This is a genomic window from Alkaliphilus pronyensis (genome assembly GCF_009017275.1).
In the GTDB taxonomy this organism is placed as follows: Bacteria; Bacillota; Clostridia; order Peptostreptococcales; family Natronincolaceae; genus Alkaliphilus_C; species Alkaliphilus_C pronyensis.
Genome location: NZ_WBZC01000026.1, coordinates 1 through 57,671, shown reverse-complemented (window position 1 = coordinate 57,671; position 57,671 = coordinate 1). Strand labels below are relative to the sequence as shown.

The 57,671-nt window shown below is 33.8% G+C and carries 53 protein-coding genes (1 of these 53 running past the window's edge); 47 read left to right on the top strand and 6 right to left on the bottom strand.

Translation table 11 applies throughout. The annotated features are described in order from the left end of the window. From F8154_RS08390 to F8154_RS08310, 17 genes are all read left to right on the top strand, one after another. Nucleotides 1-131: the 3' end of a polysaccharide biosynthesis protein gene (locus F8154_RS08390; protein ID WP_151861171.1), read on the top strand. The gene continues 889 nt to the left of window position 1, outside the view; the window shows 131 of its 1,020 coding nt (coding positions 890-1,020); its start codon lies beyond the left edge, outside the window; it ends in the stop codon at nt 129-131. After that, nucleotides 131-1,240 (top strand): capsular polysaccharide biosynthesis protein CapF, encoded by a 1,110-nt coding sequence (locus F8154_RS08385; protein WP_151861170.1) that lies wholly within the window; start codon nt 131-133, stop codon nt 1,238-1,240. Before F8154_RS08390 ends, F8154_RS08385 begins: the two co-directional genes overlap by 1 nt. Nucleotides 1,241-1,243: 3 nt before the next feature. Then, on the top strand, nt 1,244-2,377 hold the full coding sequence (wecB, locus tag F8154_RS08380) for a non-hydrolyzing UDP-N-acetylglucosamine 2-epimerase (RefSeq protein ID WP_151861169.1): 1,134 nt from the start codon (nt 1,244-1,246) through the stop codon (nt 2,375-2,377). Further along, the gene (locus F8154_RS08375; RefSeq protein ID WP_151861168.1) at nt 2,371-3,681 is read left to right on the top strand and encodes a glycosyltransferase family protein; all 1,311 of its coding nucleotides are present in this window, start codon (nt 2,371-2,373) and stop codon (nt 3,679-3,681) included. Before wecB ends, F8154_RS08375 begins: the two co-directional genes overlap by 7 nt. A 19-nt stretch (nt 3,682-3,700) precedes the next feature. After that, entirely contained in the window at nt 3,701-4,984 is a 1,284-nt protein-coding gene (locus F8154_RS08370) for a hypothetical protein (protein WP_151861167.1), read from the top strand. A 7-nt stretch (nt 4,985-4,991) separates the two neighbouring features. Beyond that, nucleotides 4,992-6,515 (top strand): murein biosynthesis integral membrane protein MurJ, encoded by a 1,524-nt coding sequence (murJ, locus tag F8154_RS08365; RefSeq protein ID WP_151861166.1) that lies wholly within the window; start codon nt 4,992-4,994, stop codon nt 6,513-6,515. A gap of 256 nt (nt 6,516-6,771) precedes the next feature. Next, nucleotides 6,772-7,506: a plasmid pRiA4b ORF-3 family protein gene (locus tag F8154_RS08360; protein WP_151861165.1), complete on the top strand. Its 735-nt coding sequence runs from the start codon at nt 6,772-6,774 to the stop codon at nt 7,504-7,506. Nucleotides 7,507-7,618: 112 nt separating this feature from the next. After that, on the top strand, nt 7,619-7,915 hold the full coding sequence (locus F8154_RS08355; RefSeq protein WP_192930211.1) for a hypothetical protein: 297 nt from the start codon (nt 7,619-7,621) through the stop codon (nt 7,913-7,915). Nucleotides 7,916-8,221: 306 nt separating this feature from the next. Next, nucleotides 8,222-9,388 carry a nucleotide sugar dehydrogenase gene (locus tag F8154_RS08350; RefSeq protein ID WP_151861164.1) on the top strand — a complete coding sequence of 389 codons (1,167 nt, stop codon included), beginning with the start codon at nt 8,222-8,224 and terminating at the stop codon, nt 9,386-9,388. A gap of 466 nt (nt 9,389-9,854) precedes the next feature. After that, entirely contained in the window at nt 9,855-11,171 is a 1,317-nt protein-coding gene (locus tag F8154_RS08345; RefSeq protein ID WP_151861163.1) for a Na+/H+ antiporter family protein, read from the top strand. A gap of 108 nt (nt 11,172-11,279) precedes the next feature. Continuing rightward, the gene (gene galU, locus F8154_RS08340) at nt 11,280-12,158 is read left to right on the top strand and encodes a UTP--glucose-1-phosphate uridylyltransferase GalU (RefSeq protein WP_151861162.1); all 879 of its coding nucleotides are present in this window, start codon (nt 11,280-11,282) and stop codon (nt 12,156-12,158) included. Nucleotides 12,159-12,275: 117 nt separating this feature from the next. Next, nucleotides 12,276-13,058 (top strand): DUF368 domain-containing protein, encoded by a 783-nt coding sequence (locus F8154_RS08335; RefSeq protein ID WP_151861161.1) that lies wholly within the window; start codon nt 12,276-12,278, stop codon nt 13,056-13,058. A 132-nt stretch (nt 13,059-13,190) separates the two neighbouring features. Beyond that, nucleotides 13,191-15,038, top strand: coding sequence for a polysaccharide biosynthesis protein (locus tag F8154_RS08330; protein WP_151861160.1), 1,848 nt, complete (start codon nt 13,191-13,193; stop codon nt 15,036-15,038). A 98-nt stretch (nt 15,039-15,136) separates the two neighbouring features. After that, nucleotides 15,137-16,402, top strand: a complete 1,266-nt coding sequence (locus tag F8154_RS08325) for a TolC family protein (protein WP_151861159.1) — start codon at nt 15,137-15,139, stop codon at nt 16,400-16,402. Between the two features lie 131 nt (nt 16,403-16,533). After that, nucleotides 16,534-18,798, top strand: coding sequence for an SEC-C metal-binding domain-containing protein (locus F8154_RS08320; RefSeq protein WP_151861158.1), 2,265 nt, complete (start codon nt 16,534-16,536; stop codon nt 18,796-18,798). A 36-nt stretch (nt 18,799-18,834) separates the two neighbouring features. Beyond that, on the top strand, nt 18,835-19,233 hold the full coding sequence (locus tag F8154_RS08315; RefSeq protein ID WP_151861157.1) for a nucleotidyltransferase substrate binding protein: 399 nt from the start codon (nt 18,835-18,837) through the stop codon (nt 19,231-19,233). Further along, entirely contained in the window at nt 19,230-19,538 is a 309-nt protein-coding gene (locus tag F8154_RS08310) for a nucleotidyltransferase domain-containing protein (protein ID WP_151861156.1), read from the top strand. Before F8154_RS08315 ends, F8154_RS08310 begins: the two co-directional genes overlap by 4 nt. Before the next feature lie 54 nt (nt 19,539-19,592). Here F8154_RS08310 and F8154_RS08305 read toward each other — a convergent pair whose 3' ends face one another. Together F8154_RS08305 and F8154_RS08300 are read right to left on the bottom strand one after the other, a co-directional pair. Continuing rightward, the gene (locus tag F8154_RS08305; protein ID WP_151861155.1) at nt 19,593-19,787 is read right to left on the bottom strand and encodes a hypothetical protein; all 195 of its coding nucleotides are present in this window, start codon (nt 19,785-19,787) and stop codon (nt 19,593-19,595) included. A 17-nt stretch (nt 19,788-19,804) separates the two neighbouring features. Next, complete coding sequence (locus F8154_RS08300; protein WP_151861154.1) at nt 19,805-20,110, bottom strand: hypothetical protein; 306 nt, start codon at nt 20,108-20,110, stop codon at nt 19,805-19,807. A 164-nt stretch (nt 20,111-20,274) separates the two neighbouring features. On the opposite strand from F8154_RS08300, the gene F8154_RS08295 reads away from it, so the two are divergent. After that, nucleotides 20,275-20,646 carry a hypothetical protein gene (locus tag F8154_RS08295; RefSeq protein ID WP_151861153.1) on the top strand — a complete coding sequence of 124 codons (372 nt, stop codon included), beginning with the start codon at nt 20,275-20,277 and terminating at the stop codon, nt 20,644-20,646. 175 nt (nt 20,647-20,821) lie between these two features. On the opposite strand, the gene F8154_RS08290 is transcribed toward F8154_RS08295, so the two are convergent. Then, nucleotides 20,822-21,982: a GGDEF domain-containing protein gene (locus F8154_RS08290; protein WP_151861152.1), complete on the bottom strand. Its 1,161-nt coding sequence runs from the start codon at nt 21,980-21,982 to the stop codon at nt 20,822-20,824. A 316-nt stretch (nt 21,983-22,298) separates the two neighbouring features. Between F8154_RS08290 and F8154_RS08285 the strand changes: the two genes are divergently transcribed. Together F8154_RS08285 and F8154_RS08280 are read left to right on the top strand one after the other, a co-directional pair. Further along, on the top strand, nt 22,299-25,307 hold the full coding sequence (locus F8154_RS08285) for an FG-GAP repeat domain-containing protein (RefSeq protein WP_151861151.1): 3,009 nt from the start codon (nt 22,299-22,301) through the stop codon (nt 25,305-25,307). A 24-nt stretch (nt 25,308-25,331) separates the two neighbouring features. Continuing rightward, entirely contained in the window at nt 25,332-25,775 is a 444-nt protein-coding gene (locus tag F8154_RS08280) for a bacteriohemerythrin (protein WP_151861150.1), read from the top strand. A gap of 51 nt (nt 25,776-25,826) precedes the next feature. On the opposite strand, the gene F8154_RS08275 is transcribed toward F8154_RS08280, so the two are convergent. Further along, nucleotides 25,827-26,675: a YihY/virulence factor BrkB family protein gene (locus tag F8154_RS08275; RefSeq protein ID WP_151861149.1), complete on the bottom strand. Its 849-nt coding sequence runs from the start codon at nt 26,673-26,675 to the stop codon at nt 25,827-25,829. 330 nt (nt 26,676-27,005) lie between these two features. Here F8154_RS08275 and F8154_RS08270 point away from each other — a divergent pair, with 330 nt between their 5' ends. From F8154_RS08270 to F8154_RS08255, 4 genes are all read left to right on the top strand, one after another. Continuing rightward, nucleotides 27,006-27,752 carry an undecaprenyl phosphate translocase family protein gene (locus F8154_RS08270; RefSeq protein WP_151861148.1) on the top strand — a complete coding sequence of 249 codons (747 nt, stop codon included), beginning with the start codon at nt 27,006-27,008 and terminating at the stop codon, nt 27,750-27,752. 41 nt (nt 27,753-27,793) lie between these two features. Then, nucleotides 27,794-28,420: a stalk domain-containing protein gene (locus tag F8154_RS08265; RefSeq protein WP_151861147.1), complete on the top strand. Its 627-nt coding sequence runs from the start codon at nt 27,794-27,796 to the stop codon at nt 28,418-28,420. A gap of 73 nt (nt 28,421-28,493) precedes the next feature. After that, nucleotides 28,494-30,428 (top strand): S-layer homology domain-containing protein, encoded by a 1,935-nt coding sequence (locus F8154_RS08260; RefSeq protein ID WP_151861146.1) that lies wholly within the window; start codon nt 28,494-28,496, stop codon nt 30,426-30,428. Nucleotides 30,429-30,447: 19 nt separating this feature from the next. Further along, entirely contained in the window at nt 30,448-31,293 is an 846-nt protein-coding gene (locus tag F8154_RS08255; RefSeq protein WP_151861145.1) for a class I SAM-dependent methyltransferase, read from the top strand. A 359-nt stretch (nt 31,294-31,652) separates the two neighbouring features. Here F8154_RS08255 and F8154_RS08250 read toward each other — a convergent pair whose 3' ends face one another. Continuing rightward, nucleotides 31,653-32,378 (bottom strand): NERD domain-containing protein, encoded by a 726-nt coding sequence (locus tag F8154_RS08250; protein WP_151861144.1) that lies wholly within the window; start codon nt 32,376-32,378, stop codon nt 31,653-31,655. A 308-nt stretch (nt 32,379-32,686) separates the two neighbouring features. Here F8154_RS08250 and F8154_RS08245 point away from each other — a divergent pair, with 308 nt between their 5' ends. From F8154_RS08245 to F8154_RS08235, 3 genes are all read left to right on the top strand, one after another. Continuing rightward, nucleotides 32,687-33,976, top strand: a complete 1,290-nt coding sequence (locus tag F8154_RS08245; protein WP_151861143.1) for a putative DNA modification/repair radical SAM protein — start codon at nt 32,687-32,689, stop codon at nt 33,974-33,976. Nucleotide 33,977: 1 nt separating this feature from the next. Next, nucleotides 33,978-34,715 (top strand): TIGR03915 family putative DNA repair protein, encoded by a 738-nt coding sequence (locus tag F8154_RS08240; RefSeq protein ID WP_151861142.1) that lies wholly within the window; start codon nt 33,978-33,980, stop codon nt 34,713-34,715. A gap of 63 nt (nt 34,716-34,778) precedes the next feature. Next, nucleotides 34,779-36,677 (top strand): LTA synthase family protein, encoded by a 1,899-nt coding sequence (locus F8154_RS08235; protein ID WP_151861141.1) that lies wholly within the window; start codon nt 34,779-34,781, stop codon nt 36,675-36,677. 106 nt (nt 36,678-36,783) lie between these two features. Here the strand turns inward: F8154_RS08235 and F8154_RS08230 are convergent, their stop codons facing one another. Beyond that, a complete protein-coding gene (locus F8154_RS08230; RefSeq protein ID WP_151861140.1) occupies nt 36,784-38,148 on the bottom strand; it encodes a sodium-dependent transporter in 1,365 nt (454 codons plus the stop codon). A gap of 415 nt (nt 38,149-38,563) precedes the next feature. On the opposite strand from F8154_RS08230, the gene kal reads away from it, so the two are divergent. The 20 genes from kal (at nt 38,564) to F8154_RS15065 (ending at nt 57,347) form a co-directional block, all read left to right on the top strand. Beyond that, on the top strand, nt 38,564-38,944 hold the full coding sequence (gene kal / locus F8154_RS08225) for a 3-aminobutyryl-CoA ammonia lyase (RefSeq protein ID WP_151861139.1): 381 nt from the start codon (nt 38,564-38,566) through the stop codon (nt 38,942-38,944). An 11-nt stretch (nt 38,945-38,955) separates the two neighbouring features. Then, nucleotides 38,956-39,771, top strand: coding sequence for a 3-keto-5-aminohexanoate cleavage enzyme (gene kce, locus F8154_RS08220; RefSeq protein ID WP_151861138.1), 816 nt, complete (start codon nt 38,956-38,958; stop codon nt 39,769-39,771). 7 nt (nt 39,772-39,778) lie between these two features. Continuing rightward, complete coding sequence (fsa, locus tag F8154_RS08215; RefSeq protein WP_151861137.1) at nt 39,779-40,426, top strand: fructose-6-phosphate aldolase; 648 nt, start codon at nt 39,779-39,781, stop codon at nt 40,424-40,426. Nucleotides 40,427-40,669: 243 nt separating this feature from the next. Continuing rightward, entirely contained in the window at nt 40,670-42,100 is a 1,431-nt protein-coding gene (locus tag F8154_RS08210) for a sigma-54 interaction domain-containing protein (protein ID WP_151861136.1), read from the top strand. 521 nt (nt 42,101-42,621) lie between these two features. Beyond that, nucleotides 42,622-43,839 carry a substrate-binding domain-containing protein gene (locus F8154_RS08205; protein WP_207706860.1) on the top strand — a complete coding sequence of 406 codons (1,218 nt, stop codon included), beginning with the start codon at nt 42,622-42,624 and terminating at the stop codon, nt 43,837-43,839. Nucleotides 43,840-43,868: 29 nt separating this feature from the next. After that, nucleotides 43,869-44,639 carry an ABC transporter ATP-binding protein gene (locus F8154_RS08200; RefSeq protein ID WP_151861135.1) on the top strand — a complete coding sequence of 257 codons (771 nt, stop codon included), beginning with the start codon at nt 43,869-43,871 and terminating at the stop codon, nt 44,637-44,639. Further along, nucleotides 44,623-45,330 carry an ABC transporter ATP-binding protein gene (locus F8154_RS08195; protein WP_151861134.1) on the top strand — a complete coding sequence of 236 codons (708 nt, stop codon included), beginning with the start codon at nt 44,623-44,625 and terminating at the stop codon, nt 45,328-45,330. The genes F8154_RS08200 and F8154_RS08195 overlap by 17 nt, the downstream gene beginning before the upstream one ends. Before the next feature lie 15 nt (nt 45,331-45,345). Continuing rightward, entirely contained in the window at nt 45,346-46,212 is an 867-nt protein-coding gene (locus F8154_RS08190; RefSeq protein WP_151861133.1) for a branched-chain amino acid ABC transporter permease, read from the top strand. Then, nucleotides 46,212-47,213, top strand: coding sequence for a branched-chain amino acid ABC transporter permease (locus tag F8154_RS08185; protein WP_151861132.1), 1,002 nt, complete (start codon nt 46,212-46,214; stop codon nt 47,211-47,213). Before F8154_RS08190 ends, F8154_RS08185 begins: the two co-directional genes overlap by 1 nt. 11 nt (nt 47,214-47,224) lie before the next feature. Continuing rightward, nucleotides 47,225-48,094, top strand: a complete 870-nt coding sequence (gene phaZ / locus F8154_RS08180) for an intracellular short-chain-length polyhydroxyalkanoate depolymerase (protein ID WP_151861131.1) — start codon at nt 47,225-47,227, stop codon at nt 48,092-48,094. A 9-nt stretch (nt 48,095-48,103) separates the two neighbouring features. Beyond that, nucleotides 48,104-48,916 (top strand): alpha/beta fold hydrolase, encoded by an 813-nt coding sequence (locus F8154_RS08175; protein WP_151861130.1) that lies wholly within the window; start codon nt 48,104-48,106, stop codon nt 48,914-48,916. A 48-nt stretch (nt 48,917-48,964) separates the two neighbouring features. Next, a complete protein-coding gene (locus tag F8154_RS08170; protein WP_151861129.1) occupies nt 48,965-49,984 on the top strand; it encodes a 3-oxoacyl-ACP synthase in 1,020 nt (339 codons plus the stop codon). Nucleotides 49,985-49,998: 14 nt separating this feature from the next. Beyond that, nucleotides 49,999-51,330 carry an acetyl-CoA hydrolase/transferase family protein gene (locus F8154_RS08165; protein ID WP_151861128.1) on the top strand — a complete coding sequence of 444 codons (1,332 nt, stop codon included), beginning with the start codon at nt 49,999-50,001 and terminating at the stop codon, nt 51,328-51,330. Between the two features lie 407 nt (nt 51,331-51,737). Continuing rightward, the gene (gene glpX, locus F8154_RS08160) at nt 51,738-52,742 is read left to right on the top strand and encodes a class II fructose-bisphosphatase (protein WP_151861127.1); all 1,005 of its coding nucleotides are present in this window, start codon (nt 51,738-51,740) and stop codon (nt 52,740-52,742) included. A gap of 415 nt (nt 52,743-53,157) precedes the next feature. Beyond that, nucleotides 53,158-54,117, top strand: a complete 960-nt coding sequence (gene glpX, locus F8154_RS08155) for a class II fructose-bisphosphatase (protein WP_151861126.1) — start codon at nt 53,158-53,160, stop codon at nt 54,115-54,117. Nucleotides 54,118-54,243: 126 nt separating this feature from the next. Beyond that, on the top strand, nt 54,244-55,578 hold the full coding sequence (rho, locus tag F8154_RS08150; protein WP_151861191.1) for a transcription termination factor Rho: 1,335 nt from the start codon (nt 54,244-54,246) through the stop codon (nt 55,576-55,578). 136 nt (nt 55,579-55,714) lie between these two features. Continuing rightward, nucleotides 55,715-55,912 (top strand): 50S ribosomal protein L31, encoded by a 198-nt coding sequence (gene rpmE, locus F8154_RS08145; protein WP_151861125.1) that lies wholly within the window; start codon nt 55,715-55,717, stop codon nt 55,910-55,912. A gap of 190 nt (nt 55,913-56,102) precedes the next feature. Beyond that, nucleotides 56,103-56,693, top strand: a complete 591-nt coding sequence (locus tag F8154_RS08140; protein WP_151861124.1) for a thymidine kinase — start codon at nt 56,103-56,105, stop codon at nt 56,691-56,693. 83 nt (nt 56,694-56,776) lie between these two features. Beyond that, on the top strand, nt 56,777-57,187 hold the full coding sequence (locus F8154_RS08135; protein WP_151861123.1) for an arsenate reductase ArsC: 411 nt from the start codon (nt 56,777-56,779) through the stop codon (nt 57,185-57,187). Continuing rightward, nucleotides 57,180-57,347, top strand: coding sequence for a hypothetical protein (locus F8154_RS15065; RefSeq protein WP_192930210.1), 168 nt, complete (start codon nt 57,180-57,182; stop codon nt 57,345-57,347). The genes F8154_RS08135 and F8154_RS15065 overlap by 8 nt, the downstream gene beginning before the upstream one ends. The last annotated feature ends 324 nt before the right edge of the window (nt 57,348-57,671 follow it).

The window sequence follows — 57,671 nt, the reverse complement described above, 5'->3', positions numbered from 1 at the left end:
GAGATCAAAAGCTTTCATCTGAAGATGAGTATAACTCTCATAATACAGAAAGGCTTAATATAGAGCAGATTAAAGAAAAATTACTTCAGCTTGATTATGTAAGAGAACAATTGGAAAGTTGGGATAAATAATGAAGATTTTAGTCACTGGGGCAAAAGGCTTCATAGGAAAAAACTTAATAGCTGAGCTGAGAAATAGGAAGTATGATGATATATTTGAGTATGATAGAGATACTGATTTTTCTTTGCTTGATGGTTACTGTAAAGAGGCTGACTTTGTGTTTCATCTTGCCGGTATTAACCGTCCCAAAGAACAATCTGAATTTATGGAGGGCAATTTTGGTTTTACATCCGATTTATTGAATTCTCTTAAGAAGCATAACAACACCTGCCCAGTGATGATTTCATCGTCTATTCAAGCTGAGTTAGTTAATCCTTATGGTGAAAGTAAGAAGGCGGGAGAAAATCTCTTATTTACTTATGTAAAAGAAACTGGGGCTAAAGCCCTTGTTTACAGATTTCCAAATGTGTTCGGTAAATGGTGTAGACCTAATTATAACAGCGCAGTAGCGACTTTCTGTTATAATATTGCACATGACCTTCCTATTCAAGTAAATGATCCAAGCGTAGTAATGAATCTTGTATATATAGATGATGTTGTTAGTGAGCTGATTAATGCTTTAGAAAGAAATGAAAATAAAGTAGATTTATTCTGCGAAGTTCCTGTTGTGCATACCATTACTTTAAGCGAGATAGCGGATTTAATTTATTCATTTAGGAAAAGTAGAGAAGATAGGTCAGTTCCAAATATGGCTGATGCATTTGCAAAGAAACTTTACAGCACTTACTTAAGCTACTTACCATATGATAAGTTTAGTTATGACTTAAAGATGAATGTAGATCATAGAGGGTCTTTCACTGAGTTCATAAAAACACCAGATCGTGGCCAGGTTTCGGTGAATATCTCAAAACCTGGAATTACGAAAGGTAATCACTGGCACCACACGAAGAATGAGAAATTTCTAGTTGTAAGTGGCAAAGGTGTCATTAGGTTTAGGAAAATAGATTCAGAAGAAGTTTTCGAGTATTTCGTAAGTGGAGACAAGATGGAAGTGGTTGATATACCAACGGGCTATACACACAACATTGAGAATCTTGGAGATTCAGATATGGTAACAATTATGTGGGCCAATGAGACATTTGATCCTGAAAAACCTGATACTTATTATTTGGAGGTATAACTAATGAAGAAATTAAAAGTTATGACTGTCGTTGGGACTAGACCAGAAATAATCAGACTGTCAGCTGTTATAAATAAATTAGATGAGTCAGAAGCGATTGATCATGTTCTTGTTCATACAGGACAGAACTATGATTATGAACTAAATGAAGTATTCTTCAATGACTTCAACTTAAAGAAACCAGATTATTTCTTGAATGCTGCAACGGGAACTGCAGTAGAAACGATAGGAAATATTCTCGTGAAGATTGATCCAATCCTAGAAGAAGTGAAACCAGATGCGTTTCTTGTGTTAGGTGATACGAATAGTTGCCTTTGTGCGATTGCTGCAAAGAGAAGACATATCCCGATTTTTCATATGGAAGCAGGCAATAGATGCTTTGATCAGAGAGTCCCAGAAGAGACAAACAGAAAGATTGTGGACCATACAGCAGATATCAATCTAACATATAGCGATATTGCTAGAGAGTATCTCTTAAGAGAAGGTCTGCCTGCAGATAGAGTGATTAAAACTGGCAGCCCAATGTTTGAGGTTCTAAATTCAAGAAAAGGCCATATTGAGAAATCAGATGTACTCGAAAGGTTAGGATTATATGAAGGTAAGTATTTTGTAGTATCGGCTCATAGAGAAGAAAATATCAGCTCTGAGCAAAACTTTATTGATCTAGTAGATAGCTTAAACACGATAGCAGAAAAGTATCAGATGCCATTGATTGTGAGTACACATCCAAGAACAAGAAAAATGATTGAAGCAAAAGGCATTGAGTTCAATCCGTTAGTTAAAACCATAAAGCCACTTGGATTTAACGATTATGTAAAACTCCAAAAATATGCAAAGGCTGTTTTAAGTGATAGCGGAACAATCAGTGAAGAATCATCAATACTTGGATTTAGGGCACTTAATATTAGACAAGCACACGAGAGGCCTGAGGCAATGGAAGAAGCTTCAGTTATGATGGTTGGGCTTAAGAAAGAAAGAATTATTCAAGGTTTAGAAGTATTAGAAACTCAACAGAAAGATACGTTAAGATTAGTATCAGATTATAGTATGCCAAATGTTTCAGAGAAAGTATTGAGAATCATTTTGTCATATACAGATTATGTAAATAGAGTTGTTTGGGGTAGACATATATGCTAGGAGATGTAAATGTCTCAAGACCTAGAGTTATAGTGATAAGTAATAGTGCGTTTAGTAAAACAAAAAATAATGGAAAAACCTTAGCTTCTTTCTTTAGTAAATTTGATTATAGTGAGGTTGCTCAGCTGTATTTTAATCATGAGAAGCCCACGTCTGATTATTTTAAAAAATATTACAGAATTACAGATATTGATATTTTGAAAAGTTTAATCTTAAGACATTCACCAGGACAAGTAGTTAACTTTGAATCCAAAATAGAAACAAATAATACTTATAGAGGTAGATACAAAAAAGGATATTTGAGAAATGAGTTTTTTCGAATCATCAGAGAAATTGCTTGGATATCAAAAAAGTGGAAAAATGAAAACTTGAATGAATGGCTTGATGACTTTGAACCACAAATTGTTTTCTTATGTGCTGGGGACACTGGTTTTGCATATGATATTGCAAATTATATTCAAAAAAGGTATAAAGCTAAGCTTGTTACTTATATTACTGATGATTATATTCTCCCTAGAAATACTATCTCACTATTTTGGTGGTTAAGAAGATACTATATTTTAAAAAAAATGAAAAATATAGTGCAGAAAAGTGATTTGCTTATAACAATTTCAGAAGAAATGAGCTCTATATATAAAGAATTATTTAATAAAGATAGTATTTTGGCAATGAATATGACTGAATCTATGAAGTTAAACGATGTAGAAATTGTTGAAAATGATGTTATGAAACTTGTATATGCTGGAGGCCTACATTTTAATAGATTTGAGAATATAAACTTATTAGCAAAGGCAATAAAAAAAATAAATTGTGAAAATGGTAAAGAAAAATTGTTGCTTGAAGTATATTCTGGCTATGAACCTGATCAAGAGATTAAGAAACTAATTAATGTTGAAGGGGCTAGTAAATTTTGTGGGAGTCTTAATCAAAATGAATTAAAAAGTGTTTTAAATAATTGTGATATTACAGTTCATGTTGAATCTTTCAATAAAAAAAGTATAGAATCTACAAGATTATCAATATCTACAAAGATTCCAGAGTACTTGTCGCTGAACAAACCAATACTTGCTATAGGACCAAAAGAAGTAGCTTCCATGAGTTATCTAATGGATGTCGCTTTATGTGTAAACAATCCAGAAGATATTTATATAGAATTAAAACGTTTAATTACTGATAAAGCATTGAGACATAATTTGGCAAATGAAGGTAGATTGAAATATGAAATGAACCATAATAAAGACAGCGTTTCAACAAAGCTAGCTAATGAGTTTAATGATTTAATAGAGACTGATACAAATAAATAATGATTAAGAGTGGTGTGATATGGATTTTAAAAAAATTATTTTATGGGTGTATTTTCTGTATACGGTATTTGTAATTCTTTTAATAGGTACTACTACATTAGAAGTAAATAAAACGTTACTATCTATACTATTTATGTGGATTAACTATTTATTCTTTTTTGGCGGGTACAGTTATAAAAAAAATCTGAACACCAAAGTAAAATACAGTTCTAACGGATTTTGGTTACTAATAAAATCAAAACTATCGCTACTTACCATTGGTTTTGTGTCTATATTGTTCTCAATTATGGCTGTAAATTATTATACAGGACAGAATCCAGTAAGGCTTATTTCTAATTTATTAAATAATGTATCGGTATATTATGAGTATCAAAATTATTTTAAGCATAATCAGATTAACGTGCTTACTTTAACGAAAATTCCGTATATATTAATGCTGTTTTACGTGAAATTCTTTCTTTATATAAGTTATATTTCTCTATTCTTATTTAAAGAGATCAGAAGCAAATTTGATAAGTTTTATTTGTTTATGATTACATTTGCTCATATCTATATAGGAGTGGGACGAGGAACTAGTTTTGAGTTCTTTGAGTTGATAATTCTAATTGCATATGTGGTACTATCAAAGCAAAGAAATACTAGGAAGCGAATTATAAACTATAAGACTGCAACTGTAAGTTTGGTGTTAGGAAGTATAGGTGTTTTTATATTATTGAATGGTATTAGTGCTAGAGGCGTTGTTTTTGATTTGTCGATTGTACGTCCAGATGTAAATTATGATGCTAACGGTATAGTATCTAAACTTTTTCCAAAACTGTCATTTTTGATTTATCAATTTTATGGTTACTTTGGTTTTGGATTTTTTTATGTTTCCAGTTATGTTTCTGAAATTTGGTTTTCATCATTTTCAAGTTTAATATCTGGACTTATTCCTTTGGGATTCCAATCATTTAGCAACACGAGTATTCAGGAATTAATGAGTAATATAATTCACGTTGGGGTTAGATGGCATCCAGACTCGATAGTTATTATAAATAATATTGGATATATAGGATTGTTATTATTATGCTTTAGCATGGGAGTATTTTCAAAATATTCATTAATGGAAAAAAATAGAACACCCATTAGTGAAGTCACAAATTACTTAATTCTATTACAGATGATTTCGCTTCCAGTAGGAAACTTTCTTTTTACCTCAAGTGCTAATGAATTAATTGCATTAATGTCTGGAATTTATTGGATGTGGAGAATATTTGTAAATAAAAGGATACGATTTAATAAGAATTCAAAGTTGGTGAGTTGATCATAATATGAAAAAGAATGCATTAATAATTATGGCTTTTGCAATACTCTCAAAAGTATTGGGATTATTAAGAGATTTAGGATTATCATATATATATGGAGCTTCGAATGTTAGTGATGCTTATCTAATTTCATTAACTGTGCCTGGAGTTATTTTTACTTTTGTTGCTACTTCAATAGCAACGGGATATATTCCTATGTATAGCAGTATATTAAAAAAGACCGGAGAAAGTGAAGGGTTAAAGTTCACAAACAACTTAATAAATATAGTTGCTTTGTTGTGTACAGTTATAGTTATCATTACATATCTTTTTACTGACCAAATAGTTATGATTTTTGCCTCAGGATTTGAAGGAGAGGCGCTAAGATTAGCTTCAAATTTTACTAGAATTCTAATTATAGGTATATACTTTACAGGAACAGTGAGTATACTTAGTGGTTTTATTCAATTAAAAGGGAACTATGTAATTCCTGCATTTATTGGTATTCCGCTGAATATATTTTTTATCATCTCAATTTTTTTAAGTTTAAAGTTCAATTTAATGTTGTTGGCAATCGGGAGCTTAATTGCTTATGTAAGTCAACTAGTATTTTTGCTAACATACTTAAAAAAATTCGGATATAAGTATGAATTATATTTAGATTTCAAAGATAGCAATATACAAAAAATGGTTATGATTGGACTTCCAATTATTATAGGCTCTTCAATAAATCAAATCAATATCTTAGTAGATCGAAATATTGCTTCCCAATTAATAGTTGGTGGAATATCTGCTTTAAATTATGCAAATAGGTTGAATTTATTCGTGCAGGGCATATTCGTCACTTCTATTGCGACTGTTATTTTTCCTATGATGTCGAAGAAAACATCGAACAATGATGCTAATGGTTTTAAGTTGATTATTTCTGAGGCTATTAATAGTGTTAATATACTAGTAATACCATCAACTATTGGTTTTTTGCTTTTTTCATATGAAATTGTAACACTTTTGTTTGGAAGAGGAGTTTTTGATATCGCTGCTATAGAACTAACATCATTAGCTTTATTCTATTATTCAATTGGGATGATGGGCTTTGGATTGCGAGAAGTTTTGTCTAGAGCATTTTATTCAATGCATGATACAAAGACTCCGGTTAAGAATGCTGCTTTAGGAATGATTCTTAACATCATTCTTAATATTATATTATCTCGTTATTTGGGTATAGGGGGTTTAGCTTTAGCAACTTCAATTGCAGCTATCTTCACTACTATTCTACTATTTGTAAGCCTTCGCAAGAAAATAGGCCCATTCGGAATGAAGCAAATCAGCATTTCATTCCTAAAAATCTTATTTGCTTCATTAGCTATGGGCGGATTAGCTAAACTGAGCTTTAACTACCTAACAACTTCTTTATCTCAGAACCTTTCGCTTCTAATAGCGATCGGTGTTGGAGCGGTATCGTATTTTGTGATTATCTACTTTATGAAAATTGAAGATGTTGACGTAATTGTTGGAGCAATCAAGAAGAAGCTTGGAAGAGGTGCTACATAGACAATTCGATGTTTGCTTGTAGCTAAATAAGCAGGGGTTCCTTGAAGCTACTGTGGAGACTGCTCTTAGAAGAAGTGATTTGAGAGATGAGTTCTTACAGTATCTAGTTACAATCGTGGAGAAGGATTTAGGATCTTTGTCAGAGGTTGCTGCGGGGAGGTTAGTTGGGGGATATTGAGACGGGCATGAAGAGATATATAATCAGATGCTTCGACAATAAACTCTTCGACAAATACTAAATGGAGGTGTTCAATAAATGAAATCATACATAATTAAAATCGAGCTTGAAGAATCAAATCCACTTATTTGGAGAAGAGTCATCATGCCAGCGGGAGCTACATATAAAAGACTGCATGATGTCATCCAGAACGTGACCAATTTCCAAAGTGGGTATCCCCATTCAGGGTATCATCTATTTGAGTTTGACCTGCCAAAAGAAAACAAAATAGTAACAGATAACGAACAAGCCTACCTTGAACATCAGCATTATGTGAAGAACAAAGATATGTACGAAGAGCGACTAAAGACAATGCCACCAGAAATGCTTCAGTTTGAGAAGCCACATCAGGAACGATTAAAGATTGAGGTCCGTAAGCCATCTGGACTTAAGATTGATGCTTATCTGGAGAAGCATAATGAAATCAGATACAATTATGACTTTGGAGATGACTGGTGGTTTACGATAAAGCTTGAAGAAATCGTTGATGATTATTACTTTGGATATCCGACACTATTTGATGGAGCGGAGACAGCTCCCCCAGAAGATGTTGGAGGAATTCATGGGTTTTATGAGTTTATGAAAATTTACAAGGATGAGAAGCATCCAGATCATCAAGATATCAAGGCATGGGCTGAAGGGATGTACTTTAGAGAATTTGACCCTGATTGGATTAATGAAAGACTCAAAGGAATTAGTTATAAGAAAACTGAGTGGGACAAGATTAACCATGAAAGGTATAATATAATAGAAGATAAGTACAGGAAAAAATAAATCAGTATTTAAAAAGAGCGTTGAAAGTAATTGTTCTATTTACTGCATGGTTTGCCATTAATAAGAAGAAATAATTCGGTTCTTAAAAATGGTCTTGAAAGGGGATGGCCAATTGAAGTATTCAGAAATAGAAGTAAAGAAAATGCTTAAAAAAGGTGACCTGAATCTCGAAGATCAGATTAAGTTTAACATTTTGAACTTCATCAGGACGATTTATTTCAATGAACTGGACTTCATTGAATCATCCTTTGGGACAGAGTTCTTTGGTGAGCTGCCCATGACCTTTCAGAAAAAACCAGGGCAGGTGATGGGACTGATTACTGCTACCATCGATGGAGAGGTGTGGAAGTACGTATTTAACAATAAAGGCTATGAACCTTTAGAGGATTTGCTGGAGTTAGGAAAATAAAGAAAACTTAGTTCAGATTACTTTCTAATTTGGCGGCACATGTAAGGCTTTCTAAATTATATATGATTTGATGGATCAGCTTAACGATTAGTTGGTCCATTTTTAATGCCATTCATAAAGAGGTGAAATTAATTCCCTAGAAACCATAGAAGAGCATCTGTAACTATGCTAAGTGTCAATTACTGACCTATAATCAAAAAAAAGTCTGTAGTGAAGTGTAGTTAGAAATCTGATATAGTATAATTATGATAAACAAATAAGGGGCGAAGCCCAACAAATACTTAGGATTTCTGGAGGTAATAAACCATGAAAATAACTATAGCAGGCACTGGATACGTTGGACTGTCTAATGCAGTTCTTTTAGCACAGCATAATGAAGTAATAGCCTTAGACATCATCAAAGAAAAGGTTGATATAATTAACAATAAAAAGTCTCCCATTATTGATCAGGAGATTGAAGAATATCTTGCCACAAAGGAACTCAACTTGACAGCAACAACTGATAACTTTGAAGCCTATAAAGATGCTGAGTATGTAATAATTTCAACGCCAACAAATTATGACCCTGAAAAAAACTATTTTAACACAAGAACAGTTGAAGCAGTAATTGCAAATGTACTTGCAATTAATCCTGATGCTATAATGGTTATTAAATCCACCGTACCAGTTGGATATACAGAGGCAATCAAAGAAAAATTCGATACAGATAATGTAATCTTTAGCCCTGAGTTTTTGAGAGAAGGAAAAGCATTATATGATAACCTCTATCCTTCGAGAATTGTGGTTGGCGAGCAGTCTGAAAGAGCAAGAATATTTGCAGAGCTGCTAACACAAGGAGCAATAAAAAAAGATGTTCCTATACTTTATACAAATCCAACAGAAGCAGAAGCAATTAAGTTATTTGCTAATACTTATCTTGCAATGAGGGTGGCATATTTTAATGAGCTTGATTCCTATGCAGAGGTGAGGGGACTTGATACTAAGCAGATTATAGAAGGTGTTGGGCTTGACCCACGCATAGGTAATCACTATAATAATCCTTCCTTTGGTTATGGTGGCTACTGCTTGCCAAAGGATACAAAGCAGCTATTAGCTAACTACCAGGACGTGCCTCAAAATATAATGGGTGCAATAGTTGATGCAAACAGAACTAGGAAAGACCATATCGCTGAAATGATTATCAAGAGACAGCCGAAGGTTGTTGGTATTTATAGACTAACTATGAAGATGGATTCTGACAACTTCCGTCAATCTGCTATTCAGGGTGTCATGAAGCGTATAAAGGCTAAGGGAATAGAAGTGGTGGTATATGAGCCAGCTCTTCAAGAAGATTATTTCTACAACTCAAGAGTTATAAAAGACTTAAATGAGTTTAAGAATATTTCGGATATTATTGTTGCCAATAGACTATCTGATAAGATAAAAGATGCAGTAGATAAAGTCTACACAAGAGATTTATTTAGTAGGGATTAATAAACGCGTCTTAACCAACAACACCATTGTGTATAAATATACTTTTTACACAAAGTCCTAAGAAAGACTAAAGCTAAGCATTTATTAAGCCTACGGCAATAGTTAAAAGGGATATGCAGTTAGGTTATTTTTCTAGAAATTGCTTGTGAATTAATATTTATTATTGAAAATGTATTAATAATAATGATATACTTGTATCATATAGAAAAATTTTAAGCAACAGCTTTAAGTGTCAAGTATTTGCCAGCTTATTAAACACCCTAAAGAAGCAAAAGATTGGCTGACAAAGCTAGAAGCTGGGCAGAGTGAAATAAAAAAGGCTATAAAGCACCTGTAATGAAAAATTACCTAAGGGTGCTTTACTAATATCATAGAACTTATTTTTGTAAAATATATTAACTAAGGAAGGAGGTATTACAAAAAAAATTGTACTAATATTCATAAAGTTAAAAGGAGGGGGATTTTTATGTTAACAAACCCAGTGGTTTTATCTGTTATTGTAATGATAGTGTTATGCCTTTTGAAGCTAAATGTTATTCTATCTTTAATAATAGCAGCCTTGGTTGGAGGATTACTTGCTGGTATGCCAATTGGAGACATAATGGGAACTTTGATAGGTGGCATGGGTGGAAATTCTAGCACAGCATTAAGCTATATTTTGCTTGGAGCATTGGCGGCATGCTTGCATAAAACTGGAATTGCAGAGGTGTTGGCTAAAAAAATTGTACAATGGGTTAAAGGAAAGGGAATTATTCTTGTGGTAGTACTTGCAATCGTAAGCTGTTTTTCACAAAACCTTATACCTGTACACATAGCCTTTATTCCTATCATGATTCCACCGTTAGTTGCTGTAATGAATAAGCTTAAAATCGATAGAAGGGCAGTGGCCTCAGCATTGACCTTTGGTTTAAAGGCTCCCTACGTGGCATTGCCTGTAGGGTATGGATGGATATTTCATGGCATTATAAGTGATCAAATGTCACAAAATGGAATGGCAATAGCTCAGGGAGATGTTTGGAAGGTAATGTGGATTCCAGGTTTAGCCATGGTAATAGGTCTAATTGTAGCTATTTTCTTTAGCTATAGAAAGGCTAGAGATTATGAAGATGTACAGTTATCTCAGGAGGAAGTAGCTGCTGCATCTGAGGAAGCTCCAGTACAAATGACACGCACCCATTGGGTAGCCTTAATTGGTGCTGTATCTGCCTTAGCAATACAATTGAGTCCTATAGGCTCGTTACATCTTGGTGCCATTGTTGGTATGGCTATTATGCTTGTGGGAGGAGCCATAAAATGGAAAGATATTGATGATATGATAAACAGCGGTATCGGAATGATGGGCTTTATCGCCTTTGTTATGCTGGTTGCGGCAGGATATGGTGCTATTATCAGAGAAACAGGCGGAGTTGAGGCATTGGTCCAAGCGGCATCAGGCTTAATGGGTGGAAGTCAATTCATAGCTTCAACTGTATTAATATTAGTAGGACTTGTGATAACTATGGGTATAGGAACTTCCTTTGGAACTATCCCCATAATAGCAGCTATCTATGTTCCATTAGCAACTGCCATAGGCTTTAGTCCTCAGGCTACTATACTATTAATAGGTACAGCAGCAGCCCTAGGGGATGCAGGCTCTCCGGCCTCTGATAGTACATTAGGGCCAACAGCGGGGTTAAATATTGATGGTCAGCACGATCATATTTGGGACACCTGTGTACCAACCTTTATTCACTACAACATACCATTGGTTATATTTGGAATTATAGCAGCTATGATACTGTAAACATATATAGGGGGGGGAATTTATTCTCCCCTATTTAATTTTGCCTATTCAAATGATATAATATATCCAAAGTAGGAGCTTAATAGTTTACATAGGAGGAAAAAGCTTATGAAGGTACGTAAGGCAGTTATACCAGCAGCAGGATTAGGAACTCGCTTTCTTCCTGCAACTAAGGCACAACCAAAGGAAATGCTACCAATAGTTGATAAACCAACCCTGCAATATATAATAGAAGAAGCAGTAGAATCTGGTATAGAAGAAATATTGATTATTACAGGTAGAAACAAATCTTCCATTGAAAATCATTTTGATAAATCAGTGGAGTTAGAGCTTGAGCTAGAAAAATCAGGTAAAGATGATTTACTGGCTGAAGTAAGAAAAATATCAGACATGGTAAACATACATTACATTAGACAGAAGGAGCCAAAAGGGCTTGGGCACGCTATTTATTGCGCTAAGAGCTTTATTGGTGATGAGCCCTTTGCTGTTTTATTAGGTGATGATATTGTTTATAACGGTAAACCCTGTCTAAAGCAAATGATAGAAGCCTATGAAGAATATAAGACATCTATTATAGGAGTTCAAGAGGTAGCCGATGAAGATGTAAGCAAATATGGTATAGTAGAAGGTAAACATATAGAAGATAGAATTTATAAGGTTAAGGGATTAATTGAAAAGCCATCTATAGGGGAAGCCCCATCAAACGTTGCTATACTTGGAAGGTATATTATAAATCCAGCAATATTTCATATATTAGAGGCTACAAAGCCCGGGAAAGGTGGAGAGATACAGCTTACTGATGCCCTAAAGGAATTAGCTGAAAGAGAAGCAATGTATGCTTATAATTTTGAAGGCAAGCGCTATGATGTTGGAAATAAGCAAGGGTTTTTAGAGGCTACTGTAGAATTTGCATTAAGGCGAGCTGATCTTAGGGATGAGTTTTTAGATTACCTAGTAAGAATAATAGATAGAGAAAAAGAAGCATAGAATGATATAGTAATATGAAAGCTGTTAGTAACGCCGCTGAGATCAATAAATGTACTAAATAATACAAGATTACTACAGTAAGAAAAACAGCAGTAAAATAAAGCAAGGGGATGCAGAATGGATAAAGCAATTAAAAGCCTTAGTAAAAATCAAACACTACTATTTATTAAAGGGGTTATTTTAGGTTTGGGAATAATAATACCTGGCATGAGTGGTGGAACCATTTTAGTTATATTTGGTATTTATGAAAGTATAATAAAGGACCTTTTGAAGTTTAATGTTAAGCCCTATATAGTAATGGTATTTGGGACGGTGGCAGGAATCTTTTTTGGGAGTTATATTCTATCATATTTGCTGGAGTTCCACGGGAATCCAACCTATGCCTTTATACTGGGGTGCCTTTTTATGTCTATCCCCTTTATTATAAAAAGAAATAACAATTATTCAAAGGTTAATGCTTTGTTATTGATTTTTGGGGGAGTTATATCCTTTAGTCTTATGGAAATGCCACCCCTATTAACTGGGGGAGGCTTAACAGTAAAAAGTGTTTTTTTAGCAGGCTTAATCTCCAGCTGTGCAATGATAATTCCTGGAATATCTGGTAGTGCTGTGCTAATAGTATTGGGTATATATGAAGAAATGCTACTTCTAATAAAAGAGTTTCAGGTTGTAAACCTACTAATATTTATTGTTGGAGCACTTTTTGGATTAATTATTATGGCAAAGATATTAAGCAAATTATTTTCTAAGTATCAAGCTCAAATATTGTATTTTTTTTCTGGATTAATTTTAGGTTCTTCAAGAATTCTTTTTCCAAGTGATATTGGAATAATATCTATAATTACCTTTATTCTTGGAGCTGCAATAGTATTTAAGTGGGGAAACTTAAAATATAAGTAACCCTATAGTAATATTATAGCTTTGTAACATCTTTGTAATCTTAAACATCTATTTTTATAGGCATACAAATGATATAATAATTAGTAGTATGTGGTATATTCATACTACTATATTTATTTTGGCGGTGAAAACATGAAAAAGAAAATGATAGGGGCTTTTTTAATTGCTATAGATATAATACTTATAAATTTAGCTTTTTTGATAGCCTTTTACATAAGATTTGAAGGAGATTTTACTGGTAAAGTAGTTGCACCATATATTGCTGTATATAAAGAAAACATATTCTCTTTAAGCATGCTTAAAATCATAATATTTTATGTATTTGGTATGTATAAGAACCTATGGAAGTATGCAAGTATAGAGGAGTTATTCCAAATTGTTTTAACCTCCTTTGTTGCCAATGCTGGCGTAGTGTCTTACATGGTTATCTCTCAGCAAAGCTTTCCAAGAAGTATATACATATTAGCCTTTATATTAGATATAGTTTTAATAGGTGGAGTACGCTTTAGTATTAGGGCAACTCGTGGGATATCTGAGACCTCGTTTTTTAGCTTCGGAAAAAAGAAGGAAACAAAAAGAGTAATGATTATTGGTGCTGGTCAGGCAGGTGCACTAGTTATTAAAGAATTAAAAAACCATGATAACCTCCATAGTAAAGCAGTAGCAATTATTGATGACGATGACTCAAAGCTGGGTTCAAGAATAAATGGTGTTCCAGTTTTAGGAGACAGGTATCACATAAAAAAGATTGCAGAATCTAAAAGGATTGATGAAATAATAATTGCAATACCCTCATCTAATAAAAAGGATATTAGGGAAATAGTAGAAGAGTGTAGTAAAACAAAGTGCAAGTTAAAAATTGTGCCTGGTATATTTGAGCTAATTGATGGTAAGGTAACCATTAAGGAGATTAGAGATGTTGATATAGAAGATTTATTAGGAAGAGACCCTGTAAAGGTAGATTTAGACGAAATAAGTGATTACCTAGAAAGTAAAACCGTACTTGTTACTGGGGGCGGTGGTTCAATAGGGGCGGAGCTTTGTCGTCAAATTGCTGGCTTTAAGCCTAAAAGGCTTTTAATACTAGATATTTATGAAAACAATGCCTATGATATTCAAAATGAGCTATTAAGAAAGCATCCTCAGTTAAATCTTGATATATTAATAGCATCTGTAAGAGATAAGGGTCGTATGGAGGAAATCTTTAAACAATATCTTCCCGAAATTGTTTTTCACGCAGCTGCCCATAAGCATGTACCTCTAATGGAGAATAATCCACAGGAGGCTATTAAAAATAACGTTTTTGGCACAAAAAATGTTGCGGAATGTGCCCATAAGTATGGTGCAAAACGCTTTGTGTTAATATCCACCGACAAAGCCGTTAATCCAACCAACATAATGGGTGCCACTAAAAGGGTTGCTGAAATGATTATTCAATCTATAAATATTATTAGTAAAACAGAATTTGTTGCAGTACGCTTTGGTAATGTACTTGGGAGTAATGGAAGTGTAATTCCCCTTTTTCGAAAGCAAATTTCTGAAGGCGGACCAGTAACTGTGACACATCCTGAGGTAACAAGATACTTTATGACAATTCCTGAGGCAGTACAGCTTGTTGTGCAAGCAGGTGCTATGGCTAAGGGTGGAGAGATATTTGTATTAGATATGGGTGAGCCTGTAAAAATTATTGATTTAGCTAAAAATCTTATCAGATTATCTGGGTTTGAACCTGAAGCTGATATTCAAATAAAAATAACCGGACTTCGTCCTGGTGAAAAGCTGTATGAGGAGCTTTTAATGGAGGAGGAGGGCCTTGAGGCAACTAAGCACGAAAAGATTTTTATTGGTAAGCCAGTATTTACAGATTTTAAGCTTTTGGTTAGAGAGCTGGAAATACTAAGGGATATTATTGGCGATAATAGAGACGAGATAAAAGAATACATGGTGAAGATGGTGCCAACATATAAAAGAACAAGCTAAGCAGTTAATAATTTTTTAATATATTAAAATAGACATTTTACAAGTAATATCGTATATAAAAATGTATAATAGAAACAAATACATTATGAGGTGATAAAATGCTAAGGTTAAAAAGAAATATTATTTGTACAATATTAGTAGCTTTAATGTTATCCAGTTCTGCTTTAGCAGTGGAAAGCAAAACTCCATTAGGATTAGAAGAGCTAACAAATCGATTCTTAGAGGAAAATATCGAGATTAAGAAATTAGATTTAGATAATAGGCTTCTAAAGCTTAGATATGAAGAAACCCTAGAGGATTATGAAGATTTACAGAAGCAAGTTGAAAGGGCTGGGAAGTACACAGACAGTGTGGTAAAGCAAAGAAAGCAAGCACGAGATGAGTACTATAGTGCTTCGAAAGGTAGTAATGAAGAGCAAGCGGCATTCCAATATTACCATGGAATGATGCATACTGTAGAAGCTGCCACCGACAATTATAAAGCATTACTTAAGCAAGAAGCAAGCATGATGAAAAACCTAGAAATGATGGTGCTAGAAGATCAACAGGCCGACATAAAAAAGCAAAATGACATTGAATTGTTAAAATATCAGCTTCAAAAAGATTACTATCAATTACTAATATTAAAAGAACAAAGAGATTTGTTAGAAAAAAGTATTGCTAATATTGATATGCAACTAAATGTAGAGAAAACAAAGAAGGAGCTAGACCTTACTACTGAGCTAGCAGTCAATAATCTTGAAACACAAAAGATTAACCTAGAACTAAGCATCGAAAAGCTGGATAATTCAATTGAACAGGCAATTGAAAAATTAAAGACAGATTTAAATATAGAAGTAAGTGATAATATAGATATTCTGTTTGAGCTTCCTGGTGCCGTTAGTATTAAAAAGTATAAGCTTGAAAATGTATTAAAAGGATTTATGGAGCAAAGTCTAGACCTTAAAAAAGTAGAAAGATTAACTGAGGTTAATGCTGAAATAGTTGAAAAACTTCAAATAGCCTATGAAGAAGATGACACTGAATATTTAATTAGCGTATATGAAGCTGATGAGGCAGAGTTAAATGAAAAGCAAACAAAGAGGGATTTTGAACACTTAGTTAAAAGCTTATATTTTAGACATAATCAGCTAGGCAGTGACTTAGTTCAACAGTTAAGAAATAAGCTATTGGCTGATGAAAAAATGCTTCAGCTTGAAGTTCAATACAAAACTGGAGTTATTAGTAAGCTACAATATAATCTGCAAAAGCAAGAAATAGATCAAGCTATTTTTGATTATAAAAAAGCCATGATAGATTATATTAATACGGATACAGAATTACAGCTGGCTGAAAAAGGTAATTTAGCTACCGCTAGCTGGTAAAGTACATAGCTAATTTTTACCCCATAAGTACAATAGGCTTATGGGGTTTATTCGTTTTTATTTGATGAAAAAAATTATATATTATATAATATAGTAAAACTCGGTAAGACCAATTAAGGAGTGCCAAAACCATGTTTAAGCAAGGAAGAAATGAGCTTTGTCAGTGTGGTAGTGGAAAAAAACACAAACGATGCTGCGGAAAAAATAACAACTTAATAGTGATGAATCCTAATGTTATTATGAAAACTGATGCTGATGAAATAAGAAGTGACTTCTATCAATTTGTTATGGCAAATAAGCTATTGGTGGACAAGGCTTTAGGAGAATTAGCAAGTAAAACAGATATTGATAAAAAGACTATTGTAGATAAGCTTTATGACTTTACATTGGATTTAATTGTATTTGATTATCCAATTAAGGATGAAATGACTTTATTTGACCTATATTTAAATGCTAAAAATAAAGCCATTAAGGATAGAGTCCTGAGAAACATCCATAGTTGGCGAGAAAGATATATAAGTGTATATGAAGTTAAGGATTTTTATGGTGATGATGGCCTAATTCTAATAGATTTACTAGCGCAAGAGGAGAAGATTGTTAGAATATACACCACCTTGGAGGATATAAATATAAAAGATATTCACTTAGGAAGATTACTACCAATAGAGTCATGGTACGAGTATTTAAATGGCTGTCTTATATTTGATGAACATGATATGACGGGCTTCATAGATGAAATAAAAGGCAAAAGAAACTTATTGGAAGCATTGGGGGGTGAATATAAGGATTGGGGAGATTTCTTAAAGTCTGAGGGACATGTTTTTATAGAAACTCTTTTAGAAGGACTGGCTGATGAAAATGACAATTATTTGGATGAGGATTCCCTAGATAATGATTACTTTGATGAAGACTCCTTCTATGCAGAGTTATTAGTAAAAAAATTTCTTAGCAAGCCCCACCGTTTATTAGATAGAAAGAGTCCGCTACAGGCTAGTTATGATTCTAAAATGGAAAAAAAGTTAAAGAAATTTATAGATAAATTATGTAAAGGTCAGCTAGATAAGGAGTTTAGTGATGTTAAGCTATCCCAGGAAATAGAGCTGGTTAAAGAATTAATTTATGGAGAAGGGTATTTGTCCTCTGGTGGTTTAGATGTTATTCCCTTTGAAAATGAAACCTACAGTAAAGAAGCACTATTGTTTGTTGAAGGTACTAAAGGGAAGCTCTTCATTTATGATATAGAAAAAGCATTAAGTTTATGGTATCTATATACCTGCGAAATGAATCCCGTAATTAAAAAGAGTGGAAGCTGGGCTTCTGTACTTGAGCATATTACCCTAGATGATTTCTGGGGAGAATATCAACCTACACAAAAGGATATAGCTAAAAAGTATGGAGTTAGCTATAGTACACTTTCCAATAATAGTAGAAAAATTATGGATTTTATCTACAATACAATAGACTCATATGAGAAACAGCTTACTCCACAAGAAATGCTAAAGACATCACCAAACAGCATAAATAAGCCTATGACTGAGAAAAATATGTTAGCTATTAGTGAAATATTACAGAAGCAAGATTTTAAGTCAATAGAAGAGGCTAACGATTTTTTAACTGATTTACTGCAAAATGGTATGCTAGAAGAAAATAAGGACAAGCTGTCTAATGAAGAAGAAGCACAAGAATTAATATATTCGGCATGGGAAAGTAATAGCAAAAGTGAAATAATAAAGCTTGCCAATAGGGCATTAAAGCTTGATAATAATTGTGTAGATGCATATAATCTTCTGGCAGAGTACGACGCAAATAATATAGATCATAAGATAGCATTATATGTAAAGGCCTTAGATGTTTTTGTTAAATCGAAGGGGACAGCATACTTTGAAGAGAATATGGGGCATTTCTGGGGTCTACTTGAAACCCGTCCCTTTATGAGGGCTAATATGGGATTTGTACAATGTTTTATAGAAAAGGGCAGTACAACAGAAGCTATTGACAATATGTATACTATGTTGGATCTAAACCCTAATGACAACCAAGGGGTTAGATATTTACTGGTGCCAAGCTTAATAGAAAATGGCAGATATAAAGAGGCTCATAAGCTTATTGGAAAATATTATGAAGAATCATGTGATTGGCTATTTAACAGGGCATTGTTATCCTTAGCTACTAAGGGGGCAAATGCAAAGTCAGAGCAATTACTTGAAAAGGCTATTGACAGTAATAAATATGTAGTAGATTATCTATTAGGAATTAAATCTATACCTAAAACACTACCACAGTATGTATCCTCTGGCAGTAAAGAAGAAGCAATTACCTATGCCGCCTACGGAAAAAAGGCTTGGGAAAAAACCTGGGGTGCTATTTCTTGGTTAAAACTAGTCTATAATAAGTAAAAATATAGCTTAATAATATATTATGGGGAGGATAAAATGAATAAAGAAATAAGATGGCGACAAAGGTTTGAAAACTTTGACAAAGCATATCGAAAGTTTCAGGCTGCAGTAGTAGATATCGAAAAGCTAAGCACATTGGAAAAAGAAGGCTTGATTCAAAGGTTTGAATATACATTTGAACTAGCATGGAAAACATTAAAGGATTACCTAGAATCAAAGGAGATAGATGCTAAGTTTCCAAGAGATGTTATTAAAGCAGCCTTTCATTATGAGATTATTATAGATGGAGATGTATGGATGGATATGCTGGAGAAGAGAAATATTTTAGCACATACATATAATGAGGAACGTTTTAATTTCGCTATAAAAAAGATTGACGAAGAGTATTATAATGCAATAACTCAAGTATATAATTTTTTAGGAGAGATAATATGAGCTTTGGAATTTCACCGAAAAGTTTAGATATAATACTAAACACATTAATAAACAATAAAGAAGTTGAAAGGGTTGTAATTTTTGGAAGCCGAAGCATGGGTAATTACAAGAATGGGTCAGATATTGATATTGCTATTTATGGACCCGACATTTCAGAAGTAATTCTAAATAATATAAGAGTTGAACTAAATGAAATTCTTCCTTTGCCATATTATTTTGACATTATACACTATGAAACCTTAGAAAACCTTGAACTTAAAGAACATATTGATAAGCATGGAAGTATATTATATAAAAGGCAATAGCAAAAGACTGAAGCTTGATTCAATATCAGCTTCAGCCCATGTCTATTGCTTTATTTATTGTCTTATTTGATTGTTAGCATCTTCAATCAAGCACTCGGGACAGTAATCAGTAGCTTCATTTTTTTTGTCGTAATCATTTGATTTTACTAGGTTAGAAAAAAATGTTTTGAAAAGACTTTTGTTCTCCTTAACATCAGAAATATTAAACTCTTTTTTACATGATTTACATTTCTTAATTTCTTCAGCCATAATATCACTCCTTTGTACTATTCCTTTAAAATGTTATCTCTAAAAAATACTATCATACCATAATTTGCAAGTATCTGATAAAAGTCTTTACAGGGTGATGATTCAACTCCTTTAATATCTTTATTTCTTCTAAATCTTCCTTCGTTTATTTCAATTTCCCTATCAAAAACTATATTAGCTTCTTCCTTTGTGCTACAATCCTTTAAGAGTTTTAGATAGTGTTCATATTCCCTCTCCAGCTGTGCTAAAGCGAAGGCATCCAGCTCTGGATATCTACTAACATATAGATTTAATATCTCATCCTTTGTTTTAAATCTAATCATATTACACCTCCAAATTCACAACTTATTTTTATAATATATTTATACCCCATTAAAAGCAAAATAACCAAGCTATTAGTCAAACCTCAACTAAGTAATGTGTATACAAATTAAGTTAGCTACAAATACTTATAATAATTAAATATTTATATTGGAGGCTACAGTAAATGGGATATAAAAGGATGTTAGTAGTAATTTTAATATTAACAGTTTTAATGGTATTTACAGTTGGATGCCAAACTGAGGAGGCACCACAGCAAGAGCCTGAGACCTCTGAAAAGGAATATGATGAAAATGTTGATGTAGATTCTACAGAAGAGGTTTTAGAGAAGGAACAGGTACAGGGAGGCAGGGTTTATATTCAAGAGGATAATTTAGTTGTTGGAACGATGATAATTAAGGAGGGTATACAGCAAAGTGAGATAGATACTTTAGCTAATGACTTGGCTAAGGAGCTTAAGGAGAAGTATCCCGATAAAAGCGTTAATGTACAAGCAGTACAAGGGGGAAAGAATGTAGCCAATGTACAAATAGATTAATGCTTTTAATTTAGTGCTTTATTTTTGATTTTTTCTTTTAATCTTTTTCATTCAACGTTTTCTCTTAACTCTTAACTCTTAATTCTTAACTTTTAGTTTTCCATTTTCAATTATTATTTGCATTTTTAATTTTTCACTTTTAATTTTTAATTTTAATTTTAATTTATCTATCTATTTACTTATACATTTTCTTTCTCTTTTTTTCGTTATACATTTTGTTATCTGCACTTTCTAATAGTTCATGTAAACTAGAGTAATTTTCCTTATAATAGGTTACTATACCATGACTGGCACTAACCTTATAATAAATAATTTCCTGCCTATTGAAGCTATCAAAACCACCCTTAATACGATTCCATATTTTTTCAGCAACATGGGGAGGGGTATTATATAAACCGATAATGAACTCATCTCCCCCTATTCTGGCTAATAGGTCTCCATCCCTTAATTGTTTTTGTATTATTTCCACAGCTATTTTAATATAACGATCACCTTCGGAATGTCCATAGGCATCATTTATGCTTTTTAGTCCATCTAAATCAATATAGCATATACTTAGGGGCTTTTCTTCATTAGCTGCTAAATTAAAAATCTTCTCCAGCTCCTCTAATCCAGATCTCCTACTAAGTACTCCTGTAAGCGGGTCAAGATTAGCTTTAACCTGCAGACTTTCCTCTTGATTTTTTTTGTTTTCTAATTCTTGCTTAAGCTTAAGCATATTATATTGAGATATTTTTCTAGACTTATATTCTCCGTACTCCCTTTTTATACAATGCCTATGATATAAACAAACCATTAAAATAGTAACAAAGGAGTTAAAGAACTTTGTCCACTCATATGGATTCATTTCTTTAAATAACAATAAGTAAATAATCATAAAGCCTATGGGAAAAAGAACAATTTTGATTACCTTTTCCTTAGCACCTAATGAGAAAAATACTATAAAAACACTAAAGGCCAATAATAGCTGGGGGCCTCTAAAATCAAATATACCATTATAGGCTTGAAAGGTAACTAGGTTAAAAAACACAGCAAAAGACATGGCCATTATAAGACAGTAGCTATAATATCTAATAACTCTCCGGGGGCTTTCGGCATAAGGGGTAAGGGTAAATACAATGTAGGTAGCAAATACAGTTATAAGGGCTATTCTTCCTCTGTAGATTATTGAAGGATAGTGTATTATATTAGCATCCGAATACAGGGCTATTAGCATTATTACAATTCCTATTAAAACCACAAACCTACCTAGCTTTCTGGTTTTTTCTCCCTCCTCAATAATATACTCATATTTAATTTCTCTTTCAGATTTTTTAAAATCTTTTTTTCCTTCCACAGAAAACCTCCTGAAAATAGAACGTCCTTTAAGAAAATTATATCAATTTCGACAATTTAATACAACCTATTATTTACCATAAACATATGGCAATATAAAGAAAACCAATCCCTGCTATTGTAAAGAAAACTTAGTTCAGATGGAGTTTCAACTCCATCTGAACTCTAGTTCCGCTTACTTTCTAGCTTGTCGACACTTATCTCCCGCTTAAGAAGCAGGAGTGTTGTAGCGCCGCTGAGATAAAACATTTCAATGATTTATGGTTAAAGAAATCTATGGTATAATTGATAATAATTACATTTAAGGAGGTAGCATCTTGTTTAAAAAAATAGCTCACGCAACTATAGTTCCACTTGTTTTAGCTTTGCTTATTTCTGCAGCATCTATTGGGATTGAGGCTTCAGCCATTACTAATGAGGAAAACAGCAATAAGTCGAAATATGGGGTTAATCTTCTAATTCTATATGATGATGAAGGATATTTACCATTATACCAGCAAATGAGTCAAAACTTAGTTATTGGAAGCAATGTAAAAGCAACTAGTATAGACCAGTTTAACACCAGCAGCTTACAACAATACGATGGAGCTTATCTACATATAAGTGAAGGTAATAATCTTGAAGAAGAAATTGTTAAGGAACTAGTATCCTATGTAAATAATGGTGGTAGGCTAATTATGGACCATACCATAATTAATAGTTTTCCCACAGCCTTTACAGGTGTTGAAGGGGGAAAGTCAGTCGATATAATGGATAAAGCCTTAAGCTATCCAGATACAGGAAAGGATTTTCAGGGCATTCAAAAGGTGGCAAAGGCATTTGAAGCTGACTATAGGGCTTATGCTAGGAAACCTTTGAAGGTTAATGGCTTAAAGGTAAACACTGCTGAGGCTGTGATAGCTCAAGGAAAAGAAGCCTTGTTTACAGTAAATTCATATAACAAAGGGCTAGTAATGGTTTTGTCTGAGTTTTTACCCAACTTTACAAAATATATAACATCCTTTGATTTTCAACATAGAGGCGAAGAGAATGAATACTTTCAATTTTTCTATGCAGCAGGAAACTGGCAATTTTTAAATGAACTGGTTTCGACTATAACTAAAGATAAATATGGCTTTTCCATGAAAAAGGTTATGGGGCCATATGGTCGCCCAGCTATGGCGTGGCAAAACCATTATGAGGTGCTAAGCTCTATTGGAAATAAGGACATGATTAGCTGGATTGATTATTTAAAGAATTTTCACCAGGTTCCAACCTTCTCTTTAGTTAGGGGGTCATATGAGTGGGGACAATGGCACAGTACAATAACATATCATTTGAACCAAAAGGATAATAAAACTCCAGTGTTTTTAGGAGAAGAAGAGACCTCCTTTTATTCAAATGGTAGATTCATTATGGATAAAAATAATGACTATTTAACCTTTGGAAAGCTTCCAGAATATAAAAGCTATTATCAAAAATTCACAAATAACTTTAGACCCTATCCCTACTTTGTTGACTGGGATGGTGACGAGTTAACTGATTTACTAGTGGGTACATATGATGGCAAAATCGGTCTACTAAAAAATATTGGTACAAATGAAGAGCCACAATATGATGACATAAGCTACCTAAAATATAATATGGGTAGAGATATTTCAATAGGAGAGAATGCAGCGCCAACCCTTTTAGATTACAATGGTGATGGTCTTATGGATATAATTGTTGGTAGCAAAAAGGGTAAGGTATTTTTACTTAAAAACAATGAAGACGGGTTTTCTTTACCAGAATTTCTATACGATACAGCAGGTGAAAAAATAGAAATGACATCTGATTCAGCTCCTTTTGCCAAGGATTTAAACGGAGATGATATTACAGATTTAGTGTTAGGTGATGGCAATGGTAGGGTATATATCTATGAAGGAACTGAAGGGTCAGAAGGCTTGCAATTTAATACACCTCAGCAGCTGATATTTGCAGGCAAGCCAATTCCAGTTGAGAGATATGCTACACCCCATGTAGGTGACTATAACAACGATGGAAAAATGGATATACTCATTGGTGATGGTAGTGGCTATATACATATTGTTATCGGAACAGGAAACAGCTTTTATTATGACGGTAAGCTAACCACCGAAAGAAAGAATATTTATGGTGAAAATCTAATGTATACAGGAAAAAACGTAGTACCATTTTTAGTTGATTATAATAACGATGGAGTAATGGACTTAGCAACTGGTCAATTAAGCTTTGCACTAACCTATGATACAGCCCATGAGGACTTTATTCATAAAAAGGAGCTGGCTGAAAGCTTAGAGTATGCAAAAAAGAATTTTATTCCGGTGATACCCCATATTTATTTCCATAGTCATAAGGATAATGAGCTTGAAAAAAGAGAAATTGAATTACATATGGAAAACTACCAAAAGCTTGGTTTACCTTGGGGCTACACTGGAACTAACCAACATACATGGAGAGTAAACATTGATGAACCTACCCAAAGCTTTAGGAACTTAATGGAGTATAATGTATGGTATAACTTTGGGTTTAAAGTACCTAATGCACCTACAGACCCAACCTTTGCCTATGATTATCTATGGCCCCTACCATTTGTAATGATGGAGGGAGAAGAAAAGCTACCTTTGGTACTATTTGAGCCTGCTCCGTTTTTCATGTATTTTAGAGGAGCCTACTCAAACCTAGCTTCTATGGATGTGCCTCTGAGCTTTTTTGAGCATATAGAATATAAAATGGAAGAGGGTACTAAAGGAAATAATCTTATAAAAAACATGGTAAGCTTTGCTCAAGAAATTAGGTATAAATATAACTATGCCTTTGTAACAGAAGATCAAATGGCAAAAACCTTTATAAATAATTTTTATACAGATTATGATGTTTATATAGATGGAGAAAGCATAAAGCTTGTTACTGATACCAGTAGAGTACCAAAGCATTTAGCAAGGGAATACATTGGAACAGGTGGAGTAAAGCTTGAACTAGGAGAAAGGTACAAGTCTTCAAGTATAAACACAGATGCATTAATTCAATATGAGGTAGCGGATGGATTATACGTTGGTATAGTAAATGATCTACAGTTGAATATAGGCGGTAAAGATACCAGCAACCCACTACATATTATTATGGTAAATAGCCCCGTAAATTATAGGTGGGAAAATGAAACACTAGTAATTCAGTTAAATAGTAAGGGTATGAAACAGTTAAAAATTTCTAGCAGTAGTAGCCTTGATATTGCAGGAGATAACCCTATAGTTGAAAAGGAAGATAACATATACACAATAACCCATTATGGAGAGGAAACAGAAATTAGAATTAAAATTAACCAATAAACTAATGAACAAGGAGGAAACTAAATGTTTAGATGGAATAATAGCTTTGAAACAGGAATAGTCGAGGTAGATAAACAGCACTTTCATTTAGTAAGCCTATTAAATGAGCTAAATGAAGAGGTTGTTCATCAACTGCAGTATGATAACTATGATAAAATTATGGCAGTATTATTGGAATTAAAGGAATATACAGAAGAGCATTTTTCAGATGAGGAAGGTCTTATGAAGGACGCAATGGAAAAAATTAATGATGAAGTAAAGCTAGCAGAATTTTGGAGCTATTTTAAAAACCATAAGAAAGAGCATTTTAGCTTTGTAGTTAAGATAAAAGCAATATTTGATAAGGATATTGATGAACAACAGGAAGAAATATCTGTAGAATTAGTGGCATTTTTGATAGATTGGTTAAAAAACCATATATTAAATATAGATCAACAGCTACCTAATTATATTGCAACTCAAAAATAATACCTAATCCCCTTGTTACTTAAAGGGGATTATTTAATGGAAAAACTACGCTTAAATGTTATTTTTATTATTCTTTTTTATAATAAGTCCATTAACCTCTGCACCAGTAAGTATAATAATACTACTAATATACAGCCATATTAGCAATACAATTACACCACCTATACTACCATATGTACTGGAGTAGTGGCCAAAATGGTTAACATAAGTTGAAAAGCCGTAGGAGGTTAAAAACCAGCCTATAGTAGTGAAGGTAGCACCTAACAATACATTTTTTATATCTGGTCTTACTACGGGAGTATATCTGTATAAACATACAAATACTAGCCACATAATAAAAAGGGAGGAAATATAGCGTATTAAAAACCATAGTATATTAAAGCTGCTTGGTAGGTTAAAATAGTTAGTTAAAAAGCCAGTTAAAATTTCACCAAAAACCAATAGAATTAAGGAAAAAAGAATAACAATTGATAGTGCAATAGTAAAGAGAATTGCTAAGCCCCTCTTTTTCCAAAAAGGTCGCTTTTCAGTAAGCTCATATGACTTATTTATTCCTCTAATTAGGGCGGCTACACCATTTGAAGCTACAAAAAGAGTAGAGATCATACCTACCGATAGCAGTGTACTGCTTTTTTCCTCCACAATTTGTTGCACAATATCCAGTACAAAAACATAGGCATCATTAGGAAGAAAGCTTAAAAGGCTTTCTAATGTTGACTGGCTGGTAAGGGGGGTATAACTTATTAAGGTTATTAAAAACATAAGAAATGGGAAAAAAGATAGTATAAGGTAAAATGTGACCTGAGCCCCTAAAGCCTGTACTTCATGGTACTGCATTTGCTTATATAGATTTTTAATAAATTTTAATAACCCATTAGATTTTAAATTTATAATTAGCATCAGTAAACCTCCATTTTACGTGTTAATATATATATACACATAAATTATATACTTAACAATTATAAATTGCTATTTTCAATTATTTATTTATGAATTAAGGTTTTTGCTTTATGCCTTTAATTTCAATTTTCCATTTTTAACTTTCAATTTTCAACTATCATTTATCACTCATAACTCTTAACTCTTAATTCTTAACTTTCAACTTTCATTTTTACCGTGCTTGTAATAATAATTTAATATTTAAATTTGAAGGATTTCAAGGGTTTTAATTGAAATTATATATATACTAATATTAAGTCTACTAATATTGAGTAAGAACTGGAGGAAAAAATGCATCCTATTTTACAAGGTTTTATTTTAGGTTTTATCATTGTACTTCCTGGAATGAGTGGTGGTACAGTTTTCGTTATTTTAGGTATTTATGAGCAAGTTATAAAGGATCTTGTTAAGCTTAATTTAAAGCCCTATATACCACTGGTGATTGGTGCAATAGTAGGTATTTTCTTAGGAGCCATGGCATTTTCTGTGTTTTTCGAGCACCATAGAGATGCTACAACAGCACTTTTACTAGGGTGTGTTATCGCATCTATCAAGCCTGTTCTTAAAAACAGTCCCAAGCTTAATTTCAATAGGCTAATTATTGCAGTTATAGGTTTTTTACTTGGTTACTATCTTGTAGGTGAACCTATTAGTATTGTAAGTGCTAGTAAAGAGGTTAGCTGGTATTTGCTACTAATGGGAGGTGCCTTGTCAAGTGCTGTTATGATTATTCCAGGACTCCCAGGCAGCTCAGTACTGATATTATTTGGAATATATGATTCCTTACTTTTATACATTAGTAACTTGGATATTATAAATTTAGCTATATTTGGGATTGGAGGCTTAATAGGAATATTATTATTGGTAAAGATTTTAGAAAACCTATATAATAACCACCGAGGGTTGGTTTCTTATTCCTTTGCAGGTATAATTTTTGGCTCCTCACGGGCATTATTACCCTATGATATAAACTTATTAGTAACTGTTTTATTTATACTCGGCTTTTCAATAATATGGAAATGGAGTGATAAGGAGTAAGTCTTAATAGACAGCTTTTTGATAGGAGAGGAGGAGAAGAAATGAAAAGAAAAACCTTAATATTAGTAGCCATTATTTTTTTAACCTTTACCATAATTGCAACTGCTGCCATTAATGGAGAATATCGAGGATTCCCTATCGTTAACGTAAGGGTTAATGGATTAAACTTCGATATGAAGATTCCAGCTATAAACTTCTATGGAAAAACAATGCTACCAGTTAGAGATATTGGTGAAGCATTGAATGCAGCAATTGCTTGGGATGGAGATACATGGACTGTTGATTTAGTAAAGCCGGAAATTGAGATGCTCTTTATTGAGCAACTAATAACAGATGAAGATGGAAAGGACACCTTGGTGAATCCCTTTAAGGCCACCTACGTAGGCAATAAAAGCTTCCAATTGTATCTACTTATGAACAAGCTTACAATTGGCACACATACCTATAGAGTTGTAATTGCTGATCCCAATGGAGAAATAATAAAAAAATCAGATGAGTACAATCTTCAGGTGGATGAAAAAAATATTGTTGGATTTTATCAAACCATAAGCTATGATGACATTCCCCTTGATAAAACTGGAGATTATTATTTTAGATTCCAATTAAAGATTAAGGATAGCTTTAGAACAGTACATGAAAAGAGTCTTACAGTTCTTGAAGAGCAGTAGCAGCATAAAAATGAAGGATATTGGAAGAAGATGTAGAAATAATATATAAAAAAGCAAAAGGAGGAGTTTTGCCATGCGTAAAAAACACCTAATATTGACACTAGCATTTGTTATGATACTGGTAAGTGGTATAACTGCATTTGGAGATGGGTTAATCTTCACAGATATAAATGACCATTGGGCAAAAGAGTACATAGAAGACATATATAATAGAAAGCTTACATCAGGGTATGTAGATGCAACCTATAGGCCTAACAACCCTATTGTTGGGTTAGAGGCGGTAGTAATGCTGGCTAATCTATTAGGCTTTGATGCAGAAGAAGATGCTGCAACAGATTTACAGGTGGACAAATTTACCATGAACAGAATACCTGCGTGGGCCTATGGGCATTTGGCCTACCTTATGGATAGAAATATAGTTAAGGAAACAGAGCTTTCTAACTTTGTTAAGGATAATAAAACTACTAAAATAAAAAGATATGAGTTTGCAAACCTAATAGGAAGAATACTTGTTGAGTATGGTGGAGAGGATGTCAGTAGAAGTTATCTACTTCCATATAAGGATGAAATGGATATACCTGCTACAACAAAGCCATATGTAGATCTAATGCTGAGAAAAAATCTACTAAATGCCGCCAGCAATGATGGAAGGTTTTTACCAGAAAATGAAATCACACGGGGTGAAGTAGCTAAAATTATTTCCTTAACTGCTGAGCTGTTAGATGATATAGATGAAGAAATAATTGAAGCTATGGAAGATTCTGAAGAAGAAAACAATGAGTTAGAAGAGGAAAATGATGACTTAGAGGAAGTAGAAGAGGCTGAGGAAGAAAACAATGAAGTAGAAGATAAAATTACCTACCAAGAAGGAGTAATTGATGGTCTTACTATTGGAAATAGAAGAGTTATAACCATTACCTCAGACGAAAACCTATTGATTTATGATATTAGCGATACTGCTCTAGTGTATTTAGATAATGATAAGAAAAAGCTAAGTGATTTAATAAAAGGACAAGATGTAAAACTAAAGCTGGTTAATGATGTTGTTGTGAGAATTGATGCAGTAGCAATGAGGGAAGTATACAGAGGTTATTTTGAAAAACTAACAAAAGGAACCTCCAACACAGTTTTAAGCTTAGTTGATGATAAGGAAAAGCTAAAAGTATACAGATTACCAAATGATATTACAGTGTATCTTAATGGAGAAAGAAGCAATTTAGAGTCCTTTAAGGTAGGAGACATAGTAAAGGTTTTTGCTAAGGATGATGAGCTTACAGAAATACAGGGCAAGAGCAAAACAGAGTTTGTAAGGGGAGTTATAACCTCTTTAGGCACATCAAATAATCAGGTTGTTGAAATAGCAAAAAACGATGATACTATAATACAGCTTGAAATGGAGGATGAAACAGTAATTAGAAGAGACGGTAGAGTAGCTAGCTTCTCAAAGCTACGTGTTTCCGACGAAGTCCATATAGAGCTTGAATATGATAAGGTTAAGGTTTTTAATGCTTCAACAGTACGCAGAAGAGTTGAAGGCTATATTAGAAAAATAGTAATTGGTGAAGAAAGCTATGTAGTTATTGAGTCCTCTGATAATGTAAAGGAAGAGTTTTTAATAGAAGACTATACAACAATTCGTATGGGGGATGATGCTGGAGAGATTTACGATTTAAGGCTTAACTATTTTGCTGAGGTTAAAATTGAAAGTAATGAGGTGGTTCGTTTAACAACTACCGACAGATTAGATATGGAAAGGGTTAATGGAATTATCACCTATATAGATGAAGATGCAGAAGTCTTTGAGGTTGAATATATAGAGGATGGCAAAGCAGAAGTAAAAATGATTCATACTAAGGATAATGGTTCAAATGATAGAACTGTTTACATTGACGATAGAGGAACAACAAGATTCTCTAAGCTACAGGTTGGGGATGAAATATTTGTAGTTGGTCAAACTAAAAAGGGAATATTTACTGCTGAGAGAGTTGTTATAGTTGTGTCAGATTAGATGGAAAAGAGGTTACTTAATGTCAGTTAAAACAACATTATGTAAAGGTTTAAATAAATTGTTTCCATTGCCTGTACACCCCTTTAATCTTAAAAATGAAGGTTTAAAAACCTATGGACAGTGGCAATTCCAAAGGGGAGAGGAAACACTAAGGTTTTATCTTGAAAAGGCAACAAAGGATGAAATTCTTAAGGACAAGGTAGTACTGGACATTGGCTGTGGAGCAGCTGGGAAAACCCTTTATTATGCAGCACAGGGGGCAAAAAAGGTCTATGGAATAGAAGTGGTGGAAAGATATGAAGAGGAGGCAAAGGCCTTAGCTAAAGAAAAGGGCTTAGAGGATCGTTTCCAATTCATATCTGGAGATGCTGCAAAGCTACCTTTCCAAGAAAATCACTTTGACACTATTATTATGAATGATGCTATGGAGCATGTAGATAAGCCCTTACAGGTTTTAAATGAATGCTATAGGGTGTTGAAGCCAAAGGGTAGGCTGTATGTAAACTTTCCCCCATATTATCATCCCTTTGGAGCCCATTTAAGTGATGCGATTGGCTTTCCGTGGGTGCATTTATTCTTTGATGATAAAACACTTATAGAGGTTTACAAGGATAAGGTAAAAAACTTACCAGATGGTGAGGAACGAATAAATTTTAGAATTGCAAGGGATGAGAATGGGAATGAGTATTTCTCCTATATAAATGGAATGACCATAAAGTGGTTTAATGAGCTACTCCATAAAACCAATTATAAAGTAGTATATTATAGAGAAGTTCCCCTTAGATCATTTTTTACCCCCTTAGCAAAGCTACCATTGCTTAAAGAAGGATTTGTTAAGATGGTGGTAGGAATTCTTGAAAAGTAAAGTTTAGCTTCATATTAATATAAGTTAAAGCCCAGTGGCTATACCTATCTAAGAAGGTATAACTGCTGGGCTTCAATGCTATTGCAGAATTCAATATTTAATATTTCATTTTTGTTTTATCTTTTGATTTTTAGTTCTTAACCTTTAATTTTTAATTATGTCTTCTTGATTTCCATTTTCGATTCTCAATTTTTATTTAATGTTTTAAGGTATTAAGGTTTTTGATTTAGTCTTTTCATTCACCATTCGACATTTAACATTCAACATTGCTTTTATATTTTTTTCATTTTCCATTTTCAACTTTCAATTTTCAATTATTATTTTCACTTTTAATTTTAATATTTGTACTAATCTCTCCATCAATTACCTACAGCTTTACCACTGAAATTATAGTTGAATACTGTTTCATTATTGAATATAGCAACAATCTCATCCAATAAAGAGAACATATTTTGTCGATTGGAGTATTGACTTATATATTTTTTAAGATTTTTTGCCTTTATGATAGGTATATTGCTATTGGTGGATATTTCAGCATCCTCGTCTCTAATTACAATAATCGATTGAATAGGAATATAGCGTATATTGTTTTTAGCAAGTAAATCATAGATAATATTATGGGTTTTTTGGTGGTAGTATATAGGGTTTTTAATAGCCTTAACTGCCATATCATATAAACTAGTTATTTTCATATAGGACCAAACATCATCATTTTCGAATCCCTTTATAACCCCCTGAAAGTCAAGTGCTCGAATGTTAAAAATTCCCTTCGCAGAAATAAAGATATAATCAGAATATCCTTTAGATCCTTCATTCTCAAGGGTAACAGAGGATAATAATGTATACTCCTCACCAAAGCTACTAAATTCCATAAATATTTTTTTGTGTAGAGATTCAGCCCTGTTTAAATACATATAAAATATAACAATAAGTGAAAACATTAAAAATATAGAAGCTAGCATATATTCAACAGATTCATCTGCAATCATGAAGGTAATAAAGGATATACCTAAAAGATATAACCATAGAGGATCCCTTAGAAATGCAGAAAGTGCTTTATTAATTTTTTTGTTAGACCTTAGCATATTACCAACCCCCTTAAAAAAACAATAATATATAGTAAATAGCTATTATTTCCATTTATTATTTAACATTTTTCATTTGTGTATTAAATACCCAGTATTATATATTTTATGCAGCTGAGGAAAACATATTTTACATATAAAATTACATATAAAATTTACAAATATTACATAGACACCTATAGAACATGTGTTTGACAATGGATGATATTACTGATAAAATCATTCTATAGGGTAAAAGCTAAAAGATAACTAATTGCTAGCAAACAATTAATAAATTAGTAAAAAACTTGTAAAATGGGGAAGGGAAAATGGAAATTAAAGATAAGTTAAAGATTTTAGCAGATGCTGCAAAATATGATGTATCCTGTTCCTCAAGTGGTAGCTCCAGAAAAAACAAAGCTGATGGAATAGGAAATGCTGCCATTAGTGGAATCTGCCACAGCTGGTCAGATGATGGTCGCTGTATTTCCTTACTTAAGATTTTGTTAACCAATTATTGCATATACAATTGTGCCTATTGCATAAATAGGGCATCAAATGATCTGCCAAGAGCTGCCTTCACACCAAATGAGGTGGCGGAGTTAACTATAAATTTCTACAGAAGAAACTATATTGAAGGATTATTTCTAAGCTCAGCAATTATGATTAACCCAGATCATACTATGGAGCAGTTACTAAACACAGTTAAAATATTAAGGACTGAGCATAACTTTAACGGGTACATACACGTTAAGGCAATACCAGGTGCCGATAGTAGGCTAATACATGAGACAGGCTTATATGTAGATAGAATGAGTGTAAATATCGAGCTTCCCAGTAATGGCGGGCTAAAGCTATTGGCACCTCAAAAGAAGAAAGAAGAAATCATTAAGCCTATGTCCCTAATTACAAAGCAACATCAGCAATCAAAGGAGGAAAGAAGAGCCTTTAAAAGCAGTCCTGCCTTTGCTCCCGCAGGTCAAAGCACACAATTGATTGTTGGGGCAACACAAGACCACGATTTTCAAATACTAAAACTATCAGAAGGCCTGTATAATCGCTTTCAACTTAAAAGAGTATATTATTCAGCTTATGTACCTGTTGGTGTACACCCAAATTTACCTGTTTTAGCAAATCCTCCAACCTTAAGGGAGCATAGGCTATATCAAGCAGATTGGCTTTTAAGATTTTACGGCTTTAGTGCCGATGAACTGTTAAATGAGCGTCAGCCAAACTTTGATGTTCAATTAGACCCAAAATGCGATTGGGCTTTAAACAATTTTAGTTTATTTCCTATAGAGATTAATAAAGCAGAGTATCATATGCTTTTAAGGGTACCTGGAATAGGTGTACAATCTGCTAGAAGAATAATCGCAGCTAGAAGACTTGCCCCAATAAGCTATGACGGGTTGAAGAAAATCGGAGTAGTGCTAAAAAGGGCAAAATACTTTATTACCTGCCAGGGAAAGTATTACAGTGAAGTCGGATTAAAAGACCACTTAATAAGGGAGAGCTTAACAGTAAAACCCATATTATCACCATCAAATCAGAATGAAAAGCAGCTTTCATTTTTTGATGTATATAAGCTAAAGGAATCAATAATAACAGGAGAGCTATAAAATGATAATTTTCGTATTTGACAACACATTCGAAGGCTTGTTAACAGCTGTATATGAAGCATACTATACAAATGCTAGGCCCGATAGAATCGTCACTGAAGTCTATCACCAGCCTAACCTAGTTGATGCTGTAAAATTTATTGAAACCGATGAAGTTAAGTCAAATAAGGTATATGATGCCATTGTAAAGAAAGTATCAAAAGAAGCACTCCGCCATGTTTATCATGCTTTTTTATCAGAAACAGTGGATGCACCTACAATTATCTATAGATATTTAACAATTGCCTTTAAAATGGGTCAGCAGGTGGATCACCTGTTGACTAATAAGCATATACTTGAAATCCATAAAATTAGTAAGAAGGTAACAAGGGAGAAGCATAGAATGCTTGGCCTAGTGCGTTTTCAGTTAATAAAAGAAGATTTATACTATGCCTCAATTGAGCCAGATCATCATATAGTTGGATTGTTAGCACCACATTTTGCAAAGCGTATGGCAGACCAAAATTGGATTATTCACGATAAAAAGAGGGACACCGCAGCTATATTCGATAAAAGTCAATGGTTTATAGCACCTCTACAATACAAAAATGAAATAACAAATAATAATGAAGAAGCTTTATACCAAGAGTTATGGAAAACATACTTTAAAAACATTGCAATAAAAGAAAGAAAAAATTCAAAGCTACAGAGAAGCTTTATGCCAACTCGATATTGGAAGCATTTAACTGAAAAATCCTAATTAATTGGAAAAATATTCTGCTATATGCTAGAATATCTTATGAGCATATAGGAGGGCATAAAAATGATTCAACAATATACAAAAAAAGATAGTATATCAAAGCTTATATTTTTATTTAGCGGATTATTGTTTTTAAAGCTACTTGTTTTTCACTATTTTATAGGTGTTAAAAGTAATCTCATTATCATATCCATTTTAAATGGACTAACCGTAATGGCTATTCTATTTTTAGCCTCATTAATAAAGAAAACAGATATGTTTAAAATTTTTATTATTATAAATTGTTTTATTTCTATAGTTTTTATATTTAATAGCTTATATTATAAGCACTTCACCACTCTTTTACCGGTTCATATAATTTATCAGATTAATCATGTTGGCGGTGTTGGAGACAGTATATGGGCTATTTTGCAGCCATACCATATTCTTTTTTTAGTAGATATAGCACCACTTGTTTGGTACTATAATCGAATATACAAAAAAAGTAAAAGACTAATGGTTAAACCAATGAAGGCTTCAAAGGTATTTATGCTAGTGTTGTTTTTAGCTTTTACCTCTGGGGTAGGTCATTTTATTATTAATAATGCAGATGATGCAATTAGAACTCCACATAATCTAGGCATGATTAACTATCATATTTATGACTTATCTAGAGTATTTAGTGATAAGACAATACCGGCGGGCTTTGCAAGTATAGCTGAAGAAGTTATAGTAGAAGAGGAAGAAGAGGTTGAAAAAAACAAATATAATGGATTAATAGCAGGTAAAAACATTATAGTTGTTCAAGCAGAGTCTTTTCAGAATTTTGTAATTAATAAAGAGGTAAATGGTCAGCAAATTACTCCGGTTTTAAACCAACTAATAAAAAACGATAGCATATATTTCTCAAATTATTATGAGCAGGTAGGTTGGGGAAATACCTCAGATGCAGAGTTTGTTTCTCATACTGGTTTTCTTCCCTCAACTAAGAATTATAGCTATAAAAGCTATGAAGGAAAAACCCTTATAACCCTGCCAAATCTATTAAAGAAGAAGGGCTATAATACTATTGTATTCCACGGAAATGAGCCTGATTTCTGGAATCGTAAAAACATGTACCCCTATATGGGCTTTGATACCTTCATAAGTTCAGAGGAATTAGAAGAAGAAGAGATAATAGGAATGGGACTAAGTTATAAGTCACTGTTTAAGCAAGGCATTCCATACTTAAAGTCTATAGATCAGCCTTTTTATTCCCTATTCATTACCCTCACCTCTCATTATCCATATATAATGGAGGATAAATACAAAAGCTTAACTTTGAACTCAGACTACAAGGATACAATTTTGGGGAACTATTTTCAAACTGTAAATTATTTAGATAGTGCCATAGGCCAATTGATAGAAGACTTAAAAAATGAAGGACTGTATTATAACTCTGTTATTATAGTATATGGTGATCACCACGGACTTAAAATGCAGGATGAAGAAGCCACTGAGCTGCTAGAGGTATTTCTGAATGCTGAATATCGAGAAGATGATATGCTAAGGGTTCCATTTTTAATTCATGTACCTGGCTCCAATATAAACTGTGAAATAACTACTACAGGTGGAATGGTGGATTTTTTTCCAACCATAGCCAACTTACTGGGTATTAGTATTGAAAATTCATATTATATAGGTAAAGACCTTTTAAACAACAACAATGGCTTTGCAACTACCTTTATTCACACAGCTAAGGGCTCCTTTATTGAAGACGATAAGGTGTTTTTGATGTCAAGGGATGGAGTATTTGAAAATAGTAGGGGTTGGAACAAGGACACAGATGAAGAAATAGACCTACAGGAGTTTAAGTTAGGACATGAAAGGGCTTTAGCAGAAATATATTTGTCACAGTATATCCTTGAAAACCAGTTGCTACCCTTAAAGGAGCAGTTGGACATACTAAAGATACTTAAGGAAATGGGTCTGTGTATTAATTGAGAACAGAAAACCATACAAGTAAAAACTTAAAAATAATGATTAACTTAATAAAGAAAAAGATAGCACTGTTGAAGTATCAACAGTGCTAATATTTTGTATTTGTTATTTAAAAGAATGTATCAATAAGACCTTGAACAAACACAATACCTATAGCAATTGGTGCAACCCACTTAACTAGGAAGCCCCATACGTTCATCAATGGAAACTTAATTTTACCGTTATTTGTAACTTCCTTGAAGGCATTATCTAGACCCCATACCCATCCAATGAAGATACATAGTAGCATTCCACCTAACGGTAATAGAACATTACTTGCAACAAAGTCGACAGAGTCCAAAATATCTCTACCTGCAATAATTCTAATATCACTCCAAATACCAATACCCAATGATGAAGGAATACCGAACAAGAAGATAATTAAACCAAATACTAAACTAGATTTCTTCCTATCCCAGTTCTTTTCATCAACGAAGTATGCAACAACCACCTCTAATAATGAAATAGAAGATGTTAAAGCAGCAAATAATACTAAAACAAAGAATAATACTCCGAACAATGAACCTAGAGGCATTTGTGAGAATACTGCTGGTAATGTTATAAACAGTAATCCAGGACCACCTTCCGGGTTAAAGCCAAATGCAAATACTGCTGGAAGAATTGCTAAACCAGCAACTAAAGCGATGGCTGTATCTAATAATGGTATTTGTATAGAGCTATCTACTAGGTTTTCATCTTTATTTAAGTAGCTACCATAGGTAATCATGGTACCCATACCTAAGCTTAGTGAGAAGAATACCTGACCTAGAGCAGCCAATACAACTCCACCATTTATTTTAGAGAAATCAGGTAGTAATAAGAACTTAACACCCTCCATTGCTCCATCTAAAGTTAGAGAACGGATCATAATAAGAATCATCATTACAAACAGTGAAGGCATTAATATTTTAGAATACTTTTCAATACCACCCTTAACGCCACCTATAACTATACCTAAAGTAAGGGCCATAAAAATTGCATGATAAACAAGTGGCTCTAGTGGGTTAGTAATAAATGCTCCAAATAATCCCCCTAGTGCATCAGGGTCAGAAATAGTAAAGGCACCAGTTAATGCTTTTACGATATACCTAATAACCCATCCACCAATAACACTATAAAAAGAAAGAATTAAAAAGCCAGCAAGAACTCCCAGGAATCCAACCCAAGCCCATTTAGCCTTAAGCTTTCTGTAGGCTCCAACAGGGCTTAGCTGAGTATGTCTACCTATTGTTAATTCCGCCATCATTAAAGTAAAACCTACAACAATTAAAATTGCAAAATATAAGAATACAAATGCTCCACCACCGTTTTGTCCGGCCATGAAGGGGAACTTCCAAATGTTACCTAAACCAATTGCTGAGCCAGCAGCTGCTAAAATAAAGCCTATTTTAGAGCCCCATTGATCCCTCTGTTTTTTTTCGTTTACATCAATCATGATATTCCCTCCTTTTAATAAATAAATAAATTAACATCATACACTTAATCCTATTGATCACCCCCTATAATCCAATAAAACTACTCTGCTTATAAATTGCTAGTATAATTACAGATAAAAATGCCGAGGTACTATTGGATATTAAACAAAAAATAGAGAATATTAAAAAAATTTTATATTTAGATAATTATACAATTATTTGCCCATGTATGCAAGTGTTTAATTTTTTACAATCATGCTTATATATTGGAACATTGAAAATCAGATACTTAACAATTCTAGTGGATGAAAAAATTGGAATGAATATGCAAAGGACTACAGCTTATAAAAGATAGTAAAAAACCGAGAAGGGTTTTAATAATATTTAACGAATATTTAAATATTGAGTTTAAATACCAGTAGAGGAGGATATACGATGAAGGCTTTGATTCGTGTAAGAATGGGTATGCATGATGCACATTATGGAGGTAATCTTGTAGACGGAGCTAAAATGCTCCAATTATTTGGTGATGTTGCTACTGAGCTTTTAATAAGACAGGATGGCGATGAGGGTTTATTTGTTGCCTATGAAAGTGTTGAGTTTAAAGCCCCAGTTTACGCTGGCGACTATATAGAAGCAGAGGGTGAGATCACTAAAATAGGAAACAGCTCTAGAAAAATGAAGTTTGAAGCTAGAAAAGTTATCATTCCTCGACCAGACATAAATGAATCCGCCTGCGATGTATTAGAAGAGCCAATAGTTGTGTGTAGTGCTGTTGGAACCTGTGTCGTTCCTAAAGAAAAGCAAAGAAGGTAGGAGGTAAAAAAATGGAGAAGTTGATTATAACTGCTGCCCTTACTGGTGCAGAGGTTACTCGGGAATTGCAGCCTAATCTACCTATTACACCTGAAGAAATAGCAGAGGCGGCATATGAATGCTACAGGGCTGGGGCTTCAATAGTTCATGTCCATGCTAGAGATGAAAATGGTAATCCGACACAATCCTATGACATATATAAAGAAATAAAAGAAAAAATTGAAGAGAAGTGCAATATAATATTTCAACCATCCACTGGTGGTGCAGTTTGGCATAAACTAGAAGAAAGACTACAGCCTGTTGAGCTAAAGCCAGAAATGGCAACACTAAGCTGTGGAACCTGTAACTTCGGTGAAGATGTTTTTATGAACACCGAAGAATATATGGAAAAATTTGCATACAGGATGAAGGAATTAGGAGTAAAGCCAGAGCTAGAAATATTTGAAAGGGGAATGATAGATAATGCATTAAGGCTAGTAAAAAAAGGCCTACTAAAAACACCCCTTCATTTTGATTTTGTTCTTGGTGTACCAGGCGCTTGTCCTGGAACTCCAGAAGATTTAATCCATATGTTGCAGTTTATTCCTAAGGATTCTACATGGACTGTGGCAGGTATAGGTAGACATGAATTGTCTTTGGGTGTTATGGGTATTATATTAGGAGGTCATGTAAGGGTAGGCTTCGAAGATAATATATATTATGAAAAAGGTAGATTAGCCACTTCAAATGCTGAGTTGGTTGAGCGTATAGTTAGAATTGCAAAGGAAATGGGTAGAGCTGTTGCAACACCAGATGAAGCACGTGATATATTAGGAATTGGGAGGTAAATGATAAATGCTGTTTTTTATTGATACTGCAAATATTAGTGAAATAAAAGAAATAGCAGAATGGGGAATATTAGATGGAGTTACAACAAACCCCTCATTAATAGCTAAGGAAGGAAGAGATTTAAAGGAAGTAATTAAAGAAATAACAACAATAGTAGATGGACCCATAAGTGCAGAGGTCATTAGCTTAGCCTCTAAAGAAATGATTGAGGAGGCTAAGGAGTTAGCAGAAATACATAAGAATGTTATAATTAAAATTCCTATGACGGAGGAAGGCTTAAAGGCCTGCAAAATCCTAACGCAAATGGGGATAAAGACCAATGTTACCTTAGTTTTTTCAGCAGCCCAAGCACTTTTAGCTGCTAAGGCTGGAGCAACCTATGTTAGTCCCTTCTTAGGAAGATTAGATGACATTGGACATGAGGGTATGGGGTTAATACGTGAGATAGTAACAATTTTTGCCCTACATAATATTTCAACTAAAATTTTATCTGCAAGCATTAGGCATAGCATGCATGTTATAGAAGCTGCTAAAGCAGGCTCTGATGTTGCAACTGTTCCGTATGCAGTATTTAAGCAAATGCTAAAGCATCCATTAACCAACAACGGAATAGATAAATTTTTAAAGGATTGGGAAATGGCCAATAAAGAGTAAGGAATAAGGAATAAGTAATAAGTAATAAGTAATAAAACACTAATTAAAAGTGAAAAGTGAAAAATGAAAAGTGAAAAGTTAAGAGTTATGAGCTAAAAATTAAAATCAAATATAAAGGCAATGTTGAATGTTAAATGTTGAATGATAAGACAAATAGAAAACATTAAAACCAAAAGCATTTCTTAATATTTATGCTTCTTACGTTATAATGCTCGTAATTAGAAGTCGATGGGAGTGTATATTATGACTTATAACAATGAAGATTTTTTTCCCAAAGCCACTAGTGAAACGGAATTATTAATTGATAAGAATACAATTGAATGGTTTTATAAAATATTTGATCCAATACCTGTATCTATGATACTGGTTGATAAAGATACTAATATATTGATGATTAACAATGAATTTTGTAAGTTTTTAGAAGTAAGCAAGGATGAGGCAATAGGTAAAAAGGTAATAGAAATTAATCCTAATTCTAGATTTCCTATAGTTATGAGAACTAAGAAGGCAGAAATTGCTTGGAAACATACCTTTGCAAATGGTCACACTGCCATTGTACATAGAATCCCTATATTAAATAATGAAAATGAAGTTTTATATGGTTTTGGAATGGTGCTTTTTGATAATATGGAGGAATTTCATAATATTATTGTAAAAAATAAGCTCCTGCAAACAGAAATTAAACATTATAAACAGGTATTAAAGAAAATTCAAGGGGCTTACTATTCTTGGGACAATATTATTGGTAATAGTGAAAAGATGGCTCAAGCCAAGGAGTTTGGAAAGAAGACCTCCAAAACAGGATCAACAGTTCTGATAACAGGGGAAAGCGGAACAGGTAAAGAATTATTTGCCCATGCTATTCATAATGCAAGTAGAAGAAGTCATCAACCCTTTGTTAAAGTAAATTGTGGTGCTATTCCACATGATCTTTTAGAATCAGAGCTTTTTGGGTATGAAGAAGGAGCATTTACCGGTGCTAAAAAGGGTGGGAAAATTGGTAAGTTCAAATTTGCAGAAGGGGGCAGTATTTTTCTAGACGAAATAGGGGATATGCCTATAAAGATGCAGGTTAAACTATTAAGAGTACTTCAAGAGAAGGAAATAGAGCCTATTGGAGCAACTAATCCTATAAAAATTGATGTACGTATTATAGCTGCTACAAATAAAAACCTAATGTACCTGGTTGAGAAGGGAGATTTTAGGGAGGATTTATATTATAGATTAAATGTAATGACAATTGAAGTTCCACCCCTAAGAGAAAGGATAGAAGATATTGATACATTGACTAAAAGTCTATTGGTAAAGCTATCAAACAAACTGGGAGTTTATGTAGATAGTATATCTAAAGAAGCTATAGATATATTAAAGGGTTATAGTTGGCCTGGTAATGTAAGGGAATTAGAGAACGTCTTGGAAAGGGCAATGAATTTAGGTGAAGAGGGAAAAATACTACCAATACACTTACCTAGCTATATAACTAAGAAAGATTTTAACGCTAAACGAAATACTGCCTGTAGGCAGTTAAGTGAAATAATAGAAGAGATGGAAAGAGAGATTATAATAAAATACCTAAAAGATACTAAAGGTAATAAGCTTAAAACTGCAAAATTACTGGGAATATCCAGATCCTGCCTCTATGATAAAATGGAGCGCTATAATTTAAGTGTATGATGTTCATACACTTTTTTGTTAATATAATAGTCTGCTAAGTTAGTACTGAGTTTCAGATTGACACTGGAATCAGTATTTTTTTCTTATTAGAACATTGACGTAAAATTGTAAAATAAGCAAAAAAAAGCAAATGTGTATGAAGTTACTACAATTGTATGCAAAAAATACAAATATTTAAATAAATCCATAAAAACCTTTGCCTAACAAGCATTGTTAAATTCTCTAAAATTAATTTTAAAAACCACTTTATTTATCTCAGCGGCGTTACTAACACTCCCGCTTCTTAAGCGGAAGTTAAGTGCCGCCAAGCTTCGAAATAAGGGCAACTAGAGTTCAGGTGGAGTAAAACTCCATCTGAACTAAGTTTTCTTTATAGTTATTTATACAGAGTTTGTAGTTACAATGAATTTTTAGAGTATTTCTAAAATTCACTAATTTATGTACAGAATTATTGTTTTGGCACAACCTTTGCTTTAAGAAGAAGTGTAATATTAATTATAAAAATTAGGGGGGAATACACATTGGGTAAAAAAACATTTGTATTATTTTTAACTGTAATTATGTTACTAACAGTATTTCTAGCTGGTTGTGGTAGTGAAGAAACAGCTGGAAAAGAAACAGGTCCAATTAAAATTGGCGGTTTAACTTCCTTAAGTGGGGCTCTACAAGATTATGGTGAGCAAATGCAAAAAGGATTTATGTTAGGTTTAGAATACGCAACTGATGGAACTATGGAGGTGGCTGGTAGAAAAATAGAAGTAGTATGGGAAGATACTACAACTGTACCTGAGGTTGCAAGAGAAAGAGCTATTAGGTTACTTGATGAAGAGGATGTAGACCTACTGGTGGGCCCTGCATCATCAGCAGATGCCTTTGCTATTTTAGAGCTAGCAGAAGAGTTCGAGAAGATACTAATGATTGAACCTGCCGCCGCAGACTTTTTAACTGGACAACACTGGAACAGATATATATTTAGAACAGGTAGAAACTCTGCTCAAGATGCAGCAGCAATGGCCGATGTTATCACCACCAACAAGCCTGGGGCAAAGGTTGCAACTTTAGCACCTGATAGTGCATTTGGTAGAGCAATGGTAGAACCATTTATTACAGCTTTAGCCGATAAAGATGGAAGCCTAGTACAGCAAGAGTTTCCTCCTGCCGAGACAACAGATTTCACCTCATATATATTGAGAATTAGAGAAGCAGCTCCCGATTACTTATATGTAATTTGGGCAGGAGCTAATAACCCATGGAGTCAGTTGATGGAATTAGACCTTGAGCAATATGGTATTCAAATAACAACTGGTGCACCAGAAATCGCGGCATTAAGATCCATGGAGCCTATGATTGGAATGACTGGATTCACTGTATATTATCATAGTGTACCAGATAACGAAGTAAATGATTGGTTAGTAGAAAACCATATGGAAAAATACAATTCACCACCAGATATATTTACATCAGGAGGCATGGCAGCAGCTATTGCAGTTGTTACTGCTCTTGAAGAAACCGGAGGTAATACAGATACAGAAGCATTAATAGAGACCTTAAGAGGAATGGAATTCGAAAGCCCAACAGGAAAACGTTTCTTTAGAGAAGAAGATCATCAAGCAATTCAACCACTATTTGAAATTGAACTAACAGAGGGAGATGATCATCCAATACCAAAGCTACTGCGTGTTATTCCAGCGGAGGATATAGCACCACCTATTAGTGTACCAGCTGACGCAAAAAGATAAAAACCCTGTTGAAGGAAAGGATGTATAACATGGCAGATACATTAATTCAAACCGAAAACTTAAGTATTAGCTTCGGGGCACATAAAGCAGTTAACAATGTTAGCATCTCACTAGAAAAAGGGTTATTTACCACCATTCTAGGACCAAATGGTGCTGGAAAAACAACTTTATTTAATCTTATCAGTGGTTTGCTAAAGCCAACTGAAGGCAAGATCTATTTCAAAGGGACAGATATAACAGGTCTGTCCCCTATTGAAAGAGTAAAGATGGGGATGGGAAGATCCTTTCAGCTAACTAATGTATTCTCAAGGCTTACTACCTTTGAAAATGTGAGACTTTCTATTCAAGCCCACCAAGAGGTTGGTTATAAAATGTTTACAGATTATAGAAAGTTTAAGAGCCTAAATGATAAAACCCATGAAATATTAGAAGAAGTTCTTCTTAAGGATAAGAAGGATTTCTTAGCAGGAGAATTAAGCCATGGAGAGCAAAGAAAGCTGGAACTAGGAATGGTTTTAGCTTTACAGCCAGAAGTTTTACTATTAGATGAGCCTACAGCAGGAATGTCAATAGAAGAAGTACCAACCATGATAGATATATTAAACAAAACAAAGGAAAAGGGTACAACAATTATCTTAATAGAACACAAAATGGATATGGTAAAAGCATTATCAGATAAATTAATAATAATTGTTAATGGCGCTAAGCTGGTAGAAGGTGACCCAGAAGAGGTTTCCCAAAACCCTGAAGTGCTAAAGGCTTATCTAGGAGGAGGAGTTTTAAATGAACCCACTACTTAAAGTAGAGGACCTAGTATCCTATATAGGGTTATATACAATTTTGCAGGGGGTTTCTGTTGAAATTAATCAAGGTGAAGCTGTGGCGCTACTGGGAAGGAATGGAGCAGGAAAAACAACCTTACTTAAAACAATAATGGGCTTAGTTGATACTAGAAGTGGTTTAATAAAACTTGATGGAGAATCATTAGTTGGAAAGCCCACATATGGTATTGCAAAATTAGGCATTGGGTATGTTCCAGAGGATTATGGTGTTTTTGACCAGCTTACAGTAGAAGAGAATATAAAAATTGCAATGTGGAAGGAAGATAAACCTACCCTTGAGAAAAGAGACTATGTTTTAGATTTATTTCCAGATTTAAAGATGGCATATAAGAGATTGGCTAAAACCCTTAGTGGTGGACAACGACAGATGCTATCTATTTCAAGGGCTTTAGTTAATGAAAATAAAATTATACTGATTGATGAACCAAGCAAAGGCTTAGCACCGGTTATAATAGAAAGACTTGCACAAGCATTAAAAGAAATAAGTAAAACTACAACTATTTTATTGGTGGAACAGAATTTTGCCCTAGCATGTGCAGTTGCAGAAAGATACTACATGATTGATGAAGGTAAAACTGTAGATGATGGTACTATTGAAGAATTAAAACAAAACACAGAGCTTCAAAGAAAACATCTTGGAGTTATATAAGGAGGATAGGATATTATGGATATATTTGTTACGCTACTAATTAACGGATTGGCAGAAGGAGCATTAATCTTCCTAATGGCATCGGGGTTGTCCATTATCCTAGGGCTAATGGGTGTAGTTAATTTCACCCATGGTACTTTGTTCCTCTGGGGAGGCTATATCTTTGTATGGATTTTTACCTTTACAAACAGCTTTATATTAGGAGTACTAGGAGCAATTATAATTGTATTTGCTTTAGGTGCATTCTTTGAGAAATTTTTCGTAAGTAGAGTTTATGGAAATGTACCGGCACAAATTCTTATTACATTAGGCCTTCAGGTTATATTTACAGACTTGGTAAGATTATTTTGGGGTGCTACACCAATTACTGTAGCAAGACCAAGCTACCTTGCAGGCACCTGGACAATTGGCGGAGTCACTATTGTACAATATAGAATATTTTTAATAGTGGTTGGACTATTAATTGCACTAGGTATTCATAAACTATTAAGCAAAACAAAAATAGGTATGGTTATTAGGGCTGGAGTTCAAAGACCAGATATGGTTCAGGCATTAGGAATAAATATTAAGCTTTATTTTACTTTAGTATTTGCTGCTGGTGCTGCATTGGCGGGATTAGGTGGTGCTTTATATGCACCCTTAGTTGGTAGTATTAGCTCAACTGCAGGGTTACATAATCAGGTATTAGCTTTTATAGTTGTGGTAATTGGAGGTATGGGTAGCTTTATAGGCTCTGCTGCAGGAAGCCTGTTTTTAGGCTTAATGGGAGCAGCTGTTGCGTGGTACGCCCCATCCTTAGCAGTTGTAGCCAATGTAACCTTAATGGCTTTAGTACTAGCCTTTAAACCAGATGGATTATTTGGATTGGCGGTGAAGAAATAATGAAGCTACTGAAGAATATAGATAAAAAAACTTTTATTGCAATAGGAGTATTACTTGTTGTTTTAAGCATAGTGCCACACTTAGCAAAATTATCAACAATAACTCTTATGAGTAGAATATTCATTTTAGCTGTATATGCAATGAGCTATGACATTTTAAGGGGCTACACAGGCTTTATTAATTTAGGTCATGCACTTTTCTTTGGTAGCGGAGCCTATATCGGAGGAATACTGTTTACCAAAATAGATAATACAATGGGTGTATTTGTTTTGGCAGTCATCATTACAGTTATTTACTGTTCATTAGCTGCATATATAATGGGAAAAATTGTATTGAGAGGTGGGGGAGTTATAGCTGCTGCCATGATTACATTAGCCCTTGGTGAAATTGCAAGAAATACTGCAGAACGATGGAGAAGCGTAACAATGGGAGCCGATGGGTTACCCTTTAAAATACCAGATATTTTTAGAGATAGACTAGGTTTTTACTATTATGCTTTAATCTTTCTAATTATAATGACTATTATACTTAGGCAATTTATTTTATCGCCAACCGGTAGAGTGCTAATGGCTATAAGAGAAAATGAGCAAAGGGCAACATTTTTAGGCTATAATACTTCAAAATACAAGTTAATTGGTTTGCAGGTGGCAGGGATAACCTCAGGACTTTCTGGTGTTATGTTTGGAATATTAAATAGATTTGCTAACACAGATCTACTTAGTGTTCAGCAAACCTTAAATGCCTTACTAATTACACTTGTTGGAGGAACAGGTACCTTATATGGTGCCATAGTAGGTAGTGCCTTTGTAAACACAGTACAAAACTATTTATTAGATTTAAGATCGGTACATCCAATATTTGAAAGATGGCTATTATTCTTTGGTGCAATGTATGTAGTAGTTGTTCTATTTATGCCAGAGGGCTTCGTTGGACTATGGAACAAGTATTTAAAGGATAGACGGACAAAGAAAAATTCAAGAGTTTTTGAGAAGGGATTATAGGGGGGCTGTAAATGATTAAAAGACAAGGCTGTGGAACCATTGAACTAAAGGGTGGCGATACACTCTTTTATAGAGAGGCAGGAAAGGGAGATAAGACTATTCTATTAATACACGGAAATATGTCCTCCTCAATCTATTGGGAGCCAATAATGGATTCCCTTTCGGATGCTCATCGCCTATTTGCAGTTGATCTAAGGGGAATGGGTAAGTCTTCCTATAACAGAGGATTTAACTCACTTAAGGAGTTGGCGGAAGACATAAAGGAACTAATTGATCAGAAAATGCTAGATAATTTAGTGGTTGTAGGATGGTCTACTGGAGGTGGTGTAGCTATGGAATTGGCAATACTACATCCAGAAGTTATTGAGAAACTAGTATTAATTAGCTCAGTGTCATATAAAGGGTATCCAATATATAAAAAGGATTCAAATGGAAAGCCAATTATAGGCGAGGTTTATAAAACAAAGGAAGAAATGGCAAAGGATCCAATTCAGGTTATGTATCCGCTTATGGCTATAGAAAATAAAGATTACGATTTTATGAAACATCTTTGGAATACACTAATATATGTACATAAAAAACCACAGGAGGATGAATATATCCGATTGTTAGATGCTACCTTCGAGCAGAGGAATTTACTAGATGTTGATTGGGCATTAGCTAATTTCAATATTGAAGAATCAATTAAAACTATTAATATGCCAGTTTTAGCCCTTAGAGGAGATAGTGATCTTGTTATTACTAAGGAGATGGTGGAAGAAACAGTTGAAGCTATTGGATTAAATGCAAGACTAGAGACTTTAGAGAAATGTGGACATTCTCCATTAGTTGATTGTCCAGAAATACTCGTTAAAAAAATAATTGATTTTATAAAAGAATAAGGTGATAAGATGCCCAGAGTAAAAGTAAATGGTGTAGATATTTATTATAAATTCAATGGTGATGGTGAAAAAATTTTAGTTATACTAAACGGTATTATGATGAGCTCAGAAAGCTGGGGAGGGCTGGTGCCCTCCTATGTAAGGGCAGGATATAAGGTCTTAAATGTTGATTTTAGAGATCAGGGAAAATCTGAATCTTCAAAGGATGCTTATACAATAACACAACATGTTGAAGATTTAAGAGGTTTACTACAGCATTTAAAAATTGAAAAGATCAACTTATTAGGAATATCCTATGGAGGCCAGGTATCAATGCTTTTTGCACTAAAATACCCCCATATGCTAGAGTCATTAATTTTAGCCAATACAATGGCGAGACTAACTAATTATTTGAAGTCCATAGGTGAAGCCTGGGACGAAGCAGCTAAGCTTAAGGATGGGGAAAAATTCTTCAGGTTAGCAATGCCTTTAATTTATTCTGATACATTCTATGAAAAAAACCTGCAATGGCTAAAGGATAGAGAAGAGCTCTTTAGCAGTATTTTAACACCAGAATGGTTTGAAAGATATTTAAGACTTTCCTCTAGCCATGGAGACTATGATATAGTTGACAAATTAAGTAATATTCAGGTTCCCACCCTATTAATTTCTTCTGACAAAGATTTAATAACTCCCTATCGTGAATTATTTATGATTCATGAAAGAATAAGAGATTCAAAGCTTGTTGTAATACCTGAGGCAGGCCACGCTTCATGTTATGAGAAGATGGAGGAGTTTATTTTAGTAGTGTTAGGTTTTTTAGCCCTAAGCACCAATGAATAATCTTTAACTCTCAGTAGGTTTCCTTAATTTTCAATAGGAGGTAATGCCATGAAGGATATAGATGTTGGTATCGTAGGTATGGGTATTTATATTCCTGATACCTATGAAACTGCTGAAGAAATTGCAAATCAATCGGGAATACCAGTTGATGTCATAAAAAACAAATTTGGATTCAATAAAAAACCAATACCAGGTAGAGAAGATGGAACTATGGAAATGGGAGTAAAGGCAGCCCTAGATTGTCTTGATAGAACAAACACTAATCCCCTTGATATTGATGTAATAATATCAATAGGAGAAGAACACAAGGAATATCCTTTAACAACCACAGGGATATATATACAAGAGGCAATTGGAGCCTACAATGCATGGGCCTTTGATGTAGCACAAAGATGTGGCACTACAGTAGTTGCAATGAAGCTTGCAAAAGCTTTGATGAAGTCAGATAAAAACATTAATACGGTATTAATAGCTGGAGGATATAGAAATGGAGATTTTATTGACTATAAAAATGAAAGAGTTACCTTTATGTTTAATCTAGCAGCTGGTGGAGGAGCTATCCTGCTCAAGAAAAACTACGGGAAAAACCTGTTACTTGAATCCCATATAATAACTGATGGATCCTTTTCTAGGGATGTTGCAGTAAAATATGGAGGAACTATAAATCCATTAACTAAAGAAAATATTGATTTTGGAATAAAATCATTGGATGTTTTAGACCCCCAACATATGAAAAGGGGTTTAGGAGAAAAAAGCATGCCAAATTTTTTAAAGGTTATTGATGAAAGCCTTAAAGCAAGTGGCTATACAAGAAGTGATATAGGTTACGTAGCAATGCTCCATATGAAACCTTCAGCACATCAATATGTAATGAATGAGTTAGGGGTGGATATGGAAAAATCAATTTATCTTGAAAACTATGGTCATATTGGGCAAATTGATCAAATTCTTTCTACCTTCCTTGCTTTAGCAGAAGGAAAAGTTAAGGATGGTGATATTGTGGTATGGGTTAGTGCAGGTATAGGCTATGCATGGGATGCATGTACAATAAAATGGGGTAGTTCATAAAGGAGGATAGCATAATGACAGTAAATGCTAATGGAGCTTATAAAAGTAAGATAAAAACAATAGATGAAGCACTAAAAACTATTAAGTCAAAGGACTTTATAATTGCTGCAATGGCAGGAAGTGAACCTATTCCTCTTTTAGAAAAGTTACACAAAATTAAAGAATATGGAGTTAGGGGATGTGAATTAAGCAATTGTTTACCTATGAGGGACTATGAATTTATAAAAAATCCCCATTATTCAGATACAATATTTACAGCAGGGTGGTTTTACTCCCCTGTTATGAGAAAAGCCCATGATTTTGGCAATGTTTCCTTTGCTCCTCAGCACCTTCATAGCTCCTTTACAAAACGACTATATGCAAGGGATAATAGACGACTGGTACTATTATGTACCTGTGCCTCAATGGATAAGCACGGATATTTAAGCTTATCATTAGGCACGACTTATGAAAGACAAGCAATTGATGAAGGGGCTTATGTTATTGCAGTTGTTAACTCTAAATTGCCTAGAACCTTTGGTGACACATTGGTGCATATTAGTGAGATAGATGTTATTGTAGAGTCAGATTATAAGGTACCAACACTTCCAGAGGTACCCATTAATGATAAAGATCAAAAAATTGGCGAGTTTATAGCAGAGATGGTGGAGGATGGATCTACGATTCAGCTTGGAATTGGAGGTATACCTAATGCAGTTGCTAAAGCATTAAAAAGCAAGAAACACTTAGGAATTCACACTGAAATGTTTACAGATGGCATGGTGGACCTTATCCAGTGTGGGGCAGTTGATAATTCCCACAAAACAATATACCGTGGTCAATCAATAGCTACCTTTGCACTAGGAAGCCAAAGGCTGTATGATTTTATAGATGATAATCCATCGGTAATATTAAAGTACGGAAAATGGACTAATAATCCATACATTGTTGGTCAAAACCATAAAATGGTTTCCATTAATACTTCAATAGAGGTAGATTTGTTTGGGCAGTGTGCTTCCGAGTCAATCGGGTCTATGCAATTTTCAGGTACTGGTGGACAGACAGACACTGCAGTAGGGGCACAAAATTGTTCAGAAGGAAAGTCATTTATTGCCTTATATTCAACAACAAAGGTAAAAAATGAGGAAGGAGAAAAAGTCACTATATCTAAGATTGTACCAATGCTTAAGCATGGTGCAGCAGTAAGCTTATCCAGAAATGATGTTGATTATGTGGTAACTGAATACGGTATAGTTAGGCTGAGGGGTAGGACAATTAAAGAAAGAGTTGAGAGATTAATTAGCATAGCGCATCCAGACTTTAGGGATGAGCTAAGCTTTGAAGCTAAAAAGAATAGAATATGGTAAAAAAATAAATTCCCCTATAGTATAATTTCAATACATCTAAGGAGATGTAGAATAACCTTCTATATCTTCTTTTTTGTCTATAGAAAATGAGTTACAAAGTCATTTCAGCTTCAAATGTTATATAATACTATACATGTGATATAATACGGTTGAGAATTATAGCTTAATAGTATATTATTAATATAGTACTAGTATAACCTAATTTGCTTTATATCAGCAGCGTTACTATTGCATCGGCTTATTAAAAGGGCTACAATTACCACAAGGCTTCTAAATTAGTGGAGCTAAATTTAAATGGAGTAAAAGCTCCATTTGAACTAAGTTTTTTATATAGCCAAATAAATAGTGTTTATAAGTACTTAATTAAGCAGAAATTTTTCTTTTGTTAAACTAAGGAGGAAGTTTAAATGGATAGAAGCTTATCTCTAGAATTAGTAAGGGTTACGGAAGCAGCTGCATTGGCATCGGCCTCCTATATGGGTAGAGGTGATAAAGAAGGAGCAGACCAAGCTGCTGTAGACGGAATGAGGAGCACCTTTGCAAGCCTATTAATAAAAGGTACTGTAGTTATTGGTGAAGGAGAGCTTGATGAAGCTCCCATGCTATATATTGGAGAAGAAGTAGGGTGTGGTGAAGGAAGTGACGTTGAAGTTGACATTGCGGTTGACCCATTAGAGGGGACCAACCTTATAGCCAAGGGGTTACCCAATGCAATTGCAGTTGTTGCAATAGCACCTAAGGGATGCCTGCTACATGCACCCGACACATATATGAAGAAAATAGCAGTTGGACCAAAGGCTAAAGGAGTAGTGAATATAGATGCTTCCGTTAGAGAAAATCTAGAGGCGGTTGCCAATGCATTGGATAAAAATATAGAAGATATAACAGTTATTATACAGGACAGACCTCGACACCAAGAAATAATAAGTGAGGTGCGTGAAGCCGGCGCAAGAATAAAGCTATTTAGCGATGGAGATGTTGCTGCTGCAATGGCTACAGGCTTTGAAGAAACAGGCGTAGATATTTTAATGGGTATTGGAGGGGCACCCGAGGGTGTAATAGCAGCAGCTGCCCTAAAATGCTTAGGTGGCGATATGCAGGGGAAGCTACACCCTATGAGTGAAGAAGAATGGAAAAGATGTAGTGAATTAGGATTAACAGAGCAAGATGTTCATAGGATTTTGACACTTGATGATTTAGTTAGTAGTGAAGACTGTTTCTTTGCAGCAACAGGCATCACCCAAGGGGATCTGCTAAAGGGTGTTATATATTTAGGAAATAATCAAGCGCAAACCCACTCTGTAGTTATGAGGGGAAGAACAGGAACTATCAGATTTGTCGAAGCAATTCATCGTTTAGATAAAAATGAGACAATGATAAATATATTAGAGAAACATAGAAGACATGATTAAAAGTTAAAAGTTAAAAATTAAAAATTAAAAGTTAAGAGTTAAGAGTTAAGAGTTAAAAATCATAATTGAAAATTGAAAATGGAAAATTGAAAATGGAAAGTTGAAAATGGAAAGTTGAAAATTGAAAATTGAAAATGATAAACCTTAAAGAAAATAGAAAGTTGAAAATGGAAAACAAGAAGACATAATTAAAAATTAAGAGTTATGAGTTATGAATTAAGAGTTAAGAATTAAAGTTAAGAGAAAACGTTGAAATAAAAAGAAAAAAGCAAAACATTAAAGCACTAAATTAAAAATTGAAAAATGCAAAGAAAAAACAAAAGATAGAAGCGTTAAAGATAAAATTAAGCATTAAAACATAGTAAATGAAAAAATTTAAAATCATAAATTATTTTTTAAAAAGGCAGGTAATATTATGGATAGAAATCTGGCTCTTGATTTAGTAAGGGTTACTGAAGCAGCGGCTTTAGGTGCAGCTAAGCACATGGGTAGGGGAGACAAAATTGCTGCAGATCAAGCTGGAGTAGATGGCATGAGAAAAATGTTTGATACAATAAATATAGAGGGTGTAGTTGTAATTGGTGAAGGAGAAATGGATGAAGCTCCTATGCTATACATAGGAGAAGTGGTTGGTGCATGTGGCACTAAAGTTGATATTGCAGTAGACCCAGTAGAAGGAACAAATTCAGTTGCAAAGGGACTTCCAAATGCTATTGCAGTAGTGGCAATGGCCCCTAGGGGATGTCTACTTAATGCTCCAGACATGTATATGGATAAAATAGCAGTTGGGCCAAAGGCTGCAGGAAGAATAAAACTAGATGCCCCAATACATCAAAATCTTAAAGCAACAGCAGAGGCTTTAAATAAGAAGGTCGGAGATTTAACAGTAACAATGCTTGATAGACCTAGACACGAGGAAATAATTAGAGCCTGTAGAGACGCAGGTGCTAGAATTAAGCTCTTCAAAGACGGAGATGTGGCAGCAGCATTGGCTACTTGCTTCGATTATACAGGAGTGGATATACTATTAGGTATTGGGGGAGCACCAGAAGGCGTTATTGCAGCAGCAGCTCTTAAATCCATGGGGGGAGAGTTCCAAGGTAGACTAGTTCCCTATACCCATGAAGAAAAGAGTAGGTGCATAAAAATGGGCATAGATGTAGATAAGATTCTATATATGGAGGACTTAATTAAAGGAAATGAAGTTTACTTTGCTGCAACAGGAATTTCTGATGGAGAATTACTAAAGGGAGTAGTATATCCCAAAAAAGATACTGCAAGAACCCACTCAGTGGTTATGAGATCAGAGACTGGTACTATACGATTTGTAGAGACTATTCATAAGCTAAATAAAAAGCCCAGCTACGCATATTAACTATTTTGATAAAACATGTTGACTAATATTGGTAAAAATGATAGAATCTCGTTAATATAGGGGGGAGAAACTCTCCTCAATATTTCAGAGAGTTTAGGAGGTGTAGTTTTGAGTGAACCAAACTTAATGTCTTTAAAAATAAATGATTTAAGGGAAATTGCCAAGAACATGGGATTGAAAAGCACAACAAAGTACCGTAAGGAAGAACTAATAAATTGGATTGAAAAACAGAAGCAAGAGAATAAGCAAGAGTTAAAGGCTGATAAACCACAGGTTAAAGAAAAGCCCACAAAAAACAATAAATATAACCAGCTACCAGACCATCTATCTGACGAAATACCAGATGGTGAAGAAGCCAATATTGCAGATGGAATATTGGAAACCCATACCGATGGATATGGATTCTTAAGACGAGAAAATTACCTTTCTAGTGACGATGATATATATATATCTCCATCACAAATCAGACGCTTTAACATGCGAACAGGTGATAAAATTACTGGAATAACCAGATCCCCAAAAAGTGGTGAAAAATTTAAAGCCCTTCTATATGTCAAGAAAATTAATGGATTAGATCCAGACTCGGCAACAAAACGACCAAATTTCGAAGACCTTACTCCAATATATCCCCAAGAGAGAATTAATCTTGAATTAAATAATAAAGAGCTATCAACAAGGTTAATTGATTTAATTGCACCAATTGGGAAGGGACAAAGGGGGATGATTGTAGCTCCTCCAAAGGCTGGTAAGACAATATTGCTTCAAAAAATTGCCAACAGCATTGCTACAAATTATCCAGATATAGATATTATAGTTCTATTAATAGATGAAAGACCTGAAGAAGTAACTGATATGCAAAGATCAATAAAAGGTGAAGTTGTTTATTCTACCTTCGATGAACTACCAAGTCATCATATTAAAGTTGCAGAAATGGTTCTAAACCGTGCCCAAAGGCTTGTAGAACATGGCAAGGATGTTGTGATTCTTTTAGACAGTATAACAAGACTAGCTAGAGCTTATAATTTAACCATACCACCTACAGGAAGAACTCTATCAGGAGGACTTGATCCTGGTGCTTTACATAAACCCAAAAGATTTTTCGGTGCAGCAAGAAATCTTGAGAATGGCGGAAGTTTAACTATTATTGCCACTGCTTTAATAGAAACTGGTAGCCGTATGGATGATGTAATTTTTGAAGAGTTTAAGGGAACAGGGAATATGGAGCTTCATCTCGATAGAAAGCTATCTGAAAAAAGAATTTTCCCTGCATTAGACATAAATAAGTCTGGAACAAGAAGGGAAGAACTATTATTAAGTCAGCAGGAGCTAGAAACAATATGGAGTATTCGTAGAGCAATGAGTAATAACAGTGTGCAAGATGTAACAGAAAAAATTATAAGCTCTTTAGTTGAAACTAAATCAAACTATATGTTTGTCGAAATGTTTAAGAAAAAGATTTAGGGCTTCATTAATGTAATTATTTCTTGCGCCTAAACATCTTGTATGCTATAATGTAATAGTTAATTTAGCCTAATGGTAGTTCTGATATATAATCATACTTATATATAAGGTAATATGGAAAGAAGAGGTGAAAAAAATGAAGAAGGAAATTCATCCAGAATACAGAGAAGTAGATGTACATTGTGCATGTGGAAACACATTTAAAACTGGTTCGACTAAAAAAGAAATAAGAGTAGAAATTTGCTCTGATTGTCATCCTTTTTTCACTGGTAAGCAAAAGTCAGTTGAAAAGGGTGGACGTGTAGAAAAATTCAAGAAAAAATTTGGAATGTAATCCATATAAACATTAATCAAGGTTAGAGTATTAATTCTAGCCTTGATTTTTTCGTTGTTTCAAATTTTATTTCACTGTGTCAAATTTTATCTAAAAGCAAATAATTTAGTATTAATTGAAGGTTTTTTAGAAGTAATTGTTGAATTCTTTAGGATGGCATAATAAAGAATAGGTTTTAGGGGGATTTAAAATGGTCGATATAATGGAGTATTCAAAGAACGGAAGTATTGAGGTTATCGTAGGTCCAATGTATGCAGGTAAAAGCGAAGAGCTAATACGTAGAATTAATAGGGCGAGAATTGCAGAATTAGAGGTAATAGCATTTAAGCCTAGAATAGACAATAGATATTGTAAAGATACTATAACCTCCCATAATGGTAAACACGCAGACTGTATAACGGTTGACACATCACAAGATATAAGAGAATACATTAAAGACAAGGAGTTTGATGTTCTTGCTATAGACGAGGTTCAGTTTTTTGATGAAGGTTTAGTTGAATTTTGTCAGTGGACAGCAGATAATGGCAAGAGAATAATTTGCTCAGGACTAGATATGGATTTTAGAGCAGAACCCTTTCAAATAGTCCCCCAATTGATGTCAATAGCAGAGCACGTTAGTAAGCTAACGGCAGTTTGCATGGTGTGCAAGCTACCTGCAACACGAACACAAAGATTAGTAAATGGAAAGCCAGCTAAATATTCTGATCCAATTATTCTAGTAGGTGCCAAGGAAGACTATGAAGCAAGATGTAGAAAATGCCATACAGTAATAAAAGACTAACATCTAAGCTATAGCTATACATATGTGTAACTAAGAATATTAATAGATTTCGAATTTGTTAGCATGAAAGGAGTTCGCCAAACATGAAGAAAAAGATTGTAGCCTTTGTATGTGTCCATAACTCTTGTCGTTCACAAATGGCAGAAGGCTGGGCCAAACATTTAGGTAATGATGTATTGGAGGTTTATTCAGCTGGTACAGAGGAATACCCTGAAGTTAAGCCAGAAGCAGTACAAGTGATGGAGGAAGCTTCAATCGATATGGGTCAGCATTATCCAAAGCTACTTAGTGATATTCCTGAAGAAATAGATATACTTATAACTATGGGATGCAATGTTTCCTGTCCATATGTACCATGTAAGCATCAGGAGGATTGGGGGCTAGAAGACCCATCAGGTGGACCTATTGAAGGCTTTAGAAATACAAGGGATATCATTAAGAATAAGGTAGAGGAATTAATCAATAGAGTTAAAAGAGGGGAAATTAATGGATAAGTTACTTATGGGAATTGGTTTAGTAGGTATGGTGCTAGGGATATTATCTCCAATTTTTAGGGTGCTGAAAAAACAAACAAGAAGGTCTAAAATCCAGGTGATAATTACGGTTAGTTCATTTTTTTTGTTTGTAGTCGGAGTTATAATTGGCTTAATATAATTTAACATTATCAAAAAATGATAGCGGGCGATCTCATTTCTTATAATGAAATCACCCGTTTATCTTATATAGAATCGGAAGTAGCTATACCAATCAATTTCTTGTGACTTTGGTGGACTAGAATTTAACATTTTTAATTATCAACATCCTTTCACTTACAACAACTAATTAATATACTTTCAACAACTAAACATTTAACCTTTAGTAAACTAAAAAAACTAATATTGACTGATAGGAAACTACCGGATTCTATATATTTATTATATACCATAACCATAAAAAAATAAACATATTTTTAGAAAATTCAAATTATTTATATTTTAC

Coding starts and splice junctions, on each gene's coding strand:
- F8154_RS08385 (WP_151861170.1), top strand. CDS start 131: ATGAAGATTTTAGTCACTGGGGCAAAAGGCTTCATAGGAAAAAACTTA.
- wecB (WP_151861169.1), top strand. CDS start 1,244: ATGAAGAAATTAAAAGTTATGACTGTCGTTGGGACTAGACCAGAAATA.
- F8154_RS08375 (WP_151861168.1), top strand. CDS start 2,371: ATGCTAGGAGATGTAAATGTCTCAAGACCTAGAGTTATAGTGATAAGT.
- F8154_RS08370 (WP_151861167.1), top strand. CDS start 3,701: ATGGATTTTAAAAAAATTATTTTATGGGTGTATTTTCTGTATACGGTA.
- murJ (WP_151861166.1), top strand. CDS start 4,992: ATGAAAAAGAATGCATTAATAATTATGGCTTTTGCAATACTCTCAAAA.
- F8154_RS08360 (WP_151861165.1), top strand. CDS start 6,772: ATGAAATCATACATAATTAAAATCGAGCTTGAAGAATCAAATCCACTT.
- F8154_RS08350 (WP_151861164.1), top strand. CDS start 8,222: ATGAAAATAACTATAGCAGGCACTGGATACGTTGGACTGTCTAATGCA.
- F8154_RS08345 (WP_151861163.1), top strand. CDS start 9,855: ATGTTAACAAACCCAGTGGTTTTATCTGTTATTGTAATGATAGTGTTA.
- galU (WP_151861162.1), top strand. CDS start 11,280: ATGAAGGTACGTAAGGCAGTTATACCAGCAGCAGGATTAGGAACTCGC.
- F8154_RS08335 (WP_151861161.1), top strand. CDS start 12,276: ATGGATAAAGCAATTAAAAGCCTTAGTAAAAATCAAACACTACTATTT.
- F8154_RS08330 (WP_151861160.1), top strand. CDS start 13,191: ATGAAAAAGAAAATGATAGGGGCTTTTTTAATTGCTATAGATATAATA.
- F8154_RS08325 (WP_151861159.1), top strand. CDS start 15,137: ATGCTAAGGTTAAAAAGAAATATTATTTGTACAATATTAGTAGCTTTA.
- F8154_RS08320 (WP_151861158.1), top strand. CDS start 16,534: ATGTTTAAGCAAGGAAGAAATGAGCTTTGTCAGTGTGGTAGTGGAAAA.
- F8154_RS08315 (WP_151861157.1), top strand. CDS start 18,835: ATGAATAAAGAAATAAGATGGCGACAAAGGTTTGAAAACTTTGACAAA.
- F8154_RS08310 (WP_151861156.1), top strand. CDS start 19,230: ATGAGCTTTGGAATTTCACCGAAAAGTTTAGATATAATACTAAACACA.
- F8154_RS08305 (WP_151861155.1), bottom strand. CDS start 19,787: ATGGCTGAAGAAATTAAGAAATGTAAATCATGTAAAAAAGAGTTTAAT.
- F8154_RS08300 (WP_151861154.1), bottom strand. CDS start 20,110: ATGATTAGATTTAAAACAAAGGATGAGATATTAAATCTATATGTTAGT.
- F8154_RS08295 (WP_151861153.1), top strand. CDS start 20,275: ATGGGATATAAAAGGATGTTAGTAGTAATTTTAATATTAACAGTTTTA.
- F8154_RS08280 (WP_151861150.1), top strand. CDS start 25,332: ATGTTTAGATGGAATAATAGCTTTGAAACAGGAATAGTCGAGGTAGAT.
- F8154_RS08275 (WP_151861149.1), bottom strand. CDS start 26,675: ATGCTAATTATAAATTTAAAATCTAATGGGTTATTAAAATTTATTAAA.
- F8154_RS08270 (WP_151861148.1), top strand. CDS start 27,006: ATGCATCCTATTTTACAAGGTTTTATTTTAGGTTTTATCATTGTACTT.
- F8154_RS08265 (WP_151861147.1), top strand. CDS start 27,794: ATGAAAAGAAAAACCTTAATATTAGTAGCCATTATTTTTTTAACCTTT.
- F8154_RS08260 (WP_151861146.1), top strand. CDS start 28,494: ATGCGTAAAAAACACCTAATATTGACACTAGCATTTGTTATGATACTG.
- F8154_RS08255 (WP_151861145.1), top strand. CDS start 30,448: ATGTCAGTTAAAACAACATTATGTAAAGGTTTAAATAAATTGTTTCCA.
- F8154_RS08250 (WP_151861144.1), bottom strand. CDS start 32,378: ATGCTAAGGTCTAACAAAAAAATTAATAAAGCACTTTCTGCATTTCTA.
- F8154_RS08245 (WP_151861143.1), top strand. CDS start 32,687: ATGGAAATTAAAGATAAGTTAAAGATTTTAGCAGATGCTGCAAAATAT.
- F8154_RS08240 (WP_151861142.1), top strand. CDS start 33,978: ATGATAATTTTCGTATTTGACAACACATTCGAAGGCTTGTTAACAGCT.
- F8154_RS08235 (WP_151861141.1), top strand. CDS start 34,779: ATGATTCAACAATATACAAAAAAAGATAGTATATCAAAGCTTATATTT.
- F8154_RS08230 (WP_151861140.1), bottom strand. CDS start 38,148: ATGATTGATGTAAACGAAAAAAAACAGAGGGATCAATGGGGCTCTAAA.
- kal (WP_151861139.1), top strand. CDS start 38,564: ATGAAGGCTTTGATTCGTGTAAGAATGGGTATGCATGATGCACATTAT.
- kce (WP_151861138.1), top strand. CDS start 38,956: ATGGAGAAGTTGATTATAACTGCTGCCCTTACTGGTGCAGAGGTTACT.
- fsa (WP_151861137.1), top strand. CDS start 39,779: ATGCTGTTTTTTATTGATACTGCAAATATTAGTGAAATAAAAGAAATA.
- F8154_RS08210 (WP_151861136.1), top strand. CDS start 40,670: ATGACTTATAACAATGAAGATTTTTTTCCCAAAGCCACTAGTGAAACG.
- F8154_RS08200 (WP_151861135.1), top strand. CDS start 43,869: ATGGCAGATACATTAATTCAAACCGAAAACTTAAGTATTAGCTTCGGG.
- F8154_RS08195 (WP_151861134.1), top strand. CDS start 44,623: ATGAACCCACTACTTAAAGTAGAGGACCTAGTATCCTATATAGGGTTA.
- F8154_RS08190 (WP_151861133.1), top strand. CDS start 45,346: ATGGATATATTTGTTACGCTACTAATTAACGGATTGGCAGAAGGAGCA.
- F8154_RS08185 (WP_151861132.1), top strand. CDS start 46,212: ATGAAGCTACTGAAGAATATAGATAAAAAAACTTTTATTGCAATAGGA.
- phaZ (WP_151861131.1), top strand. CDS start 47,225: ATGATTAAAAGACAAGGCTGTGGAACCATTGAACTAAAGGGTGGCGAT.
- F8154_RS08175 (WP_151861130.1), top strand. CDS start 48,104: ATGCCCAGAGTAAAAGTAAATGGTGTAGATATTTATTATAAATTCAAT.
- F8154_RS08170 (WP_151861129.1), top strand. CDS start 48,965: ATGAAGGATATAGATGTTGGTATCGTAGGTATGGGTATTTATATTCCT.
- F8154_RS08165 (WP_151861128.1), top strand. CDS start 49,999: ATGACAGTAAATGCTAATGGAGCTTATAAAAGTAAGATAAAAACAATA.
- glpX (WP_151861127.1), top strand. CDS start 51,738: ATGGATAGAAGCTTATCTCTAGAATTAGTAAGGGTTACGGAAGCAGCT.
- glpX (WP_151861126.1), top strand. CDS start 53,158: ATGGATAGAAATCTGGCTCTTGATTTAGTAAGGGTTACTGAAGCAGCG.
- rho (WP_151861191.1), top strand. CDS start 54,244: ATGTCTTTAAAAATAAATGATTTAAGGGAAATTGCCAAGAACATGGGA.
- rpmE (WP_151861125.1), top strand. CDS start 55,715: ATGAAGAAGGAAATTCATCCAGAATACAGAGAAGTAGATGTACATTGT.
- F8154_RS08140 (WP_151861124.1), top strand. CDS start 56,103: ATGGTCGATATAATGGAGTATTCAAAGAACGGAAGTATTGAGGTTATC.
- F8154_RS08135 (WP_151861123.1), top strand. CDS start 56,777: ATGAAGAAAAAGATTGTAGCCTTTGTATGTGTCCATAACTCTTGTCGT.
- F8154_RS15065 (WP_192930210.1), top strand. CDS start 57,180: ATGGATAAGTTACTTATGGGAATTGGTTTAGTAGGTATGGTGCTAGGG.